This window comes from Sphingomonas sp. Ell38C01 (assembly GCF_055231975.1).
The window spans coordinates 818,015-875,405 of sequence record NZ_JBUYVA010000001.1 but is presented as its reverse complement, the minus strand read 5'-3'; the positions used below and the strand labels follow the sequence as shown (position 1 = coordinate 875,405).

Below are 57,391 nucleotides of genomic sequence, written 5' to 3'. Positions count from 1 at the left end.
GGGCGTCTGCGCGGCGATCACGCCGTGGAATTTCCCCGCGGCGATGATAACCCGCAAGGTCGCACCCGCGCTCGCAGCGGGCTGTACGGTGGTCGTCAAGCCATCGGAACTGACGCCGTACACCGCACTCGCGATCGGGATGCTGGCGATGCGCGCGGGGATCCCGGCGGGCGTGCTCAACATCGTGACGGGGTTGCCGGAGGCGATCGGCGCGGCGCTGACCGCCAGCCCGATGGTGCGGAAACTGTCGTTCACCGGATCGACGCGGGTCGGATCGCTGCTGATGCGCCAGTCGGCCGACACGGTGAAGCGGTTGAGCCTCGAACTCGGCGGCAATGCGCCGTTCATCGTGTTCGACGATGCCGATGTCGCGCTGGCCGTGGCGGGCGCGATGGCGAGCAAGTTCCGCAACGCCGGCCAGACCTGCGTCTGCGCCAACCGCCTGCTGGTGCAGGACGGCATCCACGACCGGTTCGTCGCCGCGCTGGGGGAGGCCGTCTCCGCGCTGCGGGTCGGCGACGGGCGCGATGCGGCGACCACGATCGGCCCGCTCATCAGCGCCGCCGCGACCGCCAAGGTCGCCGCGCATGTCGAGGATGCGCTGGCGCACGGCGCGACGATCGCCGCCACGCCCGCGGGCGTGGCCGGCGATGCACGGTTCGCGCGCCCGGTGCTGCTGACCGGCGCGACCCCCGCGATGCGGCTGGCGAGCGAGGAGACGTTCGGTCCGGTCGCGCCGGTCTTCCGCTTCCGGACCGAGGAAGAGGCGCTGGACCTCGCCAATGCGACGCCGTTCGGGCTGGCCAGCTATTTCTACACCGACGACCTCCACCGCGCTTGGCGGATCGGCGAGGCGCTGGAGTTCGGGATGGTAGGCCTCAACACCGGGACGATCGCGATGGAGATGGCCCCGTTCGGCGGGGTCAAGGCATCGGGCCTGGGCCGCGAGGGCGGGCGCGAGGGGATCGAGGAATATCTCGAGACGAAGGCCTTCCACTGGGCCGGGTTGAAGGGATTCGGGGCATGACCGAGCGTTCGTACACAATCGCCGTCATCGCGGGCGACGGCATCGGCGTCGAGGTGATGCCGCAGGGGATCCTCGCGCTCGAAACCGCGGCGCGGCGGTTCGGCTTCACGGTCGAACAGCAATGGCACGACTTCGCCTGCTGCGACTATTATGCACGGCACGGCCAGATGATGCCCGACGACTGGAAGGCGCGGATCGGCGACGTCGACGCGATCTTCTTCGGGGCGGTCGGCTGGCCCGATACCGTGCCCGATCATGTCTCGCTCTGGGGATCGCTGATCCAGTTCCGGCGCGAATACGACCAATATGTCAATCTGCGCCCCGCCCGGCTGATGCCCGGCGTGCCCTGTCCGCTTGCCGGGCGCGGCCCCGGCGATATCGACATGATGATCGTCCGCGAGAATACCGAAGGCGAATATTCGGCGATCGGCGGGATCTCGTTTCCCGGCACCGACCGCGAGATCGTGTTGCAGGAAACGGTGATGACGCGGTTCGGCACCGACCGCATCCTGCGCTACGCGTTCGATCTGGCGCAGGCGCGACCGAAGAAGCATCTGACCTCCGCGACCAAGTCGAACGGCATCGCGATCACGATGCCGTGGTGGGACGGCCGGGTGGAGGAGATGGCGAAGGCCTATCCCGACATCCGCACCGACAAATATCACATCGACATCCTGTGCGCGCAGTTCGTGATGAACCCGGACCGGTTCGACGTGGTGGTCGCGTCCAACCTGTTCGGCGATATCCTGTCCGATCTCGGCCCCGCCTGCACCGGCACGATCGGCATCGCGCCGTGCGGCAACATCAACCCCGACCGCACGAAGCCGTCGCTGTTCGAACCGGTCCACGGGTCCGCCCCGGACATTGCCGGGCGGGGGATCGCCAACCCGGTCGGCCAGATCTGGTCGGCGGCGATGATGCTGGAGCATCTGGGCGAAACCGCCGCCGCCGCCGCGATCGTCCGCGCGATCGAGATCGTGCTGGCGACACCGGCGGGACGCACGCGCGATCTGGGTGGAACCGCGTCGACGATAGACTGCGGTCGGGCGATCGCGAGCGAGATCGGATGAGCAGCCGGGGCGGGGATCGGCCTGCCGCAGCATAAAATGCCGCACCGACCCGCGATACGGCAGCGGCGGCGCGCGAAACGGGGCCGATCGAACGCGACGTGAAGATGCGCGCGTTATGATGCGGGTCCAGTCACGGGAAGATCCATGCAGCGCAATTCTCTGATCGAAAGCGATCGCAATCACCTGATCCATCCGGTCAGCGCCTATCGCGCGCATGAACGCCGCGGCGCGACCGTGCTCACCGGCGGAAAGGGCATGTTCCTGACCGACAGCGAGGGCAACACGCTTCTCGACGCGTTTGCGGGCCTGTGGTGCGTCAATATCGGCTATGGGCAGGACAGCGTGGTCGCCGCCGCGGCCGAGCAGATGCAGCGCCTGCCCTATGCCACCGGCTATTTCTCGTTCGCGAGCGAGCCTGCGATCCGGCTGGCCGAACGGCTGGCCGAACTGTCGCCACCGGGGCTGGACCGGGTCTATTTCACGCTCGGCGGATCGGACGCCATCGACTCGGCGGTGCGGTTCATCACGCATTATTTCAACGCGACCGGGCGGCCGTCGAAGAAGCACATGATCGCGCTCGACAAGGGCTATCACGGTTCGTCGTCGACCGGCGCGGGGCTGACCGGGTTGCCCGCCTTCCACCGCCAGTTCGACGTGCCGCTCGGTCGCCAGCACCATATTCCCGCGCCCTACCCCTATCGCTGTCCCGAGGGGAGCGATCCGCAGACCGTCATCGACCTGTCGATCGCGCAATTGCGCGCGAAGGTCGCCGAACTGGGCGCGGAAAACGTCGCCGCCTTCTTCGCCGAGCCGGTGCAGGGATCGGCGGGCGTGATCGTACCGCCGCGCGGGTGGCTGAAGGCGATCCGCGCGGTCTGCACCGAACTCGACATCCTGCTGGTGGCGGACGAAGTGATTACGGGGTTCGGCCGCACCGGGCCGATGTTCGCGTGCGAGCACGAGGACGTCTCGCCCGATCTGATGACGATCGCCAAGGGTCTGACGGCGGGTTATGCGCCGATGGGCGCGGTGCTGATGTCGGAGGCGGTCTATGCCGGCATCGCGGACGGCCCCGACAATCACCTTCCGATCGGCCATGGCTACACCTATTCGGGGCATCCGGTCAGCGCCGCCGTGGGGCTGGAGGTGTTGCGGCTCTATACCGAAGGCGGGATCGTCGCGAACGGGCTGGCGCGCGGGCCGCAACTGGCGGCGGGGCTGGCGGTGCTGGCCGATCACCCGCTGGTCGGCGATGTCCGGATCGCGGGGATGCTCGCCGGGCTGGAACTGGTCGCCGACAAGCGCAGCAAGGCGCGGTTCGACCCCGCGCTCGGCATCGCCGACCGGCTGTCGCGCACCGCCTATGCGAACGGCCTGATCTTCCGCGCATTCGCCGACGGCACGATCGGGCTGGCCCCGGCGATCAGTTGCGATGCCGACGACATGGCGCTGCTGCTCGACCGCCTGACGCGCACGCTGGACGCCGTTCTCGAAGACGTGGACGTCCGGGCCGCACTGGCCTAGACGATGTTGCAGCATATCATGCTTCACACAAAGATATCGCCATGAGCCTAGCGCCCAAACTCGACCGGCTGGACTTCAAGATCCTCGCGCATCTCCAGCGCAACGGTCGGGTCACGAACGTCGAGCTTGCGGATGCGGTAGGTCTTTCGCCGAGCCCGTGCCTGTCGCGCGTCAAGCGGCTGGAGAAGAGCGGCTACATCACCGGCTATGGCGCGCATATCGCGCTGGCCAAGCTTGGCTCGACGCTGACGGTGTTCACCGAAGTGACGCTGAAGGATCACCGGAGCGCGGATTTCTCACGGTTCGAACAGCGCGCCCGCAACATCCCCGAGATCGTGGAATGCCACCTCGTCAGCGGCGGCTATGACTATCTGGTGCGGTTCATCGCCCGCGACGTCGGCCATTACCAGGACGTGATCGAGGCGATCCTGGAAAGCGATTTCGGGATCGAGAAATACTTCAGCTACATCGTCATCAAATCACCGATCATCAAGCGCTTCGATCCGATCGACAGCCTGTTCGACGACCGGTTCCACTGACGCTCCCGGAGTTCCCACATGCGGATGGACCTGTCCCCGATCGGGGCGCTGCTACCCGATCTGGTCGCGTTGCGGCGCGATCTGCATCAGCATCCCGAACTGGGGTTCGATGAGCACCGTACCGCGGGCATCGTCGCCGCTGCGTTGCGCGCGCTCGGGCTGGAGGTGACGACGGGCGTCGGCGGCACCGGTGTCGTCGGCACGCTGCGCAACGGCGACGGCGAGCATGCCATCGGCTTTCGCGCCGACATGGACGCACTGCCGTTCGCGGAAGAGACGGGCCTTCCCTATGCCAGCGCGAATCCGGGCGTCTTCCACGGCTGCGGCCACGACGGTCATACCGCGACATTGATCGGGGCAGCGCGACACCTTGCCGCGACGCGACGCTTTTCCGGCACGATCCACTTCATCTTCCAGCCTGCCGAGGAGGGTCTCGGCGGTGCGGGAGCGATGGTCCGCGACGGATTGTTCGAGCGGTTCCCATGCGACGAGGTGTTCGCGCTGCACAACTGGCCCGACCTGCCGATCGGCAGCGCGCGTACGAGGGCCGGGCCGATCATGGCGTCCGCCGACAAGTTCACGATCACGATCGCCGGTCGCGGTGGCCATGCCGCGCTGCCGCACCAGACGCCCGATGCCATCCTGGCCGCGAGCGAACTCGTCCAGCAGCTCAATACGATCGTCGCGCGACGCGTGCCCGCGACGCAGTCCGCGGTCCTGTCGGTCACGAAGATCGCCGGGGGCAATGCGCATAATGTGCTGCCCGCGTCGGTCGACCTGATGGGCACGGTGCGTACCTTCGACGTCGACGTGCAGGACCGCATCGAGGAGTCGATCCGCGCCATGTGCGCAGGCGTCGCGATATCCACCGAAACGAGCGTCACGCTTGTCTATGACCGCTATTACCCGGCGACGATCAATGACGCCGGCGCTGCGGACCGGGCGCTCCGCGCCGCCGCCGCGGTGTGCGGCGACGTTGCGATGTCGTCCGTCCCCGCCTTCACCTCGGAAGACTTCGCCTTCATGCTGAACGCGCGGCCGGGCGCGTATCTCTGGCTCGGCCAGCGCGACGACGACCATGTCGCGTCGCTCCATCACCCGCACTATGACTTCAACGAACGCGCGATCCCGCTGGGCATCGGATGGTTCACCGCGCTGGCCGAACAGATCATGCCGCCGGACCGGCAACCCGCCTGAAGGCACGCGGTGGAAAGCGGCATTTCATGCCCGAAACCGACGACGATCGTTCCGGCACACAAACGTTCCATCCGCACTTTGCAACAAAATGCCACCGGGGCGGTCCATACTGCCCCTTGCCGAAGATGCTCCTCGGATATTGCGACAGGCCGGTTTCAGGCTTCGGGCAGCCCCGAAGTTCCGGGATATCCCGCAAGTTCGATGAGACGGGAGGACGGCTAGCCACAGCTTCCTAGGGGGAATTCGATGACCTACCGGTACTTACTCCTCATCAGCGGCGCTGCGATCGCGATGGCCGCGCCGGCGACGGCAAACGCCCAGGCGCAGGTGTCGGATCAGCGCGATACCACCAGCACCGCCGATACCAACGGTCAGGGCGGAGAGGCCGCCGCCGACATCACGGTGACCGGCCAGCGTCAGCAATATGTCAGCCAGGTGCCGACGATCGAGGTCCCGCAAAGCATTCAGGTGCTGTCCGGCGAAACCCTGCGCGAGGCTGGTATCACGCAACTCGCGACGGCGCTCGATTTCGCGAGCGGGATCGCCCGGCAGAACAATTTCGGCGGCCTGTGGGACGTGTTCGCCTGTCGCGGATTCTCGGGCGACGAGGGCGCGGCGAGCAACTATCTGGTCAACGGCTTCAACGCGGCGCGCGGGTACGGCGGTGCGCGCGACACCTCGAACGTCGACCGGATCGAGATCCTGAAGGGCCCCAACTCGTCGATCTTCGGGCGCGGCGAGCCCGGCTGCGCCGTCAACATCATCACGAAGAAGCCGTACTTCGACCTCGGCGGCAGCGCGACCCTGTCGGGCGGCAGCTTCAACACCTTCCGCAGCGAAGCCGACATCAACCTGCCGCTGTCGTCGCACATCGCGCTTCGCGTGAACGGCGCGGCCGAGTCGAGCGACACTTTCCGCGACCTGCACAGCAAGAAGTACACGGTCACGCCATCGATCCTCGCACGCCTGGGCGACGACACCAGCGTGTCCTACGAACTGGAATACATCCGCCAGGAGGTCCCGTTCGATCGCGGCGTGGTCGCGCTGAACGGCAACCCCAGGACGATCTCCAAGACGACGTTTCTCGGCGAGCCGGGCGACGGACCGGTGAAGGTGCGGGCGCTCGGCCATCAGGCACAGCTCCAGCATGATTTCGACAACGACTGGTCGATCGTGCTCGGCGTCGGCTACCGCGACACCTCGTTCAAGGGCTTTTCGAGCGAACCCGAGCTGGCCGCCGGACGGCAGCGTTTCTATGTCGACGGCCAGACCGTATCGCGCCAGCGTCGCTATCGCGACTACAGCACCACCGACCTGACGTTCCGCGGCGAGGTCAGCGGCAAGTTCGACACGTTCGGCATGTCGCATCACCTGCTCGTCGGCGCGGACTGGGACGGGTATGAGCTGAACGTGATCCAGAACCGCTATCGCCCGCCATTGATCGCGGCGCAGTCGGCGACCAACCTCGCTTCGGGCAACCGGATCAACATCTTCGCGCCGGTCTATGGCAATCTCGCGACCGTCAGCCCGTTCCAGAACTATCTCGAGCGGCAATATTCGTACGGCGTCTATCTTCAGGATCAACTCGACGTCACCGACGCGTTGAAGATCCGCTTCGGCGGCCGCTATGACGACTTCCAGCAGACCATCGACAACCGCCTCACCGCGCTGCGGGCCAGCCAGCACAAGACGGCGTTCAGTCCCTCGGTCGGCGCCACCTATCTGCTGACCGATTCGGTCTCGATCTACGCCAATTATGGTCGCGGGTTCCGGCCCAATGGCGGCACCGATTTCAACAACGCGGCCTTCACGCCGGAGCGTACCAAGTCCTACGAGGCGGGCGTCAAGCTGGCGATGCTGCAAAGCCGCCTGACCGGCACATTGGCGGTATTCAAGACCGACAAGACCAACGTGCTGTCGGCCGACCCGGTCAATTCGGGCTTCTCGCTCGCGGTCGGCAAGGCGCGAAGCCGCGGCATCGAGTTCGAGATGTCCGGCAAGCTGCCCGCGGACTTCCGCGTCCAGCTCAACTATTCCTATATCGATGCCGAGGTGTCCCAGGACTCGCTCGACGTCAATTACGGATACTCGCTGCGGGTCGGCGATCCGTTGCTCAACATCGCCAAGAACAGTGGCAGCCTTCTGCTCTTCAAGGACATCGACCTGGGCGGCCCCACGGTCACGCTGGGTGGCGGCGTGAACTATGTCGGCAAGCGGCTCGGCGAAACCGGCTTCAAATTTGCCGATGGATCGTTCTTCATGCTGCCGGGCTACACGATCACCCGGCTGATGGCGTCGTTCTCGCCCGACGATCATTTGAAGCTGTCGGGCGAGGTGACCAACCTGTTCGACAAGGACTATTTCCCCAGCTCCTATTCCCGGCTGTGGCTGATGCCGGGCGCCCCGCGCCAGTTCATGGTGCGCGCCGGGTACACGTTCTGATCGCGGCGCCACCGCGGGATACCGGCGTGGACGGGGCGACGACCCTGCTCCACGTCGGCGATCCCGAGCGCGGGCGCCACTGGCAGGCGCTGCTGCCCGCGCTCGTGCCCGGGCTGACGGTGCGGCAGTGGCCCGACATCGGCGACCCGGCGGACGTGCGCTACGTCGCCGCCTGGCAACCGCCCCCCACGCTGTTCGACACTCTGCCCAACCTGGCGCTGGTCTTTTCGGTGGGTGCGGGGATCGATCACATCGACCCGGCGTCGCTGCCGGGGCATGTGAAACTGATCCGGATGATCGAGCCGGGGCTGGTCCGGGGAATGGTCGAATATGCGACCTTTGCCGTTCTCGCGCTGCATCGTGACATGCTCGGCCATTTCGATCGACAGCGTCGCGGTGGCTGGGCGCCCGGACCCGTCGTCCCCGCCTCGACGCGGCGGATCGGGATCCTCGGGCTGGGCGAGATGGGAACCGCGATCGCCACCCGGCTCGCGACGTTCGGATTTCCGGTGGCCGGATGGAGCCGGTCCGCCCGGACGATCGACGGGATCGCCTGCGTCGACGGTCCGGATGCGCTGCCCGGCTTCGTATCGGCGGTCGATATCCTGATCTGCGCGCTGCCGCTGACGCCCGAGACGCGCGGCCTGATCGATTCGACGACGATCGCCCGGCTCCCGCGCGGGGCCTCGATCATCAACATCGGCCGCGGCGGACATGTCGACGAGGCCGCGCTGCTCGCGGCGATCGACCGCGGTCACCTCGCGGGCGCCATCCTCGACGTGTTCGAGCATGAGCCGCTCCCGCCCGATCACCGCTTCTGGTCCCACCCCCGGATTTTGGTGACCCCCCACATCGCCGGAACGACCGACCTCGACGGTGGCGCGCGGTCGATTGCACAGGCCATAGGGCAGCATCGTCGGGGAGACCCCCTGCGTGGCCTGGTAGATCGGGATCTGGGCTATTAGTCCGCCATGTCCGGTCGATCGGACACGGCCGGGACGGTAACGACGCCTTCATCGTCGAGACGGCTCGATCCGCGCTGACAGAGGCCGATCGCAGCCCACCGGGATGACATGCCGCGACCGCGATGATACCGGGATAGCCCCATGCCGATCCGCCTCATCTGCCTCGATGCCGACGATACGCTGTGGCACAACATGCGCCATTTCGACGTTGCGGAGGCCGCCTTCGTCAGGATCCTGGCGCCGTTCGCGCAGGCGCACGTCACCCGCGCCGCGCTGGAGGCGTGCGAGCATCGCAACCTCGCCACCTATGGCTATGGCGTGAAGGGGTTCATGCTGTCGATGATCGAGGCCGCGCTCGAACTCGGTGGCGCCGCCTTACCGCCCACCGCGATCGCGGACATCCTGGCGGCGGGCAAGACGCTGCTCGCGCATCCGGTCGAACTGTTCGACGATATCGAGGCGACGCTCGATGCGCTGGCGACCCGCGCGCGCGTCGTGCTGGTGACCAAGGGCGACCTTCTCCACCAGGAGATGAAGCTCGCCGCATCGGGGCTGGGCGATCGCTTCGCCGGGGTGGAGATCGTCAGCGACAAGACCGCGCAGGGCTTCGCCGCGCTGTTCGCGCGGTACGGCGTCGCACCGGGCGAAGCCGTGATGGCGGGCGATTCGATGCGATCGGACGTGCTGCCCGCGCTGGCGGCGGGCGCTTGGGCGGCATTCGTCCCGCACGATCGCGTCTGGAGCCACGAGGCCGCGGATGCGCCGTCGGACGATCCGCGGTTCACGGTGCTGACGCGGCTGTCCGAGCTACCGGATTGGATCGATACGCTGGCATAGGGCCGCGCAACCTCGGTCCAGGCGCTCCCGTACCACGGCGGCTCTCAGATGAAAGCGTCGCTCACCCGTCGCTCACCCGCTCGATATCCGCCCCGACCGCCGACAGCTTCTCCTCCAGCCGCTCGTACCCGCGGTCGAGGTGATACACCCGCGCCACCTGCGTCTCGCCCTCCGCCGCCAGTCCCGCGAGGATCAGGCTCATCGACGCGCGCAGGTCGGTCGCCATCACCGGCGCGCCCACCATGCGGTCCACGCCGCGCACCACCGCGGTCCGCCCGGAGACGTGGATGTCCGCCCCCATCCGCGCCAGCTCCGGCACGTGCATGTAGCGGTTCTCGAAGATCGTCTCGGTCAGCACGCTGGCGCCGTCGGCCTTGCATAGCATCGCCATGAACTGCGCCTGCATGTCGGTCGCGAATCCCGGATAGGGCGCGGTCGACAGCGTCAGCGGCCTCAGCGGCCCGTCCGCGGCGATGCGGACGCCGTCCTTCACCTCCTCGACCGTCACGCCCGCCTCGGTCAGCGCGTGGAGCGTCGCGCGCATGTCGGCCGCATCGGCGCCGACCAGCGTCAGGTCGCCGCCGGTGATCGCGGCGGCGCAGGCATAGCTGCCCGCCTCGATCCGGTCGGGCATGACGGCATAGGTCGCGCCGTGGAGCCGGTCGACGCCCTCGATCTCGAGCGTCTCGGTCCCGATCCCCTCGATCCGCGCGCCCATCGCGACGAGGCAGCGGCACAGGTCGACGATCTCGGGCTCGCGCGCCGCGTTGCCGATCCGGCTCGATCCCCGCGCGGTCACCGCCGCCATCACGACATTCTCGGTCGCGCCGACCGACACGATCGGGAAGGTGTACGCGCCCCCCGACAGCCGGCCTCCGGGTGCGGAGGCCTTCACATAGCCCGCCGCCATCTCCAGCTCCGCGCCGATCGCCTCGAGCGCCTTCAGGTGCAGGTCGATCGGCCGGTTGCCGATCGCGCAACCGCCGGGCAGCGACACCCGCGCCTCGCCCGCCCGCGCCAGGATCGGCCCCAGCACCAGGATCGACGCGCGCATCTTGCGCACGATGTCGTAGGGCGCCTCGGTCGAGGTCAGCTTGCCCGCGCGGATCGTCATCACGCGCCCGAAATCGTCGGGGCGCGTGCCCTCGATCGAGGTCGACGCGCCGAGCTGGTTGAGCAGGTGCCCGAAGCCGTCGACATCGGCGAGCCGCGGCAGGTTGCGCAGCGTCAACGGCTCGTCGGTCAGCAGCGCGCAGGGCAGCAGGGTGAGCGCTGCGTTCTTCGCGCCGGAAATGGGCAGGCGCCCGGACAGGCGGTTGCCGCCGCGGATGAGGATACGGTCCATGGCCACCGTCCTATCGCGCGCAGGATTCTCCGCAAGGGCGCCGCGCGCGCGACGATCGCCGATTTTCGGTCGCTTGATCGACTTTAATGCAGCCGGCCCAATCCGGCGGCTACGCTCCATGCCCAGAACAAATCGGGGATTTCCTTCAGCGTGACGAGCAGCCTCGCCGATCATCTCGGCGATTTCATAGCCTTGACCGAAACCGAAGCCACCGCGCTGGCCCGTTTCGAGGACCGCGAGCGCTCGCTCAGGCGCGGCACGGTTCTGGTCCGGGAGAATGATCGCCTGTCCGACATGTTCATCCTGCGCGCGGGCATGATGATGAGCTATCTGCTGCTCGACGATGGCAGCCGCCAGATCCTGCGCTTCCTGTTCCCCGGCGACATCATCGCGGTCGCCGCACTCGTCTATGCGCGCAGCCCGGAAACCGTGGTCGCGCTCACCGAATGCACCGTCTGCCCGTTCGAGCGCGGCGCGCTCGCCGGGCTGATCGCGGAGCATCCGCGGCTGGCCGCCACGATGATGGCGATCGCGCAGATCGAACGCGTCGCGCTGACCGATCGGCTCGCGGGCGTCGGCCGCACCTCGGCGCGTGCGCGCGTCGCCTCGGTCCTGATCGAGATCCGCAACCGGATGCGCCGGTTCGACGCCAGCGTCGACGCGGGCTTCGTGCTCGGGCTGACGCAGGAGGAGGTCGGCGACGCGACCGGGCTCACCGCGGTCCACGTCAACCGGATGATGCGCCAGATCGAGGAAGACGGGCTGATCGTCCGCGAGAACGGCCGCGTCCGCATCGTCGACGAGGCCGGGCTGCGCCGCGCGGCGAACTATGTCGACCGGTTCGAAGGGCTGGATCTGGGATGGCTGCCGGCGGCGCGGTAACGTCCGCTCGCGTCATCCCAGGGAAAGCCGGGATCGCCCGCGGTTGAACGACATCTTAGGTCCGATCGGCATTCGGCCTGGTACGCTATCATGTTCGTTACCCCGGACCTGTTCCGGAGTCCGTCTGTCCGCAAACGATATCGCTACCGTCTCGAGCGGCATCGCTTGCAGTGCGGTGGACTCCGGAACAGGTCCGGGATGACCGGTTTGGCGAGCGGCGCCGACAACGATAGCTGAATGCGGATTGGACCTGGGATACCAGATCCCGTCACCCCGGACCTGTTCCGGCGTGACAGGACACACGCTCGATCCATCCTGCCGGGTGTTACGCCTTCTCCAGCGTGCACTGGAGCGGATGCTGGTGTTGCCGCGCGAAATCCATCACCTGGCTCACCTTGGTTTCCGCGACCTCGTAGCTGAAAACCCCGCAGACCCCCACGCCCTTCTGGTGCACATGAAGCATCACCCGCGTCGCCGCCTCCATATCCATCCGGAAGAAGCGCTGGAGGCACAGGACGACGAACTCCATCGGGGTGTAATCGTCGTTGAGCATCAGGACACGGTAGGGCGTCGGCTGGCGGGTCTTGGCGCGGGTGCGCGTGGCGATGCCGATCCCGGTGCCGTCGGCGCCCCCGTCCTCTGGCCCGTCGTCGCGGCGTTCCGCCATGTTTGTCGTCGATGGTGTCATGGTCACCCGCGAAATATGGCATGCCGGGGCACGAGGGCAAGCCCGGCGATACGGATCGACCGACGAAAAAGGGGCGACCGTCGCGATGACGGCCGCCCCCTTTTCCAGATCCGGCCCCGCCGATGCGGCGGGATCGTCGGCGTTACGCCGCGATCTTGACCTTCTCGGCGGCGACCGCGACGCGGCTCGACAGCGGCTGCGCGACGTCGCCGGCCAGCTTCAGGAACGCTTCGGTCGAACGCGAGGTGTGCGCGACGAACGCGTCGAACGCAGTGCGCGCATAATCGCTCTGGAGCTTCATGAACTCGGTCGGCGACTTGACGGTCGCCAGCGTCTTGGCGGCCTCGCTGGCGCTCTCGAACGACTTCTTGGCATAGTCGGCGGCGTCCTGGCCCATCGTCTCGATGCCCTTGGCCGCGATCTTCGACGATTCGACGATCGCCTCGATATTGCCCTTCGAGAAGCTGTTGAGTTCCTCGATCATGACCTTGCCCTTCTCCATCGCGCCCTTGGCCTGCTCGTTGGTGTTGCCGAACATGGCCTGGGTCTTGTCGACGACGCTCTTGATGGTCTCGTTCATGGTGCTGTCCTTCGCTGCGGTTGGCGCCGGCTTGACCGGCGAGGTAATGGGGGCGGGCTTCGCCGCGACCGGGGTCCTGGCGACGACCGGTGGCTTGGCCTTGGCGGGTGCGACCGATTTCGCGGACGCAGTCCTGGGCGATACGGGAACGGGCTTGGCCGGGGCGGGCGCCGCCTTCGCAGCCTTGATCGGCGCAGGTGCAGGCTTCGCCTCGGGTACGACCACCGGTCTGCCGGCGGTCGATTTGGCGGGCTCGGGCTTCACCGGCGCGGCCGGCGGCGTCACGCCGACGAGCTTTGCGACGGGGGCGGCCACGGCGACGAGCGCTTCGATCGCCTTCGCGACCGGCGGCGTATGGACCGACGCCGGGGCCGCGGGCTTCACCGGCGCGGCCTTGGTCGGGGCTGATGTCTTCGCGTCGCTCATCGAGCCTCTCCACGCCTATGTTGCAATGCACAATAAGCGCGGAAGACGCCGAAATCAAGGCGTATGTTGCAGTGCACAAAACGGTAACATGCCGGCCCTCAGCGCGTACGGACATAGCGTCCGGGCGCGGGTTCGATCGCGTCGAGCGTGCCCTCCCCCGGCACCCGCGCGCCGGTCGCCGTCACCGTCTCGTCAGCCAGCCCGGTCAGCCAGGAAACCCAGTCCGGCCACCAGCTCCCCTTCGTCTCGGTCGCGCCCGCGACGAAGTCGGCAAGCGAGTCGGCCGCATCGGGGTTGGTCCAGTACTGATACTTCCCCGCCGCCGGCGGATTGACCACCCCCGCGATATGCCCGGACCCGGCGAGCACGAACCGCACCGGCCCCGCCAGATGCTCGGTCAGCTTCCACACGCTTTCGACCGGCGCGATATGATCCTCGCGCCCCGCCTGGACATAGGCCGGCGTCTTCACCGTCGTCAGGTCGATCGGCGTCCCGCCCACCGATAGCGCGCCGGGCTCGACCAGCCGGTTGTCGCGATAGAGATCGGTCAGATAGCTCAGATGCCATTTCGCGGGCAGGTTCGTCGTGTCGCCGTTCCAGTGGAGCAGGTCGAACGGCGCGTAATCCTTGCCGAGCAGATAGTTGTTGGTGACGTAGTTCCAGATCAGGTCGCGCCCGCGCAGCAGGTTGAACGTCAGCGCCATGTAGCGTCCGTCGAGGAATCCGTCGGGGGACAACGACGCGATCGTCTCCAGCTGCTTGTCGTCGACGAAGTGGAGCAGTTCCCCCGCATCCGCGAAATCGACCTGCGCGGTGAAGAAGGTCGCGCTCGCCACCTTCGCCGCCTCGCCCCGCGCCGCGAGCACCGCCAGCGTCGCCGCCAGCGTCGTTCCCGCCACGCAATAGCCGATCGTGTGCACCGCGGGCACGTCGAGCGCCCCGCGCACGGTGTCGATCGCGTCGATCTGCGCGGCGACGTAATCGTCCCACATCACGTCCTTCATCGACGCGTCGGCGGACTTCCACGAGACCATGAACACCGTGATCCCCTGCGCCACCGCCCAGCGGATGAAGCTCTTCTCCGCGGTCAGGTCGAGAATGTAGAAGCGGTTGATCCAGGGCGGGAAAATGACGAGCGGCGTCGCCAGCACGTCGGGCGTCGCCGGCGCATACTGGATCAGTTCGTAGAGATCGGTGCGCTTCACCACCTGCCCCGGCGTCGTCGCCAGGTTGCGCCCCACCTCGAACGCGTCGCCGTCGGTGTGCGTCAGCTGCCCCTTGCCGATATCGGCGAGCATGTTCTGCAGGCCCTTCAGCAGGTTCTCGCCGCGCGTCTCCACCGTCCGCGCGATGACTTCTGGGTTGGTCAGCGCGAAGTTGGACGGGCTCATCGCATCGACGAACCCCTTGGCGGCGAAGCGGATCTGCTCCTTCTGGCGCGGATCCGCCCCCTCCAGCGCGTCGACCCCGCGCAGCATGTGGTCGGAGATCATCTGGTAGCTCTGCCGGATCCAGTCGAAAACCGGCGACGCGCGCCATGCGTCGTCCTTGAAACGCTTGTCCTTCTCCGGCGCGGCCGTCTGCACGGCGGCGGCGGGGTCGAGGAAACGTTGCCACAATGTCAGGCTGTCGCTCCAGAAATCGCGCGCACGCTCCAGCGTCGCGGGGTCGGTGAAGCCGGGAATGACCGGAAACGCCGGCGCCGCGCCGGGCTGCGTCGCGCCCAGCCCCTGCTCCATCATCATCTGCTGCGCACGCCCCATCACCCAGGTCCAGTGCTGGAGATCGGCGAGGTCGGGCATGGTCGCACCGTCGGTCTTCGCGTCGGTCTTGGTCATGATGGCTCTCCTGCCGGGCACCCTAGCCCCTCCCGTCCTTCCCGCGAAAGCGGGAATCCCTCTTCCGGCGCTCGCAAACCGGTCCGACGGAGACGGATCCCCGCTTGCGCGGGGATGACGGGGGGGAGCGCGTCGCGTAAGCAAGGCCTCCGACATCATCCGAGGAAGCCATGTCCGACGAATTCTACCGCATGAAGCGCCTGCCGCCCTACGTCATCGCCGAAGTCAACGCGATGCGGGCAGCGGCGCGTGCGGGCGGCGAGGACATCATCGATCTCGGCATGGGCAACCCGGACCTGCCGCCCCCCGAACACGTCATCGAGAAGCTGGTCGAGGTCGCGCGCAAGCCCTCCGCGCACGGCTATTCGCAGTCGCGCGGCATCCCGGGCCTCCGCAAGGCGCAGGCCAATTACTACGGTCGCCGCTTCGGGGTCGATATCGATCCCGAAACCGAAGTCGTCGTGACGATGGGGTCGAAGGAGGGGCTCGCCAGCCTCGCCACCGCGATCACCGCGCCCGGCGACGTCGTGCTCGCGCCCAACCCGTCCTATCCGATCCACACCTTCGGCTTCATCATCGCGGGCGCGACGATCCGCGCGGTGCCGACGACGCCGGACGAGCGCTATTTCGAGAGCCTCGAGCGCGCGATGGCGTTCACCGTCCCGCGCCCCAGCATCCTCGTCGTCAACTATCCGTCGAACCCGACCGCGGAGACGGTCGACCTTGCCTTCTACGAACGCCTCGTCGCGTGGGCGAAGGAGAACCAGGTCTGGATCCTCAGCGACCTCGCCTATTCGGAGCTGTATTTCGACGGCAAGCCGACCGTCTCGATCCTCCAGGTTCCCGGTGCCAAGGATATCGCGATCGAATTCACCTCGCTCAGCAAGACCTATTCGATGGCGGGCTGGCGGATGGGATTCGCGGTCGGCAACGCCAAGTTGATCGCAGCGATGACGCGGGTGAAGTCGTATCTCGATTACGGCGCGTTCACCCCGATCCAGGCCGCCGCCTGCGCCGCGCTCAACGGTCCGCAGGACATCGTCGAGAAGAACCGCCAGCTCTATCACAAGCGCCGCGACGTGCTGGTCGAGAGCTTCGGCCGCGCCGGGTGGGACATCCCCTCCCCGCCAGCCTCGATGTTCGCCTGGGCGCCGCTGCCGCCCGCGCTCCAGCATCTGGGCAGCCTCGAGTTCTCCAAGCAATTGCTGACGCACGCCCAGGTCGCGGTTGCGCCAGGGGTCGGCTACGGCGAAAATGGAGAAGGCTTCGTGCGCATCGCGATGGTCGAGAACGAACAGCGTCTGCGCCAGGCGGCGCGCAACGTGAAGCGCTATCTCCAGTCGATGGGCGTCAACACGCCCGGAAACGCGCTGGGCCAGAAGACGGGCTGACCGCACGCTCCGTGGACATCAACCCGCTCTATTCGCTCGCAGGCGTGCTCGTCGGCATCGTCGTCGGGCTGACCGGCGTCGGCGGCGGCTCGCTGATGACGCCGTTGCTGGTGCTCGCCTTCGGCTTCCATCCCTCGACTGCGGTCGGCACCGACCTGCTCTACGCCGCCGCGACGAAGAGCGTGGGGACGAGCGTCCATGGCTGGCGCGGCACGGTCGACTGGCGCGTCGTCCGCCGGCTGGCGACGGGCAGCATCCCCGCCACGCTGCTGACGCTGGTCGCGATCAGCGACGCGGGCACGCGATCGGCGGGAACGGGCCACGCGATCACCGCGGTGCTCGGCGTCGCGCTGATCCTGTCTGCGGTCGCCACGCTGTTCCGCGCGCGCGTCGTCGCCTGGCTGTCGGCGCGCGTCGGCACCGTGAGCGAGGCGCGCACCGCCGCGCTGACGGTCGCGCTCGGCGTGGTGCTGGGCATCCTCGTCTCGCTCACCTCGGTCGGCGCGGGCGCACTGGGGATGACCGCTCTGCTCGTCCTCTATCCCCGCGCGCCGCTCAACCGGCTGGTCGGGTCGGACATCGCGCATGCGGTGCCGCTGACGCTGGTGGGCGGTATCGGCCACTGGATGCTCGGATCGGTCGACGTGTCGCTGCTTCTCTCGCTACTGATCGGATCCGTCCCCGGCATCGTCATCGGCAGCCTGGCGGCGACGCGGGTGTCGGATCGCGTGCTGGGGCCGGTGCTCGCCACGGTCCTCGCGCTCGTCGGCGTGAAGCTGCTCTTCTGAAAGGCCGGACAATGGCGTTCGAAACCCGCATCAAGGTCCGCTATGCGGAGATCGACGGCCAGAAGGTCGTCTTCAACTCGCGCTATCTCGAATATGCCGACGTCGCGGTCACCGAATTCTGGGAGGCCAGCGGCGTGGCGGAGGCGCTGGGCGCGGTGTGGGCGGAAACCGAATTCCACGTCCGCCGCACGGAGATCGACTATCTGAAGCCCTTCGTGCTGGGCGACACGATCGTCGCGCGGGTCGCGATCGAACGCATCGGCACGTCGAGCCTGACCAAACGGTTCGAACTCTCGCACGCCGGGACCGGCACGCTCCACACCGTCATCACGATGGTCAGCGTCAACGTCCACCTGCCCACCGGCACCCCCGCCCCGCTACCCGCAGCACTGCACGCCTGGCTGGAGGCGAAAGCCACAGCATAAGTTTCGTTGCGGATCGGTACGCGACGCGCCTAGTCTCGCGCGATGAAGCGCATTTCCTTCGCGGCCGTCGCCGCGCTCGCCACGGCGTTCGCCGCCCCCGCCGCCGCCCAGACCGAGCGATACAGCGTCATCTTCGGCGGCAAGGTCGTCGGCCACCTCGTCGCCGACACCGCGGGGGACAGCACCGCGATCGACTTCGACTACAAGAACAACGGCCGCGGCCCGACGATGAAGGAGACGCTGCGCACCGACGCGAACGGCCTGCCCGTCACATGGGACGTCACCGGCACCACCACCTTCGGCTCGAAGGTCGAGGAGCATTTCGCGAAGACCGGCGGGACCGCGACCTGGACCGATTCGACCGGCAAGGGCAGCGCGCCCGCCACCCGCGGCGTCTATGTCTCGCAGAGCGCCAGCCCGTGGGCGACCGCCCTGTATGCGCGCGCGATCCTGAAGGCCGGCGGCACGACGCTCCCCGCGCTCCCCGGCGGCACGCTGCGGCTGACGAAGGGCGAGACGCTCGCGGTCGCGGGCAAGGCCGGCCCCGCGCAGGTCACCCGCTACGACCTCGGCGGGATCGACACCACGCCCGAGACGATCCTGCTCGACGCGGACGGCAGGTATTTCGCCTCCGTCTCCCCCAATTTCGTAATCGTCCGAGAGGGTTACGAGGGCGAGGACACACGCCTCAAGACGCTCGCCGCGCAGTGGTCGACCGATCGGTTCGTGGAGATCCAGAAGAAGATCGCGCACCGCTACGACGCGCCGGTCCGCATCCGCAACGTCCGCGTGTTCGATCCGCGGACGATGGCGCTCGGCGCCCCCGTCTCGATCCTCGTCCACGGCACCCGCATCGCCGCGGTCGAGCCGCTCGACGAGCCCGCGACGAAGGGCGAGGTGACGATCGACGGCGCGGGCGGCACCGTCGTCGCCGGGCTGTACGAGATGCATGCGCACACGGGGCAGGAGGGCGCGCTGCTCAACCTCGCCGCGGGCGTCACCACGATGCGCGACATGGGCAACGACAATGCGGTGCTCGACACGCTGATCCGCCGCATCGACGACGGCACGATCGCAGGCCCCCGGATCGTCCGCGCGGGCTTCATCGAGGGCAAGAGCCCGTTCAGCGCGAATAACGGCATCCTCGTGAACAGCGAGAAGGAGGCAGTCGATGCCGCGCGCTGGTATGGCGCGCGCGATTACTGGGCGATCAAGTCGTACAACAGCATGAACCCCGCCTGGGTGCCCGCGATGGTGAAGGAGGCGCACCGCCTCGGCCTCAAGGTCCTGGGCCACGTCCCCGCCTTCTCGACCGCGGACGCGATGATCGAGGCCGGGTTCGACGAGATGACGCACATCAACCAGTTCATGCTGGGCTGGGTGATCCAGCCGAGCGAGGACACCCGCACGCTGTTCCGCCTCACCGCGCTCAAGCGGCTGCCCGGGCTCGATCTGAACTCGGCGAAGGTGAAGCATACGATAGGGTTGATGGCCGATCGCCACATCCCGATCGACGTGACGCTGGGCATCCACGAGAACCTGCTGCTCAACCGCGACGGGCAGGTGCCGCGCGGCGCGGTCGATTACATCTCCCACCTGCCGATCGGCACGCAGCGCGGACTGAAGCAGGCGTGGATCGACACCTCGGCGCCCGGTGACGACGCCGCCTATCGCGGTGCGTACGACAAGATCGTCGCGACGATCCGCCTGCTCAACGATCGCGGCGTGATGATCGTGCCGGGCACCGACACCGGCGGCGCCTTCACCTATCATCGTGAGCTCGAACTCTACCAGTCGATCGGGATGACCGCGCCGCAGATCCTGAAGCGCGCGACCTGGGACATGGCGAACTATCTCGGCCGCGACCAGTCGTCCGGCTCGGTCGAGAAGGGCAAGCTGGCGGACTTCTTCCTCGTCCCCGGCGATCCGACGAAGGATTTGAAGGCGATCAAGTCGATCGCGATGGTCGTGAAGGACGGCACCGTCTATTTCCCCGCCGAGGTCTATCCCGAATTCGGGATCGAACCGTTCGCCAAGGCGCCGAAGGTGACGCCGGCAGGGTAAGTTCGTCCCCACAGCGAAAGCTGGGGTCGCTCGCAAAGGGAACGCCGAAGCCGCAAAGGATCCCGGCCGGCGCCGGGATGACGCGTGGTCCACGATCGCGCATTCCCTTCGCGCGCCACCACCGCTATTTGTCCGTCAAATACACTGGCGGAGAATGACGACGTGCTGATGACGCAGACGATGCGCTGGTTCGGGCCCAAGGACCCCGTCCCGCTGTCGGGCATCCGCCAGGCGGGCGCGACCGGGGTCGTCACTGCACTCCACGACGTGCCCAACGGCGACGTCTGGACGCGCGACGCGATCGCCGCGCACCGCGCGCTGGTCGAGGCGGCGGGGCTCGACTGGACCGTCGTCGAGAGCCTGCCGGTGCACGAGGAGATCAAGACGCGCGGCCCCCGATGGAACGCGCTGATCGACGCCTATCGCGAGAGCCTGCGCCATCTCGCCGCGGAGGGCATCCGCATCGTCACCTATAATTTCATGCCGCTGCTCGACTGGACGCGCACCGATCTGGCGTGGGTGCTCCCCGACGGCGCGCGCGCGCTGCGCTTCGAACTGGAGGCGGTCGCCGCCTACGACATCCATATTCTCCAGCGCCCGGACGCGCGCGACAGCTACGCCTCCGAAATCGTCGAGGCCGCCGCCGCGCGCTTCGCCGCGATGGACGAGGCCGCGCGCACCCGGCTGGAGCGCACGATCATCGCGGGCCTGCCCGGCAGCGAGGAATCCTTCACCTCGCCGCAGTTCCTCGCCGCGATCGCTACCTATGACGGGATCGACGCCGCGCGACTGCGCGCGAACCACGTCGCCTTTCTCGAGGCGGTGTGTCCGGTCGCGGACGAGGTCGGCATCCAGCTCGTCGTCCACCCCGACGATCCCCCCTTCGCGATGTTCGGCCTGCCCCGCGTCGTCAGCACCGAGGCGGACGTGGCGGATCTGTTCGCGCGCGTCCCCACCGCGTCGAACGGCTTGTGCTTCTGCACCGGATCGTTCGGCGTGCGCGCCGACAACGACCTGCCCGGCATGGTCGACCGGCTCGGCGCGCGGATCGGCTTCCTCCATCTCCGCTCGGTCCAGCGCGAGGACAAGGGCGCGTTCCACGAAGCGGCGCATCTGGCGGGCAGCGCGGACATGGCCGCGGTCGTCGCCGCGGTCCACCGCGTGTCGGTGCGCGAGGGGCGCAGCATCCCGATGCGCCCCGACCACGGCCACCAGATGATGGACGATCTGGGGCGCACCTCGAATCCGGGCTATTCGCTGCTCGGGCGGATGCGCGGGCTGGCCGAGTTGCGCGGGCTGGAGATGGGCGTCGCGTATACGACGAAATCTTAACCTCGATGAGGTAGCGGCGGGTTCCCTTTCCCCGAGGTTCCCACGATGCTCCACACCCTGCTATCGCTGTTGCGCAACCAGCGCGCGGCGACCGCCATCGAATACGGCCTGATCGCCGCGCTGATCGCCGTCGCCGCGATCGCTGCGATGCAGGGCCTCGGCAACCGGCTGAAGACCACCTTCAGCAACGTCCAGACCAACATGAAGGCGACCTGACGGGCACGGCCGCCGTTCCCGAACGCAGATCGGCCCGCGAACCTTGCAGGGTTCGCGGGCCGATCCGTATCCGTCGAATGCGAAGTGCTCAGGCCACGCTGGCCTTCACGATCTTGCCCGGCGCCCGCGGCGGCTCGCCCTTGGGCAGCGCGTCGACCAGGTCCATGCCGTCGGTCACCTGGCCCCAGACGGTGTACTGGCCGTCGAGGAAGCGCGCATCGTCGAACACGATGAAGAACTGCGAGTTCGCGGAGTTCGGATCGTTGGTCCGCGCCATCGAGCACACGCCGCGCACATGCGGCTCCTTGTTGAACTCCTGCGCCAGGTTCGGCTTGGTCGAGCCGCCGGTGCCGTTGTGGTTCCCGCCGTCGCCGCCCTGCGCCATGAAGCCCGGGATCACGCGGTGGAACGGCACGCCGTCATAGAAGCCCTCGGTCGCCAGCTCGGCGATCCGCGCGACGTGGTTGGGCGCCAGATCGGGGCGCAGCTTGATCGTGACGTCGCCGCTTTCGAGGGTCAGCGTCAGCGTTTCGGGGGTGTCTGCCATGGAATGTCGTCCTTTCGTGTTGCGCGCCACCTAGGGAGTCGAACCGCGGCTGGCAAATCCTGTCGTCACCGCGTAGTGCGACGCAGCACGATCGAACCCCAGGGAGGCGGCCATGAGCGAAACCGAACTTCCCGAGATGGAAATCGAACGCGAGAGCGAGCTCGACGGCGACGACCGGCTGAAGCCCGAATTCGTCCAGGCGGTGCTCGACGCAGTCGAGGACGGCGATACCGAGACTGCGCATGCGCTGGTCGAGCCGCTCCACCCCGCCGACATCGCCGACCTGTTCGAGCTCACGCCCGCGGATCGTCGTGCCGCGCTGGCGCAGGCGGTCGCGGACCTGCTCGACGGCGACGTCTTCGCGGAGATGAACGACTACGTTCGTGAAGATCTCATCGACGCGCTCGAGCCGCATCAGGTCGCGGATCTGGCGTCCGAGCTCGATACCGACGACGCGGTCGCGATCATCGAGGACATGGACGCGGAGGACCAGCGCGAGGTCCTGCGCGCGATGGAGCCCGACGATCGCGCCGCGATCGAGGAGGCGCTGTCCTTCCCCGAGGAATCCGCCGGCCGCCTGATGCAGCGCGAGCTGATCGCGGTGCCCGAACACTGGAGCGTCGGCGACACGCTCGACTATCTGCGCGGCCATGACGAGCTGACGACCGATTTCTGGGAGATCTTCGTCGTCGATCCCGCGCACAAGCCGGTCGGCACCGTCGCGCTGTCGTGGATCCTGCGCAGCCCGCGCGGCATCGCGGTCGCCGACGTGATGAAGCGCGAGCAGACATTGATCCCGGTCGACATGGACCAGGAAGAGGTGGCGCTGCGCTTCCAGAAATACGCGCTGATCTCGGCCGCGGTCACCGATGCCAGCGGGCGGCTGGTCGGCATGATTACCGTCGACGACATCGTCCACATCATCCAGGAAGAGGCGGGCGAGGACACGCTGCTGCTTTCGGGCGCGGGCGACGGCGACATCAACGAGCCGATCCGCTACACCGTCCGTACCCGGCTCACCTGGCTGACCGTCAACCTCGCCGCGACGATGATCTCCGCCTCGGTCGTCGGCCTGTTCCAGGGTGCGATCGCCGCCTTCGCGCTGCTCGCGGTGCTGATGCCGATCGTCTCCGCGATGGGCGGCAATGCGGGGACGCAGACGCTCGCGGTGGTCGTCCGCGCGCTGGCGACCAACCAGCTCACCAGCTCGAACACGATGCGGATGCTCGGCCGCGAGTTCCGGATCGCGATCGCCAACGGCCTGTCGCTCGGCGTCGTCGGCGCGCTGGGCACGTACCTCATCTTCGGCAACGCGCATTTGTCGATCGTGTTCATGCTCGCGATGGGGTTCAACAGCCTCGTCGCGGGCACCGTCGGCGTCATCGTGCCGGTTGCGCTCGACAAGGCCAATGTCGACCCTGCGGTATCGTCCGCGGTGTTCGTCACGACGATCACCGACGTGATGGGGTTCTTCTCGTTCCTCGGCCTCGCGACCTTGTGGGGGCTGCATAGCTGACCCACATGGCGGGTTCATGGCCCTCCATCTCACCAAGGTCGCATTCGGTGCCGCGGACGTCGAGTCGCTCGCCCGGCGGCTCGAACAGCGCGCGCTCGACGGGCCGGTCTTCCTGACGACGCGCTATCTGCCGAAGCGGCACGAGGAGGTGGCAGGACAGGGTTCGCTGTTCTGGATCATCAAGCACCACCTCGTCGCACGCTCGCCGATCACCGGCTTTGGCGAGGCGCCCGAAGGCAAGGCGGCGATCCATATCGACCCCGTCCTGCGGCTGGTGATCGCGCGGCCCAAGCGCGCGCATCAGGGCTGGCGGTATCTGGAGGGCGACGATGCGCCGCCCGATCTGGGCGGCGACGCGACGGGGGTGGCGGAGATGCCGGCGGGGTTGATCGGGAAGTTGTCGGAGCTGGCGCTGATCTGACCTGATCTCCGTTCATGCTGAGTAGGGACCGAGTAGCCCCAATGGGGCGTATCGAGGGCCCGTATCGAAGCACCGCCCCGGTCGCCCCGCCAACGTACTTCGATACGAGCCCTCGATACGCTGCTGCGCAGCTACTCGGTCTCTACTCAGCACGAACGGAGGTGGTGAAGGTGTAGGGAATCACCCCTGCCCCAACGCCTCCGCGATCAGCCGCCGCGTATTCTCCACCCCGTACAACCGGATGAAGCTGCCCATCCGCGGCCCCTGGCTCGATCCCAGCAGCGTCTCGTACAGCGCCTTGAACCAGTCGCGCAGCTCGGCGAAGCCACCCGTCTTGCCGATCTCGTAGACGATGTTCTGGATATCCTCCGCCGACGCCTCCGCGGGCAGCGCCGCCAGCTCGGCATCCAGTCGCTCTAGTGCCGCCGCCTCGACGCCCTCGGGCGCGCGCCGCTTCAATGTCGGCGCGACAAAATCGCGGTGGTACGCCAGCGCATGGCCGATCAGCTTGTCGAGCTCGGGATAGGCCTCGGCCGACGCGTTCTCGACATAGTTGGCCAGATAGCCCCAGACCTGATCCTTCGACGCCTCGCCCATCACCCCGACGAGGTTGAGGAGCAGGCCGAACGTCACCGGCAACTCCCCCTCGGGCAGCTTGCCATCGTGGACATGGTGCACCGGGTTGCCGAGCCGCTGCTTCCAATCCTGCCTCGCATAATTGCCGCGGAACTGCCAGTAATCGTCCACCGCGCGCGGGATCACGCCCATGTGGAGCTGCTTGGCCTTCTTCGGCTCGCGATAGATGTAGAAGGCCAGGCTCTCGTCAGGCCCATAGGTCAGCCACTGCTCGATCGTCAGCCCGTTGCCCTTCGACTTCGAGATCTTCTCGCCCTTGTCGTCCAGGAACATCTCGTAGTTGAACCCCTCGGGCGGACGCCCGCCGAGCACGCGCGCGATCTTCGACGATTGCGTGACCGAGTCGATCAGGTCCTTGCCCGCCATCTCGTAATCGACGCCCAGCGCGACCCAGCGCATCGCCCAGTCGACCTTCCACTGGAGCTTGGACAGGCCGCCCAGCGCCGACTGCTCGATGCGCTCGCCATCCGAATCCTCGAACGCGATCATGCCCGTCTCCGCGTCGATCACCTCTACCGGCACCTGGAGCACGACACCCGTCTTCGGGCTGACCGGCAGCACCGGCGAATAGGTCGCGCGCCGCTCCGCGCGCAGCGTCGGCAGCATCACGTCCATCACGCCCTGCCAGTGGCGCAGTACGCCCCGGATCGCATCGTCGAACCTGCCGGAGGTATAATAGTCGGTCGACGAGGCGAACTCATAGTCGAACCCGAACTGGTCGAGAAAGGCGCGCAGTCGCGCGTTGTTGTGTGCCGCGAAGCTGTCATGCGTCCCGAACGGATCGGGCACCTGCGTCAACGGCTTGCCGAGATGTTCCGCCAGCATCGCGCCGTTGGGCACGTTGTCGGGCACCTTGCGCAGCCCGTCCATATCGTCCGAAAACGCGATCAACCGCGTCGGCTGGTCGCTGAGCGCATGAAAGGCATTGCGCACCATCGTGGTGCGCAGCACCTCGTTGAACGTGCCGATATGCGGCAGGCCAGACGGACCATATCCCGTCTCGAACAGGATCGGCGCACCACCGGGCTTGCCGTCCGGATAGCGCTTGAGGAGCTTGCGCGCCTCCTCGTACGGCCAGGCCTTGGAGTCGGATGCAGCGGTGCGGAGATCGTCGGTCATGACGCAGGCGACTAGCGCCTGCGTCCGCCTTCGTCACCCCACCGCCGCACGCGCCTCAACCGCGGCAGCGGTCCTTCGCGGTGATCGAGCGATCGATCGCGCGCCCGCCGAGCGCACCCGCTGCGCCGCCCGCCAGCGTGCCGAGCAGCCCGCCGCCCAGCGCATTGCCGGCGACCGCACCACCGACGCCGCCCGCGACCAGCCCGGTCGTCCCGCTCGAATGCCGGCAACGGCGCTGGTTGTACCGGCGATCGCGACCGCGATAATCGTTGCGATAATGCTTGCGCGCCTCCGCGCTCGACGCCGGGAACACCGCAACCGCCGGAATCGCGAGCGACAATGCACTGAGCGCCATGATGAACTTACGCATACCTGATCTCCCTGAACCTTACCGTAACGCACCCGTAACGCACCACCGACCGGTCGGTTGCGTCGGCCTTCCCCGTTGCCCTTTCGTTCCCTCTGCGCGATAGCGGCGCGGTGGCCCCCGACACGCTCCCCTACCCTGCCCTGCACGCCAGCCATGCGGGCGTATGGATCGCCGACGCGGACGGCTGCCGGTCGGTCGGGCGCGGCGAGGCGATCCGGGTCGCCGCCGACACCCCCGTCATCCTGCTCAACGCCGCATTGATCGGGCAGCGGCTGGGGCATCCCGACCTGTCCGGGCTCGACCTGCTGGAGCTGTTCGCGTTCCTCCACCCCGCGCGCTTCATGGTGCCGACGCCCAAGGGCCTCGCCGACGCCTGCGCGCTCCCGGTGCCGGCCACCGATGCGGACATCGCACCGTTCCTGCTGGCGGCCGCGCGGACGATGCTCGCGGGAATCGCGGGCGACTGGCCCGAGCGCGAGGGCGCGTGGACCGCGGCGCAGTCGCTCGCGCGGCTCCGCTGGCCCTGGTCGCCCGTTCTCGCCACGCGGCTGAAGACACCGAGCGAGAACGAACGCTGGCTGTTCTCGAAACTTCCCGAATGGGAGGAGGCCGCCCCCCGCCCCGCCCCGCGCACCGTGACGCTCGACCCCGCGGAGGCGCAGGCCCGCCTAGCGCACCTGACCGGCGACGGCGCGGAGGAACGCCCCGGCCAGCGTGCCTATGCCGCCGCCGCGTCGGAGGCGTTCGCGCCCCGACAGGTCCGCGAGTCTCCCAACCTCGTGCTGGCGGAGGCGGGCACCGGGATCGGCAAGACGCTCGGCTATCTCGCGCCCGCCTCGCTCTGGGCGCAGACCGCCGGCGGCGCGGTATGGGTGTCGACCTATACCAAGGCGCTCCAGCGCCAGCTCGGCCACGAGACGCATCGGCTGTTCCCGGACGCCGCGATCCGCAAGGAAAAGGTCGTCACCCGCAAGGGGCGCGAGAACTACCTGTGCCTGCTCAACCTTGAGGATGCGTTGCAGGGCGGGTTCGCGGGGCGCGCCGCGGTGCTGGCGCAGCTCGTCGCGCGGTGGGCCGCGTACAGCGCGGACGGCGACATGGTCGGCGGCGATCTGCCCGGCTGGCTGCCGACGCTGTTCCGCCGCAACGGCCCCGCCGCGCTGACCGACCGGCGCGGCGAATGCATCTATGCGGGCTGCCCGCACTACCGCAAATGCTTCATCGAGCGCGCGTCGCGCGCGTCGGCCGAAGCGGACATCGTCATCGCCAACCACGCGCTCGTCATGGTCAACGCCGCGCGCGGCCGCGAGACGACGACGCAGCCGACGCGCTACGTCTTCGACGAGGGCCATCACCTGTTCGACGCCGCGGACGCGATGTTCGCGACCGCGCTGACTGGGCAGGAGACGATCGAGCTGCGCCGCTGGATCCTCGGCCCCGAAGGTGGCAGCCGCGGTCGCCGACGCGGGCTCGCCGCGCGCCTCTCCGACGTCGCCAGCTATGACGAGGCGGGCGGGCGCGCGATCGCCGATGCGGTCACCGCCGCGCACGCGCTGGCGGCAGAGGGCTGGCTCCAGCGCGTCGGCGAGGGCGCACCCTTTGGCGCGATCGAGACGTTGCTCGGCGCAGTCCGCGGCGTCGCCTATGCGCGCTCGGATGCCAACGGCGAGGCGGGCTATGGCCTGGAAACCGAACTCGCCGAGCCGCCGCCCGAACTGATCGAGGCCGCCGCCCCCGCCGCGCACGCGCTCGACGCGCTCGTCCGCCCGCTCGTCACGCTGCGCCAGCGGCTGGAGGCGGTGCTGGCGGAAGGCCCGGACTGGCTCGATGGCCAGGCGCGCGCGCGGGTCGAAGGCGCGGTCGCCTCGATCGGCTGGCGTGCGGACACGGTCGCGGCGTGGCTGGCGCTACTCGCGCGCGTCGGCGGGCCCGCGGATCCCGATTTCGTCGACTGGCTCGCGGTCGACCGCGTCGAGGGGCGCGAATACGACATCGGCCTCCACCGCCACTGGCTCGACCCGACGCGCCCGTTCGCAGAGATCGTGCTGAAACCCGCGCACGGCGCGCTCTTCACCTCCGCGACGCTCACCGGCGGCGGCGCGACTCCCGACGACGGCTGGGCGGTCGCGGAGGCCCGCGTCGGTGCCTCCCATCTGCTCCGCTCGCCGCAACGCTTCGCCGCCCCCAGCCCGTTCGATTACGCGGCCAATGCCGAAGTGCTGATCGTCACCGACGTGAAGCGCGGCGACATCCCCGCGCTCGCCAACGCCTATGCGCGGTTGATCGTCGCCGCGGACGGCGGCACGCTGGGGCTGTTCACCGCGATCCGGCGGTTGCGCGGCGTCCATGCACGGATCGCGGACCGGCTGGCGCGCGAGGGGCTGGCGCTCCACGCGCAGCATGTCGATCCGATCGACACCGGCACGCTGGTCGACATCTTCCGCGACGACAACCACGCCTCGCTGCTCGGCACCGACGCGCTGCGCGACGGCGTCGACGTGCCCGGCCGATCGCTGCGGCTGGTGGTGATGGAAGGCGTGCCGTGGCCCAAGCCCAGCGTGCTCCACGCCGCGCGGCGGCTGGCGGGGGGCGGCAGCGCCTATGACGACCGGATCGTCCGCGCGCGCCTCGCGCAGGCATTCGGCCGGCTGATCCGCCGCGCCGACGATTCGGGCGCGTTCGTGATGCTGTCCTCTGCTTGTCCCACGCGCCTGCTCACCGCCTTCCCGGCGGGCACGCCGATCGCACGCGTGCCGCTCGACGAAGCGGTGGCGCGCGTCGCATCGCGGCTTTCCTCCGCGGCGCATCTGCGGCATGGAGCAAGCCTCGACGCCTAAGGGCCAGCCCCCATCGGAGACGCCGATCCCATGAAGTCGCTGACGCTGCTGCGCCACGCCAAGTCCGGTTGGGACGATGCCGTTGCGCGCGATTTCGATCGTCCGCTCAACGCCAAGGGCAAGCGCGCCGCCGCGATGATGGGCCGCCACATGAAGGCGCTGGCGCTGGAGTTCGATCGCGCCATCGCTTCCCCCGCGCGCCGGGTCGAGGAAACCCTGGCCGAAGTCGGCGCCGGCTATGGCCGCGCGATCGCCCCCGAATGGGACCGGCGGCTGTACCTCGCCTCCGCCGCGTCGATCCTCGAACTCGCACGCGAGCAGGAGGCGGGCGTGGCGCGGCTGCTGGTGATCGGGCACAATCCCGGGCTTGAGGATCTGGTCCTCACCCTCGCCCCGGACGACGGCAGCGCGCTGCGCGACGCGGCAGAGGAGAAATACCCCACCGCCACGCTCGCCGAACTTACCTTCGACGGCGACTGGCCGTCGCTCGCGGCCGGACACGCGACGCTCACCCGCTTCGTCCGCCCGCGCGATCTCGATCCCTCGCTCGGCCCCGACGCCGACTGAGCAATCGCACTGATCCCGATCAAGGCACGGCCCCGATCCCGCGCCCGGCCCGTTACCCTCCCCGACGCGCGCGCCGCGCCATCCACAGAGGGAAGCACGATCATGGGCCTGTTCACCAAGGACATCGCGACGTTCGAGGACCTGTTCCTTCACCAGCTCGAGGACGTCTATTACGCCGAGCAGCAGATCACCAAGGCGCTGCCCAAGATGATCGACAAGGCGACCGCGCCCGCGCTGAAGGCCGGGTTCGAGCTCCACCTGCGCGAAACCGAAGGCCAGATCGCCCGGCTGGAGCAGGCGTTCGACCTGATCGGCGAGAAGCCCAGGGGCGCGACCTGCCCCGCGATCGACGGGATCATCAAGGAAGCCAACGAAGTCGCCGGCGAGATTTCCGACAAGCGCGTGCTCGACGCCGCGCTGATCGCCTCGGCACAGGCGGTCGAGCATTACGAGATCACGCGCTATGGCACGCTGATCGCCTGGGCGAACCAGCTCGGCCGCGCCGACTGCGCCGCGCTGTTCGCGCAGACGCTCGAGGAGGAACGCGCCACCGACGAGAAGCTGACGACGATGGCCGAAGGCCAGGTCAACCCGGCTGCCGAGCTGGCGTGACGCGACGGGGCCCCGACGGCGCACGCCGCGCCGTCGGGGCCCCTCCACCCTCCCCCCTTACAATTTGCCGCCGGTGCGCGTATATGAACCGCGCTACAGTCGCATATCGACGGTCTTCGGCGCTTTGCGGCACCTTCTTCCTTCCTTCCCTGCTGCCACGGCACCCGGTGCGTCGACACTCGACGTACCCAACCCATGGAAGGAACTCCCATGAGCACGACCGGAACCGTCAAGTTCTTCAACGCCGACAAGGGCTATGGCTTCATCTCGCCGGACGGCGGCGCGCAAGACGCGTTCGTCCACATCTCGGCCGTCGAGCGCGCCGGCATGGTGACGCTGAACCAGAACCAGCGCGTGACCTACGAGCTGGAAGAGGATCGCCGCGGCAAGATGAGCGCAGTGAACCTCTCGCCTGCCGAGTGACATGACGCGAACGGCCCGGGCATCCGCCCGGGCCGTTTGACTGTCTGCCCCCTCTTTCCCCGGAGATCGCCCGATGGCCGACGACGTCACCCTGTTCCGTACCCGCGCCGCCGCCGAGCAGGCAAATGCGGATTCCGCCGATCTCGCGAACGTTCGCGACCGGTGCGAGCGGGCCGCCAAGGCGTGGACCGAGATGGCCAACCGGGCCGAGCGCACGCAGGTTCAGCGCGCCGCGCGCGAGGACGCCGCCGCCGCCGCCCGGACCGCGCATCTGGCGTAGCCGCCACCCTTTCAGAGTTACCGGAAAAGGGCCGCCAAGCGCCCTTCCCCCACGCGAAAGTGCTTGCTAAGGCCTTCCGCGACGCAGCAATCCACGCCGTCCTGCCAGCGCCCGCGCGCGACTTCCGGTCACGCGTTCCCCCGGAGCGCTTCGGGGCGATCCATCGCAGGAAGGACCATCATGACCGCCATTGGCCAGGACACGCTCTCCGCCCGCTCGACGCTGACCGCGGGCGGCAAGAGCTACGATTATTTCGCGCTGGCCAAGGCGGAGGAGAAGTTCGGCGACATCAGCCGCCTGCCCTTCTCGATGAAGGTGCTCCTCGAGAACATGCTCCGCTTCGAGGACGGCAAGACCGTGACCGAGGCCGACGTCCAGGCGATCGTCGACTGGCAGAAGGAGCGCCGTTCGGACCGTGAGATCCAGTATCGCCCCGCGCGCGTGCTGATGCAGGATTTCACCGGCGTGCCCTGCGTGGTCGATCTGGCCGCGATGCGCGACGCGATCACCAAGCTGGGCGGCGACGCGGCCAAGATCAACCCGCAGGTCCCCGTCCATCTCGTCATCGATCACTCGGTGATGGTCGACGAGTTCGGCACGCCCAAGGCGTTCGGTGATAACGTCGATCTCGAATACCAGCGCAATTCGGAGCGGTACGAGTTCCTGAAATGGGGCAGCAAGGCGCTCGACAATTTCAAGGTCGTGCCGCCGGGCACCGGCATCTGCCACCAGGTGAACCTCGAATATGTCTCGCAGGCCGTCTGGTCGTCCGAGAATGACGGTACGACGATCGCATATCCCGATACGCTCGTCGGCACCGACAGCCATACCACGATGGTCAACGGCCTCGGCGTGCTCGGCTGGGGCGTCGGCGGGATCGAGGCGGAGGCGGCGATGCTTGGCCAGCCCGTCTCGATGCTGATCCCCGAGGTCGTCGGCTTCAAGCTGACCGGTGCGCTCAAGGAGGGCATCACCGCCACCGATCTCGTGCTGACCGTCACCCAGATGCTGCGCGCCAAGGGCGTCGTCGGCCGCTTCGTCGAGTTCTTCGGCCCCGGCCTCGGCCAGATGACGCTCGCCGATCGCGCGACGATCGCGAACATGGCGCCCGAATACGGCGCGACCTGCGGCTTCTTCCCGGTCGACGACAAGACGCTCGATTACATGCGCCTGACGGGTCGCCCCGACGAAACCGTCGCGCTGGTCGAGGCCTATGCCAAGGCGCAGGGCATGTGGCGCCACGACGACGCCGCCGATCCCGTCTTCACCGACACGCTCGAGCTCGACATGGGCACCGTCGTCCCCTCGCTCGCCGGGCCGAAGCGCCCGCAGGACAAGGTGTCGCTCAACAAGGTCGACGAGGTCTTCAACGGGGACCTGACCAAGGTGTACCACAAGGAGCGCCCCGCGCGCGTCGACGTGGCAGGCAGCGATCACGGGATCGGCGACGGCGACGTCGTGATCGCCGCGATCACCAGCTGCACCAACACCTCGAACCCCTCGGTGCTCGTCGCCGCGGGCCTCGTCGCGCGCAAGGCCAACGCGCTGGGCCTCAAGTCCAAGCCGTGGGTCAAGACCTCGCTGGCACCGGGCAGCCAAGTCGTCACCGACTATCTCGACAAGGCGGGGCTGACCGCGGACCTGAACGCGATGGGGTTCAACCTCGTCGGCTATGGTTGCACCACCTGCATCGGCAATTCGGGGCCGCTCGCCGCGCCGATCTCGGCTGCGATCAACGAGAACGACATCGTCGCCGCGTCGGTGCTGTCGGGCAACCGCAACTTCGAGGGTCGCGTCTCGGCCGACGTACGCGCGAACTTCCTCGCCTCGCCCCCGCTCGTCGTCGCCTATGCGATCAAGGGCAGCGTCACGACCGACATGGTCGAGACTCCGCTGGGCCAGGGCAGCGACGGTGCCGACGTCTACCTCAAGGACATCTGGCCGACCAACGCCGAGATCGCCGAGGTGATGGCCGCGAACATCGACGACGAGATGTTCCGCGCCCGCTACGGCAACGTCTATGCGGGCGACGAGAAGTGGCGCGCGATCGAGGTCGAGGGGTCGGACACCTATTCGTGGCGCGCCGGCTCCACCTATGTCGCCAACCCGCCCTATTTCGACGGCCTGACGATGACGCCCAAGCCCGTCACCGACATCATCGAGGCGAAGCCGCTCGCGATCCTCGGCGATTCGATCACCACCGATCACATCAGCCCGGCGGGCTCGATCAAGGCGGACAGCCCGGCAGGCAGCTACCTGCAGGAGCATCAGGTCAGCCGCGCCGACTTCAACAGCTACGGCGCGCGCCGCGGCAACCACGACGTGATGATGCGCGGCACCTTCGCCAACATCCGCATCAAGAACGAGATGGTCCCCGGCATCGAAGGCGGGATGAGCCGCTATGACGGCGAGGTCATGCCGATCTACGACGCGGCGATGCGCTTCAAGGCGGACGGCGTTCCGCTCGTCGTCATCGCGGGCAAGGAATACGGCACCGGATCGTCGCGCGACTGGGCGGCCAAGGGCACCAACCTGCTCGGCGTCCGCGCGGTCATCACCGAAAGCTTCGAGCGGATCCACCGCTCCAACCTCGTCGGCATGGGCGTCCTCCCCTTGCAGTTCGCCGAGGGCGTGACGCGCGAGACGCTGGGGCTGACCGGAGACGAGACGTTCACGATCACCGGCGTCGCGTCGCTTCGCCCGCGCCAGGACGTCGAGGTCGTGCTCGGTCGCACCGACGGCACCACCGAAACCTTCCTGACGAAGTGCCGGATCGATACGATCAACGAGCTGGAATATTTCCTCAACGGCGGGATCCTCCAGTACGTGCTGCGCAACCTCGCGGCGTAAGTATCCGTCTGGAAACGTGCTAAGGCACGTTTCGCGGTGCCGGCCCGCTCCCCCTCCCGGCCGCCCATCAGCATACCGTATGGGCGGCCGGGAGGGGGAGCGGGCCGGCACCGCCTTATCGTCGAGAAGCGCCGGGACGTTCCATCATGGGACGCCCCGCCTGCCCCTCTCGCGTAAGCGCCGTCGCGCCGCTACGCTGAGCGCGAGGGGATGAGTCCATGAAGAAGCCGCAGACGGTGCCCAGGCTCATGGAGCTTGGCCGGGTCCAGCTGTCGAAATCGTTCTACCTGCGCGACTTCCTGTATTCCGAGATCGCGGCGATGCACGGTCTCGCCAACGTGCCCGACGATCCCGCGCTCGCGATCGCTGCGGGCACGCGACTGTGCGAGGACCTGCTCGAACCGTTGCAGGACGCCTTTGGCCGCCTGTCGATCCGCTCCGGTCTGCGCACCGCGGAGGTCAACGCGCTCGCGCACGCAAAGGGCTATGGCGCCGCCTCGAACGAGCGCAGCGCGGCGGGCCACATCTGGGACCAGCGCGATTACGGTGGCCAGATGGGCGCGACCGCGATGATCGTCGTCCCCGCCTTCGCCGCGCGCTTCACGGACGCGGACGACTGGAAGCGGCTCGCCTGGTGGATCCACGATCACCTGCCCTACGCCACCGTCGAGTTCTTTCCCGGCGAATGGGCATTCAACCTCCAGTGGCATGAAAAGCCGCTGCGGATGATCTACAGCCACGTCCCCGACGCGCGCGGCTATCTGACCAAGCCCGGCATGGACGGCTTCGACGCGGATCATTCGCGCGAATGGGCGGGGATCACGGAGCGCTGATTGCAAAATCGTCATCCATCTTTCGTCACCCCGGGGGAAGCTCGTCCCGGGACCGTCAGAGTTGCCCTGCCGCCCCTCACCCCAACCGCGCCGCGATCATTCCGCGCAGGTCCACCTTCGCCTTCAGCCGCGCCGCCAGCAGCGCGGTCCCGCTGATCTTGCGCTGGACGAACAGCGTCGCGACGGGCGGGATGTGCCACGTCGCCCGGTCCGCCGCCATCTCCGCCCCCTGCTCGCGCAGCACGCCGACGAATGCGCGGTCGCCGAAGTCGAACAGGTCCGCCCGATCGAGTTCGCCGACGATCACGTCGATCATCCGGTCGACCAGCGCGCGATGCTTCGCCACCGCCGCCTCGCCCAGGAACCCCGCCGCCAGCGCCGCGTCCCGCACCGCGTCGCGCTCCCCCGACAGCCCCGCGAGCAGCAGCCGCCGGTAATCCGCCGCGGTTTCCGGCGCGATCTCGCGCGCCGCGCCAAAGTCGAGCAGCACCAGCCGCCCCCTCCCCGTCCCTGCGTCCGCCTGCCAGCGATAGTTCGCGAAGTTCGGGTCGGTCTGCATCACACCCCAGTCGAACAGCTCGCGCAGCACCAGCCCCAGCAGCGCGGCGACGACGCGGTCGCGCTCCGCCTGCGGTGCCGCCTCCAGCGTCTCGATCGACGTGCCCGCGACATAGTCCATCGCCAGCACGCGATCGGTGGTGAAGTCGGCGTGGAGCGCGGGCACGACGAAGTCGGCATCGTCGCCCACCAGCGCGCGATACCGCGCCAGCATCGCGCCCTCGCGCCGATAGTCTGCCTCCTCGTGCAGTTGCCGCTTCGCCTCGGCAAGCAGCGGTGCGATGTCGAGCGTCGACGGCAACAGCCCCGACACGCGCAGCAGCGTCGCGACATTGTCGACATCGGCGTCGATGCTCTCCGCGACGCCGGGATACTGGACCTTGATCGCCAGCTCGCGCCCGTCCGGCGTCCGCGCGCGGTGGACCTGCCCGATCGAGGCGGCGGCGATCGGATGCGCCTGGAAATGCGCGAACCGCGCGCGCCACCCCGCCCCCCATTCCTTCGCGAGCACCTGATCCAACTGGCGCGGGGGCATGTGGTGCGCGCGGTCGCGCAGCCGCGCGAGGATCTGCGTCAGCTCGGGCGGCAGCATGTCGCCCGCGTCCATCGAGATCATCTGCCCCAGCTTCATCGCCGCGCCGCGCAGGTGCGACAGCTGGTCCGCGACGCGCGTGGCGTTGCCCGGCGTCAGCAGCAGCTGGCCCATGCTCGGCCGTTCCCCCGCCGCCAGCCGCCGCGCGCCCTCCGCGACCATTCCGCCTGCGACACCGCCCGCGAGTTTCCCGAACGCGCCGAACCGCGCCATCCGCCCGCTCGGCACCGCGCGCCCGCCGCCCTTGAACCCGTCATCCGCCATTCGCCGCTCCGTCCCGATCGGGTCGTTCCGATCGCGCCAACATGGCGACGGGGCAAACGCGATATAAGGCGTGCCGCCGGGTCAAAGAGCGCGTTTCACCGCCGGCAGGATCCGTCGCACGATCACCTCCACCCCCCGTGCATTGGGGTGCAGCCCGTCGCGCTGGATCAGCCCCCGCTGCCCCGCGACCCCGTCGAGGAAGAACGGATACAGCGGCACGCGGTGCTTGCGCGCCAGCTCGGGATACATCGCCTCGAACACACGCACATAGTCCGCGCCCATGTTCGGCGCGGCGCGCATGCCTGCGAACAGCACCGGAATTCGCCGTCGCCGCAGCTCCACGAGGATCGCATCGAGGTTCGCGCGCGCCTGCGCCACCGGCAGCCCGCGCAGCATGTCGTTCGCGCCCAGCTCGACGATCACCAGATCGGGTGCGATGCCCAGCCCGCGCAGCCCCCACCGCAACCGCGCCCGCGCCTGCGCCGCGGTGTCCCCCGCCACCCCGCCATTGCGCACCGTCGCCGCGATGCCGGAGCGCCGCAACGCCGCCTGCAACCGCGCGGTGAACCCCTGTGCGGGCGGCAGGCCATACCCTGCGGCAAGGCTGTCGCCGAACGCCCACACCACCGGCGCCCGCGGAGACGCGCTCGCAGATCCGCCGACGACGAGCATCAGCGCCAAGCATAAGTGGACAACGCAAGCCCGCAGTCCGTATCGCAATCCGGGTGACCAGCATTCCATCCCCCGTCGATAGCGCGCTGATCGAAGCGCGCAACGTCTCGCTGTCGCTCGGCCGTGCGCCGGCGCGCGTCGACATTCTCCGCGGCATCGACCTGACCGTCGCGGCCGGGGAGAGCGTGGCGCTGCTCGGCGCGTCGGGATCGGGCAAGTCGTCGCTGATGGCGGTGCTGTCGGGGCTCGAGCGCGCGAGCGGCGGCAGCGTCCATGTCGCGGGGCTCGATTTCACCGCGCTCGACGAGGATGCGCTGGCGATCGCGCGGCGCGGGCGGATCGGGATCGTGCTCCAGGCCTTCCATCTGCTGCCGACGATGACCGCGCGGGAGAACGTCGCGGTCCCGCTCGAACTCGCGGGCGCGCCGGACGCGTTCGCGCGCGCCGACGCGGAGCTCGCCGCGGTCGGCCTCGCGCATCGCGCGCACCATTATCCTGCGCAACTCTCGGGCGGCGAACAGCAACGCGTCGCGATCGCGCGGGCGCTGGTCGCCCGCCCCGCACTGCTCTTCGCGGACGAGCCGACCGGCAACCTCGACACCAGCACCGGCGCCACGATCATGGACCTGCTGTTCGCACGCCATGCCACCAGCGCAGCGACGCTGTTCGTCATCACGCACGACGCCGCGCTGGCGGCACGGTGCGGGCGGGTGATCGAGCTCGCCGACGGCCGCATCGTCGCCGACCGGCGCACAGCATGACCGTCGCATGGCGGCTGGCGCTGCGGGACCTCCGGCGCGGCGGACGCGGGCTGCTGCTGCTCGCGCTGTGCGTGTTCCTCGGCACCGCGGCGCTTGCCGGGATCGGCAGCCTGTCCGCCAGCATGATTGCGGCGCTCGATTCGCAGGGGCGTACGATGCTTGGCGGCGACGTCGAGATTCAGGTGTCGCAACGGCGCGCCACCATCGAGGAGAACGCCGCCTTCGCTGCCGCCGGGCGCCTGTCCGAAACCGTGACGATGCGCGCGATGGCCGATGCGCCGGGCCGGGCCCCCGTGCTCGTCAACCTGCGCGGCATCGACCCGGCCTGGCCGCTGGTCGGACGGCTGCGGCTTGCCCCCGGCGCGCTCGCCGCGCGACCGCACGGGAGCCAGGTCGCGATCGCCCCCGCGCTTGCGGATCGGCTGGGGATCGGGGTCGGAGACCGGCTCCGCATCGGCAGCGCGACGTTGCGCGTGATCGGCATCGTCGCGGAGGAACCGGATCGGCTGGGGGCCGGATTCTCGCTCGGCCCCACCGTGCTGGTCGACATGGCGGGGCTGGACGCCACGCGGCTGGTCCAGCCGGGCAGTCTCTACGAGGCGCGCTATCGCCTCGTCCTTTCCCACTCCGACGCCGCGAAGGCGACCGGCGACCGGCTCGTCCGGCGCTTCGCGGATGCGGGCTGGACCGCGCGGACGAGCGACCGCGCCGCGGGCGGGCTGCGCCGGTCGATCGACCAGCTCGGCCAGTTCCTTCTGCTCGTCGGGCTCGCCGCGCTGGCGATCGCGGGCGTCGGGGTGGGCAGCGGGGTCGCCGCCTACCTCACGGCCAAGACGCGGATCATCGCGACGCTCAAGGTGCTGGGCGCGCCCGCCGCGACCGTCGCGGCGATCTTCCTCGCGCAGCTCGGCGTGATCGTCGGCGGCGGAATCCTTGCCGGTGTCGCGCTCGGCGCGGCGGTGCCGTGGATCGTCGCGGGCGTCGCCGGCGACGCGTTGCCGGTCGCGCCGCGCCTTGCGCTCTACCCGGTGCCGCTCGCGACCGCGGCGGGGCTCGCGGCGCTGGTGACGCTGCTGTTCGCGCTGCCCGCGCTCGCCCGCGCACGACATGTCCCCGCGGCGACGCTGCTGCGCGACGCGGTGACGCCGCCGGCGCGCCCGTCGTGGCGGGTGATCGTCGCGATGGCGGCGCTGGTCGCGGCGATCGGCGCGCTCGCGGTGCTGACCGCATCGGATCGCACGCTGGCGCTGGGGTTCATGGCCTCGGTCGCGGCGCTGATCGTCGCGTTGTGGCTGATCGGCCTTTCGATCCGGTGGACGGCGGCGCGGGTGCCGCGGCCGCGCGCGCCGCTGTTCCGCCTCGCGATCGGCAACCTCCATCGGCCGGGCGCGCAGACCGACCGGCTGGTCGTCGCGCTGGGGCTGGGCTTCTCGCTGTTCGTCGCGCTCGCGGTGATCGACACCAGCCTGGCCGCGGAACTGTCCGGCGCCGCCCCGGCCAAGGCGCCCCGCTTTTTCGCGATCGACCTCCAGCCCGACGACGCGCCCCGCTTCCGCGCGGTCGTGCGTGCCGCCTCGCCCGGCGCGACGCTGGAGATGGTGCCATCGCTGCGCGGCTCGATCGTCGCGCTCAAGGGCGTGCGCGTCACGGACATGAAGACGCTGCCCGAAGGCGCGTGGATCTTGCGCGGGGACCGGACGCTTACCTGGTCCGCAGGCGTGCCGCCGCGCAACGCGGTCGTCGCCGGACGCTGGTGGCCCGCCGGCTATCGCGGGCCCCCGCTGGTGTCGCTGGAAGATCGCGCGGCGGAGGCGCTGGGGCTGAAGGTCGGCGACGCGATCACCGTCTCCGTCCTCGGCGTCGACGTGCCCGCGCGGATCGCGGCGCTCAGGAAGATCGACTGGGGCGGGCTGGGGCTCAACTTCGCGATCGTGTTCTCGCCCGGCTATATCGAGGAGGCGCCGCACAGCCTGCTCGCCAGCGTCTATTCCGCGCCCGCCCGCGACGGCGCGGTCGCGCGCGATCTCGCCGCCGCGCTACCCTCGGTCACGCTGGTACGCGTCGGCGACGTGATCGGGCAGATCGGGGCGGTGCTGGGACAGGTCGCGCTCGCGATCCGCGCCGCCGCGGCGGTGACGGTGGCGGCGGGGGTCGCGGTCCTCGTCGGCGCGGTCGCGGCGTCGTCGCGCACGCGGCGCTATGATGCGGTGATCCTGAAGCTGCTCGGGGGCTCGTCGCGCCAGGTGCTTGCGGCGCAGGCGATCGAATATGCGATCCTGTCGCTTCTGCTGGTGGCGGTCGCGCTGGCGATCGGCGCGGGCGCGGGCTGGTACGTGATCGTGCACGTGTTCGATCTGGCCTGGGCCCCCGACTGGGGCGTCGTCGCCGCGACGCTGGGGCTCGCGGTGATCGTCACGTCAGGCGTCGGCGTGCTCGGCAGCATTCCCGCCTTGCGCGCACGCCCGGCCACCGCGCTGCGCGACCTGTAAGCGTGATGACGGCGCGCGGTCAGCGCGCCGTCGTGGCCCCCGGCTTCGCCGCCCCCTTGGGCACCACCGCCATCGTCCAATCCTTGTCGGGCAGCAGATATTTCGCCGCGACCGCCTGCAACTGCGCCGGCGTGATCGAGGCGATGTCCTGCGGCATCGCGCGGGTGGCGTCGATCCGGCGCTGGTCGAACGTGCCGCCCGCCAGCTGGCCCAGCCAGAACTGGTTGCCGCTCGACACGCGCAGGATATACTGGCGCATCGGCAGCATCGTGCGCTGGAGTTCGTCGGCGTCGATCGGAGTCGACACCAGCTCGGCGGCGATCTCGCGGCTCAGCTTGAAGAACAGGTCGACCTTGTCGGGCGCCACCTGCCCGATCGCCATGATCCGTCCGCCACTGGCAAGCCCGGTCGGCCACTGGCTCTGCGCCGAGGGCGAATAGCTGGCACCAGCAACCGAGCGGAGCCGCTCGAACAGCCGGTCGCCGAAGATCGCCGCCAGCACATCGAGCCGACGCGCCTCGGACAGCCCGCCCGCGCCGCCCCCGGTCGGCCAGGCGATCACCGCCGCGGCCTGCGTATCGGGGCCTTCATGGGTGCGGATCACAGGCGTGGTCACGTGCGCGGGGAAGGTCACCGGCGGCGGGGTCGCGGTCGAGGCGGCGCGCGGCTTCAACGCGCCGAACGTCTTGCCCACCGCGGCGATCGCCTCGTCCGCGTTGACGTCGCCGAACACCGACACCTCGATCGGCCCGGTCCTGAGCAGCGGCTCCCAGAGCGCGCGGAACGCCTTGGGGTCGAGCCCCTCGACCTGCGCGCGCGTCGGCGTCGTCCAGCGCGGATCGCCGTTGTGGAGCAGCCCGTCGAGGTCGCGTGCCAGGATCCGGTCGGGCGAGGCGTCGAACCCGGCATAGCCCGCCAGCGTCACCGCCTTGGCGCGCGCCAGCGGCGCGGGATCCCAGGCGGGCGCGACCAGCTTGGCCGCCATCAGCCGCAGATTGTCCGCATAGTCGCCCGGCGTCGTGATCGCGCCCAGCGTGAACGCATCGTCGCCGATATCGAAGTCGAGCCCGATCCGCCGCCCCGTCGTCAGCCGGTCGAGATCGTCCTGGTCGAGCTTGCCGATCCCGCCGGGGACCAGCGCGATGTCTGCCGCCCAGGCGGGTGTCGGCCGGTCGGCGGGCAGCGCGTTGTAGCCGCCGCCGAACCGCGTGCGCAGATAGACGCGCCCCGTCTCCGACGTGTTGGCATAGAGCAGCATCCGCACGCCGTTGGCGAAGGTGATCTTCTCCATGCCGAGATCGGCAATGGGCTCGCGGCTGACGACCTTGCCCGGCGTGCCCAGTGCCGGCAGCTTCGAGAAATCCACCGGCCCGCGCGCCTTGCGCACCTGCGCGAGGCCCGTCACGTCGACCTTGAGTGCCGCGGCCAGCTTGGCGGCAACCCCCGGATCGGGCGCGCGGGTGTTGACGATCGCGCGCGTCGCGTCGCCCTTGAACACGCGATTGGTCGATTCGAGCATCGCAGACGGGGTGAACATCCCCGCCTCCTTCGCCTTGACGAGGATGTCGTACGAGGTCTGCGGCCCCGCCACCGTCTCGCGGATGTCGAGCGCGCTGACCATGTCGTCGGCCTGCTTGGCGCCCGCCTCGACGCGCGCGGTGTCGACCTCGTTCTTCATTGCCGCCGCGAACTCGGTGTACTCGCGGTCGATCTCGGCCTGCGTCGGCGCGGTGGTGGAGGCGTCGGCGATCGTCGCGCGCACGTCCTTCAGCGCGGCTTCCCAGTCGTCGCCCATCGGCAGGATGTTGACGAACGTGCCGTTCGCGGAACGCGAAACGTCGTCGAGGCTGACCGAGGCCTGCACGAAGCTGCCCCCCTGCCGCGCGCGCGTCTCCAGCCGGCGGTTGATGAGCCGGAGCGCGACCATGTCGACGAGCCGCTTCTGGTTGAAGATGATCGTGTCGTCGCGGTACACCCACGGGCGCAGCACCGCGGTCGCGACCAGCGGCGGGATCGCGGGTTCGGCGATCGTGCTCGTCGCGGGCTTCGTCGGATCGGGCTTGCCGAAATCGGGGTCGGCGGGCTCGGCGCCCTTGCCCTGCCAGGGCGCGAAGTTCTTGACGACCAGCCGCGCGACGACGTCGGGGTCCATGTCGCCCGAGATGATGACGACCGTCTTCGACGGGCGATACCAGCGATCGTGGAACGCCTGCACGCTGGCGGGGGTCGCCGCGTCGAGCGTCTTGATCGTGCCGATCGGCGAGCGGTTCGCGAGCGGCTGCCCCGCGAAGAACGTCTGGCGCAACGCATCGCCGAACCGCACCTGCGGCCCCGGCTGCTCGCGCTGCTCCGCCATCACCGCGGGCCGCTCGGACGTCAGCCCCGCGGTGGTGATCGCGGGCTCGGCCATCATGCCCGAGAAGATCTTGAGACTCTCGTCGAGCGTCGCCTCGGACGCGCTCGGCAGGTCGAGCTTGTAGACCGTCTGGGTCGGCGTGGTCGACGCGTTCGAATCGCTGCCGAAGGTCGCGCCGAAGCGCTGCCACACGCGCTTCGCCTCGCCGTCGGGCACGTACTTCGATCCGCGGAACGACAGATGCTCGATCAGGTGCGCATAGCCCTGCTCGCTGTCCTGCTCGTTGAGCGAGCCCGCGTCGATCCGCACGCGCACCGCGACCTGCCCCGGCGGCACGCCGTTCCTGCGGATCGCATAGCGCAGCCCGTTGGGCAGGCGCCCGAAATGCCACGCCGGATCGGGCGGGATGTCCGATCCCTTGAACAGCCAGGGCGCGGTATCGACCGCCACCTCCGGCGTCGCGGCAGGCGCGGGAGCGGCCTTCTGACCGACCGCGGGGATCGAGAGCGCCAGCAGGAGCGGGGCGGCGAGCGGCAGCCGGAGCGCGCGCGGAATGAACGACATGGGGAGCCATGTAGCGGCTTGTCCCGCGCTCCGCCAGCACCACCTGTGCCGTTGCGCGCCGCCCGCATATCCCCACCGATGCGCCATGATTTGGCCCCGGAGTGGCGATAGCTCGGTCGGCAACGGATCGCGGATCCGGCATGCGATCGCGTGTCGGCCGCGCTGCACAGGCCGACGGATACGACGATGACCACGACCATCCAGACTGTCACCCGGATCGGGACCGAAGCCGCTCAATTGCGGCGCAATTCGGGCGACGCCCCGTTGATGGTGCCCGATCTCAACGTGATCTCCGGCGCCCCGAAGGCGGGCGCGAAGATGGAGGCGGAGAAGGGCCGGCCGCTCATCATCACCATCGGCAAGCATCTGCGCGGCGTGTTCGACCGGCTGATCGCGTCGTCGTCGCTGGTGCCCAACGATCCCGTGCTCGATGTGCGCGACTTCGCGTGGACCCAGTGGCTGCGCGACGAGTGGCAGGCGATCCGCGACGAGGCTGTCGCGGTCGCGCTGCGCGGTCAGGCCGCGCCCAGCCTCGCGACGATCTCGCCCGACCACCGCTCGATCGCGGAAGTGAACAAGTGGCGGTCGTTCTTCCTGTGGGGCTATGGCTATCCGATCGAGGAGAACCTCGCGCGCTGCCCGAAGACGCAGGCGGTGGTCGAGGCGATCCCGGGGCTGAACAGCGCGTTCTTCTCGATCCTCGCGCCCGGCACGCACATCCCCGAGCATCGCGGCGTGACGAAGGGACTCATCACCTGCCATCTCGGCCTGATCGTACCGAAGGACGGCGACGTCCGCATGCGCGTCCACGACCGCATCGTGCGCTGGGCGGAGGGCGAGACGCTGGTGTTCGACGACACCTACCAGCACGAGGTGTGGAACGACACCGAGGGCACGCGAGTCGTGCTGCTGATCCAGTTCGAGCGTCCGCTGAAGAATCCCGGCCGGTGGTTCGCCGATTTCTTTCTCGGCTTCGTCCGCCGCTCCGCCTTCGTCCAGGAAGCGCGTGACAACATCAACAGCTGGAACGCCGCGGTGAAGCAGCTCGACGTGTGAGGCGTCGCTGCGCGGGCGGAAACGATTCCTTTCCGTCCGTGCGCTTGATCCCCGCCCTCGCGCGCGCCACATGACGGGCATGTTGATCGAAACTGAAACCACGCCCAACCCGGCGACGCTCAAGTTCCTCCCCGGCCGCACCGTGATGGACGCAGGGACGCGCGACTTCGCGACACCCGAGGAGGCGGAGGCCAGCCCGCTCGCCACTGCGTTGTTCGACCTCGGGGACGTGACCGGGGTGTTCTTCGGGCGCGATTTCGTCTCGGTCACCGCCGCGCCGGGCGTCGCGTGGCACGAGCTCAAGCCTGACGTGCTCGCGCTGCTCAACGACCATTTCACCGCGCAGATGCCGCTGTTCCACAAGCCGAGCGCCGATTTCGCGGTGCCGTCCGAAGACGAGGGGCTGACGGACGACCCTGCCGACGCGGAGATCGTCGCGCAGATCCGCGAGCTGATCGACACCCGCGTCCGCCCCGCGGTCGCCAACGACGGCGGCGACATCGTTTATCGCGGGTTCGACAAGGGCAAGGTGTTCCTCAAGATGCAGGGCGCGTGCGCCGGCTGTCCGTCGTCGTCGGCGACGCTCAAGAGCGGGATCGAGCAGCTGCTCAAGCATTATGTCCCCGAAGTGACCGAAGTCCGCGCTGTCTGAATCTGACCTGAATCCGACGCGCGCCCTTTCACTTTCTTTCCAGGATTCGCCCATGACGAAGCTCGACGACGCGTCGCTCGACCAGCTGTTCCGTACCGCGCGCACCTATAACGGCTATACCGACCAGCCCGTGGGCGAGGACGCGTTGCACGCGATCTGGGAGTTGATGAAGTGGGGGCCGACGTCGGCGAACCAGTTGCCCGCGCGGCTGATCTGGTGCGTCAGCGACGAGGCCAAGGCGAAGCTGGCCGAGGCGTGCTCCGCGCAGAACAAGCCGAAGGTGCTTGGCGCCCCCGTCACCGTCATCATCGGGATGGACACCAATTTCCACGAACACCTGCCCGAACTGTTCCCCCATACCGACGCCAAATCTTGGTTCGAGGGCAACGCGGCGCTGCGCGAGGCATCGGCGTTCCGCAATTCCTCGTTGCAGGGTGCCTATTTCATCGTCGCCGCGCGGGCGCTCGGGCTCGATACCGGGCCGATGTCGGGGTTCGACGCTGCGAAGGTCGACGCCGCCTTCTTCGCCGACACCCCCGCGGTGAAGACCAACTTCATCTCGACGCTGGGCCACGGCGATCCCGCGACGATCTTCGGCCGCTCGCCGCGACCGGGGTTCGAAAAGTTCAACCGCGTCGCCTGAACGCTTGACGCCGACCGTTCGCATGCGGAAGCGCTGACGGGGTGAGAACGCTCGTCATCGATACCGCCACCGCCGCCTGCTCGGTTGCCCTGTTCGAGGACGGCGCGGTCGTCGGCGAGCGCCATGCAGTGGTCGGGCGCGGACATGCCGAGCGGTTGATTCCGATGATCGCCGACCTGCCCGACGGCGGACGCGCCGGGCATATCCTGGTGGATGTCGGGCCGGGCAGCTTCACCGGGATTCGGGTCGGCATCGCCGCCGCGCGCGGTCTGGCGCTCGGCTGGGGGGCGAGCCTCGCGGGCTATTCGTCGCTGGCGCTGATCGCGATGGACCAGTTCCTCGTCGCCCAGAGCCCGGATCCCTTCGCCGTAGTTCTCGAAGGAGGACACGGCGAAGTCTTCATGCAGCGTTTCGCGGGACGCCCCGATTTCAGCGCGAGCGACGATTTCGCATCGCGAACGCCTCGCGACGCGATCGCGCGGCTCGGGTCGCTGAACGCGGTGGGAACGGGTATCGACCGGCTTGTCGACCTGCCTGCCGACCAGAGGGGTGCGGCCCTGCTTCCGTCGGCGGTTCTCGCGCTGTCGCTGCCCGAGGCGTATCGCACGCTTCCCCCGCGCCCGATCTACGGCCGCGCGCCCGATGCCCAGCTTCCCGTGGCGATTTCCGCCTGAGATGGCGACGCGGTCGATCGAACTGGCGACGGGCCATGTCGCCGACCTGCCCGAGGTCGACGCGGTGATGGCGCGCGCGTTCGACACGCGGTTCGGCGAGGCATGGACGCGCAGCCAGTGCCTGGGAGTGATGGCGATGCCCGGCGTCTGGCTGACGCTGGCGCGCGTCGAGGGGCGGACGGTGGGCTTCGCGCTGACCCGCGCGATCCTCGACGAGGCGGAGCTGTTGCTGCTCGCGGTCGCACCCGAAGCGCGACGCAAGGGCATCGGCGGTGCGTTGCTGCGCGGCGTCGTCTCCGAATGCCGCGGGCGCGACGTGGTCCGGCTTCACCTGGAGGTTCGAGCGGGCAACCCCGCGATCGCGCTCTACACGCAGGCCGGGTTCGCGCGGACGGGCGTGCGGCGCGGCTATTATCGCGGGCGCGGGGGCGAGGTGAACGACGCGCACAGCTACGCGCTCACGCTGGACTGACGCGCGCACGGTTGTTGCGAATCGGTATCGCTTTTCGCAGCAGCCATGACGCACTACATCGGGGTAACGAGCGAAACCGGGACCAAAGCATGGCGCGCAAGATCGATCTAGAAGCACTCTGCAACCAGAAGGGGCTGCGCATCACCGAGCAGCGCCGGGTGATCGCGCGCGTGCTGTCCGAGGCGGAGGATCATCCCGACGTCGAGAAGGTGTATGCGCGTGCTTCCGCGATCGATCCGGGCATCTCGATCGCGACCGTCTATCGCACCGTCCGGCTGTTCGAGGAGGCGGGCATCCTCGACCGCCACGATTTCGGCGACGGCCGCGCGCGCTACGAACCCTCGCCGGAGGCGCACCACGATCACCTGATCGACGTCGAGACGGGCAAGGTGATCGAGTTCGTCGATCCCGAACTCGAACTGCTCCAGAAGGCGATCGCGGAGAAGCTGGGCTTCCGGCTGGTCGACCACCGGATGGAATTGTACGGCGTCAGCCTGAGCCGCAAGGACTGACGGCGGACCACCCCGACGTGCCCCGCGACATTCTCGTCATCCCGACGAAGGCCGGGATGAAGGAAAACAGGCCAAGCACCGACCCATGCGGCTGATCCTCCGCCTGATTGCGCTGGTCCTGGCGCTCGTCGCCGCGCTTGCGATCCATGGCCTGTGGCGTCTCCTGCGCCTCCCCTCCCCCTGGCCGCGCCTGTTCCTCGGCCTCGTCGCGCGGATCGTCGGCGCGCGCGTCCGCGTCGTCGGCACGCCGCTCCGGCGCGACGTCGTGTTCGTCGCGAACCATCTCAGCTGGATCGACATCCTCCTGATCGCCGGGCAGACCGGCAGCGCGTTCGTCGCCAAGGCGGAGCTGCGCGGCGTCCCGCTGGTCGGCTGGCTGTGCACGCTCAACCGCACGATCTTCGTGACGCGCGAGGACCGCACCGCGATCGCGGACCAGATCGCGGCGCTGCGCGCGGCGCTGGCGGACGGCTGGCCGGTCACGCTGTTTCCCGAGGGCACGACGGGCGACGGCACCACCCTCCTCCCCTTCAAGGCCGCGCTGTTCGCCGCGCTCGACCCGCCCCCGCCGGGCGTACGCGTCCAGCCGGTGCGGATCGACTATGGCGACGCGACGGGAGAGCTTGCGTGGGTCGGCGACGAACACGGCGCGGATCATGCGAAGCGCGTCCTGCGAAGGCGCGGCACCTTCCGCCCCACGCTGCATTTCTGCGAGCCATTCGATCCGGGCGCGGTCGGCGGACGCAAAGCGATTGCGGCGGAAGCGCGGACGCGAATCGAGGGAGTTTGAAAGCGGGAAGCGCCCAAACCCGGACGTTCAAAGGTCGGCGCACGGTTCCCTATTGCGGCCGTTCAGTCAGACGGTATCGTCGGTCAGGTGACCGGCAAGGCAGACATTACGGCTCGGGTCGCAGCAATCGGATACACTCTCGTTATCGTCACAATGGTATGGTTTACCTTCGCATTTTTTGGATTTGACCTTGGAGATAATGTTAGCGGGTTGATCGCGGTCGCGCTGTTTGCGCTATCCCCAATCCCTGTCTGCATCCTATGCTTTCGAAGAGATTAGCTGACGTTTTGCCTTCCACCACAACCCGCGCAACACCCCCGCCTAGCGAAACGCCCGCCACTCCGCTAAGGCGCCGCCCCATGTCCGCGTCCCCGAAATCCGCCCCCAAGACCTTCGCCGTCAAGTCGTTCGGCTGCCAGATGAACGTCTATGACGGCGAGCGGATGGCCGAGCTGATGGCCGCCGACGGGCTCGTCCCAGCCGCCGAGGGCACCGACGCGGATCTCGTCGTGCTCAACACCTGCCACATCCGCGAGAAGGCAGCCGAGAAGGTCTATTCGGACATCGGCCGAATCCGCAAGGACGCCCTGCGAAAGGGCGGCAAGACGCCGATGATCGCGGTCGCGGGCTGTGTCGCGCAGGCGGAAGGCGAGGAGATCGTGCGCCGCGCGAAGGTCGACGTCGTCGTCGGTCCGCAGGCCTATCACAACCTGCCCCGCCTCGTCGCGCAGGCCGCGCGTGGCGAGGCGGCGCTCGATACCGACATGCCGCTGGCGTCCAAGTTCGACGCGCTCCCCGCGCGCCGCCGCGTCGGGCCCAGCGCGTTCCTGACGGTGCAGGAGGGGTGCGACAAGTTCTGCACCTATTGCGTCGTCCCCTATACCCGCGGCGCGGAGGTGAGCCGTCCGTTCGCCAAGATCGTCGACGAGGCGAAGGCGCTGGTCGACGCCGGCGCGCGTGAGATCACGCTGCTGGGGCAGAACGTCAACGCGTGGGTCGATCCCGACGGACGCGGGCTCGATCACCTGATCCGCGCGCTCGATCGGATCCCGGGCCTCGCGCGGATCCGCTACACGACCAGCCACCCCAACGACATGACGCAGGGACTGATCGACGCGCACCGCGACGTCGCATCGCTGATGCCGTTCCTCCACCTGCCAGTGCAGGCGGGGAGCGACCGCGTGCTGAAGGCCATGAACCGCAGCCACACCATCGACAGCTATCTGCGCGTGCTCGACCGCGTTCGCGGCGCACGCCCCGATATCGCGGTGTCGGGGGACTTCATCGTCGGCTTCCCCGGTGAGACCGACGCCGAGTTCGCCGAGACGCTGAAGCTGGTCGACGCGGTAGGCTATGCGCAGGCGTTCAGCTTCAAATATTCGCCGCGCCCCGGCACGCCCGCCGCGACGATGACGGACCAGGTGCCGCTCGCGGTGATGGACGAGCGGCTTCAACAGCTGCAGGCGGCGCTCGGCCGCGACCAGATCGCGTTCAACGCCGCGCGCGTCGGCCGGACCTGCGACGTGCTGATCGAACGCCGCGGCAAGCTGCCGGGGCAGATGCTCGGCAAGTCGCCCTGGCTGCAATCGGTCCACCTCCTCACCGACGCCGCGATCGGCGACGTGGTGACGGTGGACCTGACGAGCGCCGGGCCGGTGTCGATGGGCGGCGTCGAGCGGGTGAGCGTCGCGGCCTGACACCGCACCCCCTCCCGTACGCGGGATGACAGACACTGCGACATTCGCGCAACGGTTCGTCGCATCCCCGCGTGCCCGTGCGATTGCCCCTGTGAATCGCCCGCCGCCGATGCCACATTCGGCCCTGGATGACAGACGCCGCCCCTCGCGCGTTCCTGCCGCGGCCCCGCCGCCACCGCAGCCGCGTCGCGATCCTCCACGCCAGCGAAAGGATTGCATGAGCCGCAAGCCCGTCCCCGCCCAGACCGGTCAACGCGCCCGCGTCGAGGTCCTGTTCGACAAGCCGCAGCTGCTGAGCACGCTGTTCGGCCAGTACGACCAGCATCTGGTCGCGCTCGAGAACCGGCTGGGAGTCTATATCACCGCGCGCGGCAACCGCGTCGGGCTGGAGGGGACGACCGAGCAGGTCGCGCTCGCGCGGGACGTCCTCCAGGATCTCTACAAGCGGCTCCAGCGCGGCGAGGAGATCGACAACGGCCTCGTCGACGCCTCGATCGCGATGGCGGCCGAGCCGATGCTGTCGGGGATCATGAGCGCAGAGCCAGGCGACCGCGCGCCCGCGATCATGATCCGCACGCGCAAGAAGACGATCGTCCCGCGTACCGCCGCGCAGGCGCACTACATGCGCGAGCTGACGACGCACGACATGATCTTCGCGCTGGGCCCCGCAGGCACCGGCAAGACCTATATCGCGGTCGCGCAGGCGGTCGCGCAGCTCATCACGGGCAGCGTCCAGCGGCTGATCCTGTCGCGCCCCGCGGTCGAGGCGGGGGAGAAGCTGGGCTTCCTGCCCGGCGACATGAAGGAGAAGGTCGACCCCTATCTGCGCCCGCTCTACGATGCGCTCCACGACTGCCTGCCCGCCGAGCAGGTCGAGCGGCGGATCGCGAGCGGCGAGATCGAGATCGCGCCGATCGCTTTCATGCGCGGCCGCACGCTGGCCGACGCGTTCGTCATCCTCGACGAGGCGCAGAACACCACGCCCGCGCAGATGAAGATGTTCCTGACGCGGTTCGGCCAGAACAGCCGGATGGTGATCTGCGGCGACCCGAACCAGACCGACCTGCCCGGCGGCGTGAAGTCGTCGGGGCTGGCGGACGCGACCGGGCGGCTCGACGGGATCGAGGGCATCTCGATGTGCCGCTTCACTGCTGCCGACGTCGTGCGCCATCCGATCGTCGGGCGGATCGTGGAGGCGTATGAGGGGGTCGATGCTTGACCGACCGGGATATCCCCGGTAAATTTCAGGGATATCCCGGAGGCTGTGATGGCGTCTCTTTACGTCAAGGACGACGAAACCAACGCACTGGCGACCAAGCTCGCAGACCGGCGCGGCATATCGAAGACCGCCGCGGTCAAACTCGCGCTCGAACGCGAACTCGCGCGTGACGAGGTCGTGACCCCCCTGCGCGAACGAATGATCGCCTGGCGCAAGGCGCATCCGCTCGGCGAACCGACGGGGCTTCTGGCTGACAAGGCCTTCTACGACTCGCTGAACGACGAGGAGGACGATTGACCCTCTTCGTCGATGCATCGGCGATCGTCGCGATCGTCTATGGCGAGCCTGAGGCCGACGATTTCGCCGATACGATCGAGCTGCATAATGATCGCCGCTACTGCGCCATCGGCGCGTGGGAAGCGGCGCAGGCGATCGCGCGACTGCGCAAAATCGGCCTGAAGGACGCTGCGGCTGCGGTTACGAGCTTCGCGATCGAGGCAGGATTGCACATCGTCCCCATCGGCGATGCCGAAGCCCGGGAGGCCATCGCCGCGCATGCGCGCTACGGCAGGGGCACCGGGCACCTCGCGCGGCTCAACATGGGCGACTGCTTCGCCTATGCCTGTGCGAAGACGCATGATGCGCGATTGCTCTACAAGGGCGACGATTTCTCGCATACGGATATGGCATGATCGAGATCGCGCTCCTCCACGAAGCCCCCTGGCCCGCGCACGACTGGGAAGCGCTCGCCACCCGCGCCGCGACCGCGGCGATCGCGCGCACGCCGCACGGTGATCTGTTGACCACCCCCGCGCTGATCGAGCTGTCGGTGCGGCTCACCACCGACGACGAGGTCCACGCGCTCAACCGCCAGTATCGCGGCAAGGACAAGCCGACCAACGTGCTGTCCTTCCCGATGATCCAGCCGGACCTGATCGCCACCGTCACACAGAACAGCGACGACGGCGAGGTGCTGCTGGGCGACATCGTTCTGGCGCACGGCGTGTGCGAGCGCGAGGCGGCGGAACGCGGCGTGCCGATCGCGGATCATGCCACGCATCTGGTGGTGCACGGCACGCTCCATCTGCTAGGCTATGACCATATGACCGACGACGAGGGGGATGCGATGGAGGCGATCGAGCGCGAGGCGCTCGGCGATCTCGGCATCGCGGACCCCTACGCCATCAGCGAGGATTGACGTGTCCGAGGACCGAAGTAGCGCCGCGAACGGCGGCGACTCCAACGAAAGCGGCATCTGGCGCGGCTTGAAGTCGCTGATCTTCGGCGACCAGGGCGAGGAGCGGCTGCGCGACCAGCTCGAGGACGCGATCGACCGGCACGAGGGCGATCCCGCCCCCGACGCCAAGGGCGACCTGACCCCGCTCGAACGCCAGATGGTGCGCAACCTGCTCCATTTCGGCGAGCGTGACGCGGGCGACGTGGGTGTGCCGCGCGCGGACATCGTTGCGGTCGACGAACGCACGACCTTCGCCGACCTCGTCGCCACCTTCGCGGAGGCCGGGCACAGCCGCCTGCCGATCTACCGCGAGAAGCTCGATACGATCGTCGGCATGGTCCATGTGAAGGACGTGTTCGCGATCCTCGCGCGCGGGGCGCCGCATCCCGAAGACTGGTCCGCGCTGATCCGCGAACCGCTCTACGTCCCGATGTCGCGCGGCGCGCTCGACCTGCTGGCAGACATGCGCGCCAGCCACGTCCACCTCGCGGTGGTGCTCGACGAATATTCGGGGACCGAGGGGCTCGTCACGATCGAGGACCTGATCGAGGAGATCACCGGCGACATCGAGGACGAGCATGACGACACCCCCGTCCTGCAACTCGTACCGCTCGACGGCGGCGCGTGGGAGGCCGATGCCCGCGTCGAGCTGGAGGACATGGGCGAGGCGGTCGACCCGCGGCTGGCGGAGGCCGACAGCGACGTCGACACGATCGGCGGGCTCACCGCTGTCCTCGCGGGCCGCGTACCCGAGGCAGGTGAGTGCATCCTCCATCCCAGCGGCTGGCGGATCGAGGTGATCGACGCCGACGAACGCCGCATCAACCGTCTGCGCCTGCACCCCCCGATCCCCGAACCCGAAGAAGCCTGACCCGGCAAGCTGCGGTTCAGGCGTCCGCCGCGAACCTGTGCGCGGGGACGACAAGGGAGACGGCCATGCGGCTGGGATCGATCGCGACGGGGCTGGTGCTGGCGACGACGGCGGGGGCCGCATCGGCGCAGGGGTGGAGCAGCTACAACGGCCCGTCCGCGGCCGGGCCAGGAATCGGGCCGCAGGTCGGCAAGATCGACGCGACGATTCGCGACGGCCGGCGCAGTGACCAATTGTCCCGCCGCGACGCACGGGCGCTGCGCCGCGAGAACCGGCAGATCGGCATGCTCGCGGATCGCTATGCGGCGGGCGGACTGTCCGACGCAGAACGCGCCGAACTCCAGACCCGCACTGAGGTGATGCGCGCCACGGTGAATGCGAAGCGATCGCAGGCCCGTCGTTGAGCGCGGCTGCCGGTCGGTTCCAGCCGGCCGCTCGCCGCATAAATCACCCGATCGATCACTGCCGACGATCCAATTCATTTCGCCGATCACCGTGACTGTGGCATTCCATCCGCCAAGCAGTCACGCGATTGGAGAGAGCCGATGAACGCCGAAGCCCAGTGCCCGATGCATGGCGGGAAGATGGAGGGCGGGAAGATGGACGGCGCCGCCGTCCTGTTCGAGATGACGAACCGCACCTGGTGGCCCAACCAGCTCGACATCTCGGTGCTCCACCAGAACCCGCCCGCGGGCGATCCGATGGACCCCGATTTCGACTATGCCGAGGCATTCAAGACCCTCGATCTTGCCGCGGTGAAGGCGGACATCTTCGCGCTGATGACGGACTCGCAGGAGTGGTGGCCCGCCGATTTCGGCCATTACGGTCCGCTCTTCATCCGCATGGCGTGGCACAGCGCGGGCACCTATCGCATCGGCGACGGTCGTGGCGGCGCGGGCGCGGGCCAGCAGCGGTTCGCGCCGCTGAACAGCTGGCCGGACAACGCCAATCTCGACAAGGCGCGGATGCTGCTGTGGCCGGTCAAGCAGAAGTACGGGCGCAGCCTCAGCTGGGCCGACCTGCTCGTCCTGACGGGCAATTGCGCGCTCGAATCGATGGGCTTCGAGACCGCGGGCTTCGCGGGCGGGCGCGTCGACGTGTGGGAGCCCGCGACCGACGTGAACTGGGGCGCGGAGCGCGAATGGCTCGCCGACGAGCGCTACAGCGGCGACCGCAATCTCGCGCACCCGCTCGCCGCGGTCCAGATGGGCCTCATCTACGTCAATCCCGAGGGCCCCAACGGCAACCCCGATCCGCTCGGCTCCGCACGCGATATCCGCGAGACGTTCGGCCGCATGGCGATGAACGACGAAGAGACCGTCGCGCTGATCGCGGGCGGCCACACCTTCGGCAAGACGCACGGCGCGGCGGTGCCCGACCAGTATATCGGCCCGGAGCCCGAGGGCGCGGGCATCGAGATGCAGGGCCTGGGCTGGGCCAACAGCTTCGGCAAGGGCAATGCGGGCGACACGATCACCAGCGGGCTCGAGGTCACCTGGACGCAGGAGCCGACGAAGTGGACCAACCTCTACTTCAAGAACCTGTTCGAGCATGAGTGGGAGCTGACGACGAGCCCGGCGGGCGCACAGCAGTGGGTCGCCAAGGATGCGGCGGAAGACGTGCCCGACGCGCATGACGCGACGAAGACGCATCGCCCGACGATGCTGACGTCGGACCTCGCGCTGCGCGTCGACCCGGCCTATGAAGCGATCTCGCGGCGGTTCTACGAAGACCACACCGCGTTCGCCAAGGCGTTCGCGGAGGCATGGTACAAGCTGACGCACCGCGACATGGGGCCCTACCCGCTGCTGCTCGGGCCCGAGGTTCCGGCCGAGCCGCGGATCTGGCAGGATCCGGTCCCCGCCGCCGAGGGTGCGCCGCTGGGCGACGCCGATATCGCCGCACTCAAGACGAAGATCCTCGAGTCCGGGCTGTCGACGGCGCGGCTGGTGAAGACGGCGTTCGCGTCCGCCTCCACCTTCCGCGGCACCGACAAGCGCGGCGGCGCGAACGGCGCACGCATCCGCCTCGCGCCGCAGAAGGACTGGGCGGTCAACGAGCCCGCCGAACTGGCGCAGGCGCTGGCGACGCTGGAGGGCATCCAGCGCGACGTTGCGACCGGCGGCACGCGCGTGTCGCTCGCCGACCTGATCGTGCTGGGCGGCAGCGCGGCGATCGAGGCGGCGGCGAAGAAGGCCGGCCACGACGTGACCGTGCCGTTCGTACCGGGCCGCACCGATGCGTCGGCGGAGCAGACCGATGCCGAGTCGTTCGCGCCGCTCGAGCCGCGCACCGACGCGTTCCGCAACTATGTCGGCGAGACCTCGGTCTATTCGGCGGAGGAGCTGATGGTCGATCGTGCGCACCTGATGGGGCTGACCGCGCCCGAGATGACGGTGCTGCTCGGCGGGCTCCGCGTGCTGGGCGCCAACCATGGCGACTCGGATCTGGGCGTGTTCACCGATCGCCCGGGGACGCTCTCGAACGACTTCTTCCGCAATCTGCTGACCACCAGCTTCACCGCGAAGTGGGAAGCGACCGCGGACGGCGTGTTCGAGGCGCGCGACCGCCGCACCGGCGAGGCGACGTGGAAGGGCAGCCGCGTCGACCTGATCTTCGGTTCCAACTCGCAGCTGCGCGCGCTGGCGGAGGCCTATGCGACCGACGATGCGGAGGGCGCGTTCGTCGCCGCATTCGTCAAGGCGTGGGTGAAGGTGATGAACGCCGACCGGTTCGACGTGCCGGCGGTCTCCGCCCCGCGCGAAGCGGTCGCGTAACGCGCCATCCCAAGGGAGAGGAATTGGGGCCGCGGCGGAAACGCCGCGGCCCTTTTCGTTCGTACACACGCCCCCACCAATCCGATTGCGCGCGACACCCCCGCGCCGTAGTTTCCTCCCCATGCGCAAACACATCCTCATCGTCGTGGCCCTGCTCGCCGCCGTCGCGGTCGCGATCGTCGCGTGGTTCGCCTGGCCCGATACCGCCAGGCTCGACATCGCGCAGGTGCAGGGCGCACGCCCCGCGATCACGGCGCCGCGCGAGCAGATCATCCCCACCGTCAAGGTGGCCGATGCGATCGGCTGGCCGGACCGGATGAAGCCGCAGGCGGCGCCGGGGCTGGTGGTCCAGCCGTTCGCGACCGGGCTCGATCATCCGCGCTGGCTCTATCGCCTGCCCAACGGCGACGTGCTGGTCGCGGAGGCCAATTCGCCGCCGCGCGAGGGCGGCGGAATCCAGGGCTGGGTGATGGGTAAGCTGATGGCGAAGGCGGGCGCAGGTGTGCCGTCCGCCGACCGGATCACGCTGCTGCGCGACGCGAACGGCGACGGCGTGGCGGAGACGAGGACGGTGTTCATGACCGGACTGCACTCGCCCACGGGCATGGCGCTGCTCGACGGCCAGCTCTATATCGCGAACACCGACGCGCTGGTCCGCGTGCCCTACGCGGACGGCATGACGAAGGTGACCGCGAAGCCCGAGCCGGTGGTCAAGCTCAACGGCGGCGGCAATCACTGGGCGCGCACCCTGATCCCCGCCCCCGATGGCCGCACGCTGTACGTCGGCGTCGGCTCCGCCTCCAACATCGCCGAGGGCGGGCTGGATGCGGAACGCTACCGCGCGAACATCCTCCAGGTCTGGCCGAAGGAGAAGACCTTCCGCATCTTCGCCGCCGGCTTGCGCAACCCGCAGGGCATGGCGATCGAGCCGCAGTCGAAGCGGTTGTGGACCGTCGTCAACGAGCGCGACATGCTCGGTTCCGATCTCGCGCCCGATTACCTGACCGCGGTCGAGCTGGGCGACCATTTCGGTTGGCCGTGGTATTACTGGGGCGGCTATCCCGACGCGCGCGTCGAGCCCGCCAACCCCGCGCTCCAGGAATATTCGAAGCGTCCCGACTATGCGCTGGGGCCGCACGTCGCCGCGCTGGGGCTGACCTTCGCCGCCGACGCGAAGCTGGGCGCGCGCTTCGCCAACGGCGCGTTCGTCGGCGAGCACGGCTCGTGGAACCGCAAGCCGGTGTCGGGCTACAAGGTCGTGTTCGTGCCGTTCGCCGCGAACGGCTTTCCGGTGAAGGGCGCCAAGCCGATCGACGTGCTCGGCGGGTTCCTCGATGCCGAGGGCGCGGCGATGGGGCGTCCCGTCGCGGTCGTCACCGACAAGGCCGGTGCGCTGCTGGTCGCGGACGATGTGGGGAACCGCGTGTGGCGGGTGTCCGCGGCGCGGTAGCGAACGCCCGCATTCGTCATCCCGGCGAAAGCTGGGATCTCTGTCGGCCGGGGTGCTCAGACTGCAAGAGACCCCAGCCTTCGCCGGGGACGCAATGAAAAAGGCCCGCTCTCCCGATGTGGGAGAGCGGGCCTTTGTCCCGGACAAAAAAGCCGGACCTTACGCCGCGACCGCCGCCTTCAGCGCGTCGACCAGGTCGGTCTTCTCCCAAGTGAACAGGTCGCCCTCGGGCTCACGCCCAAAATGGCCGTACGCCGCGGTCTTCGCATAGATCGGCGCGTTGAGCTTCAGATGCTCGCGGATGCCCTTCGGCGTCAGGCGGACGAGCTGCGGCAGCACCGCCTCCAGCCTGGCCTCGTCCACCGTCCCGGTGCCGTGCGTATCGACATAGACCGACAGCGGCTCCGCGATCCCGATCGCATAGCTCAGCTGGATCGTGACGCGGCGCGCGAGCCCTGCTGCGACGACGTTCTTCGCCAGATAGCGCGCGACATAGGC

General features: G+C 68.8%; 53 protein-coding genes (2 of these 53 cut by a window edge). 42 read left to right on the top strand and 11 right to left on the bottom strand.

What is annotated here, in order from left to right; translation table 11 throughout:
* From ACV7NO_RS04175 to ACV7NO_RS04140, 8 genes are all read left to right on the top strand, one after another.
* Window positions 1–1,027 carry the 3' portion of an NAD-dependent succinate-semialdehyde dehydrogenase gene (locus ACV7NO_RS04175; protein WP_463404763.1) on the top strand. The gene continues 449 nt to the left of window position 1, outside the view, so the window shows 1,027 of its 1,476 coding nt (coding positions 450–1,476); the start codon falls outside the window, past its left edge; its stop codon occupies window positions 1,025–1,027.
* Window positions 1,024–2,097, top strand: coding sequence for a tartrate dehydrogenase (locus ACV7NO_RS04170; RefSeq protein ID WP_463404762.1), 1,074 nt, complete (start codon window positions 1,024–1,026; stop codon window positions 2,095–2,097). Before ACV7NO_RS04175 ends, ACV7NO_RS04170 begins: the two co-directional genes overlap by 4 nt.
* A gap of 144 nt (window positions 2,098–2,241) precedes the next feature.
* Window positions 2,242–3,621 carry an aminotransferase class III-fold pyridoxal phosphate-dependent enzyme gene (locus ACV7NO_RS04165; RefSeq protein WP_463404761.1) on the top strand — a complete coding sequence of 460 codons (1,380 nt, stop codon included), beginning with the start codon at window positions 2,242–2,244 and terminating at the stop codon, window positions 3,619–3,621.
* Between the two features lie 41 nt (window positions 3,622–3,662).
* Window positions 3,663–4,160 carry an Lrp/AsnC family transcriptional regulator gene (locus tag ACV7NO_RS04160; RefSeq protein WP_463404760.1) on the top strand — a complete coding sequence of 166 codons (498 nt, stop codon included), beginning with the start codon at window positions 3,663–3,665 and terminating at the stop codon, window positions 4,158–4,160.
* Between the two features lie 18 nt (window positions 4,161–4,178).
* Complete coding sequence (locus tag ACV7NO_RS04155) at window positions 4,179–5,357, top strand: amidohydrolase (RefSeq protein ID WP_463404759.1); 1,179 nt, start codon at window positions 4,179–4,181, stop codon at window positions 5,355–5,357.
* Between the two features lie 246 nt (window positions 5,358–5,603).
* Window positions 5,604–7,799 carry a TonB-dependent siderophore receptor gene (locus tag ACV7NO_RS04150; RefSeq protein ID WP_463404758.1) on the top strand — a complete coding sequence of 732 codons (2,196 nt, stop codon included), beginning with the start codon at window positions 5,604–5,606 and terminating at the stop codon, window positions 7,797–7,799.
* Window positions 7,800–7,825: 26 nt separating this feature from the next.
* The gene (locus ACV7NO_RS04145) at window positions 7,826–8,764 is read left to right on the top strand and encodes a 2-hydroxyacid dehydrogenase (protein ID WP_463404757.1); all 939 of its coding nucleotides are present in this window, start codon (window positions 7,826–7,828) and stop codon (window positions 8,762–8,764) included.
* 141 nt (window positions 8,765–8,905) lie between these two features.
* Window positions 8,906–9,601: an HAD family hydrolase gene (locus ACV7NO_RS04140; protein ID WP_463404756.1), complete on the top strand. Its 696-nt coding sequence runs from the start codon at window positions 8,906–8,908 to the stop codon at window positions 9,599–9,601.
* Window positions 9,602–9,662: 61 nt separating this feature from the next.
* Here the strand turns inward: ACV7NO_RS04140 and murA are convergent, their stop codons facing one another.
* Complete coding sequence (gene murA / locus ACV7NO_RS04135) at window positions 9,663–10,946, bottom strand: UDP-N-acetylglucosamine 1-carboxyvinyltransferase (RefSeq protein WP_463404755.1); 1,284 nt, start codon at window positions 10,944–10,946, stop codon at window positions 9,663–9,665.
* A 192-nt stretch (window positions 10,947–11,138) separates the two neighbouring features.
* Between murA and ACV7NO_RS04130 the strand changes: the two genes are divergently transcribed.
* Window positions 11,139–11,828 (top strand): Crp/Fnr family transcriptional regulator, encoded by a 690-nt coding sequence (locus tag ACV7NO_RS04130; protein ID WP_463404754.1) that lies wholly within the window; start codon window positions 11,139–11,141, stop codon window positions 11,826–11,828.
* A gap of 325 nt (window positions 11,829–12,153) precedes the next feature.
* Here the strand turns inward: ACV7NO_RS04130 and clpS are convergent, their stop codons facing one another.
* From clpS to ACV7NO_RS04115, 3 genes are all read right to left on the bottom strand, one after another.
* Window positions 12,154–12,495 (bottom strand): ATP-dependent Clp protease adapter ClpS, encoded by a 342-nt coding sequence (gene clpS, locus ACV7NO_RS04125; RefSeq protein WP_463404753.1) that lies wholly within the window; start codon window positions 12,493–12,495, stop codon window positions 12,154–12,156.
* Between the two features lie 163 nt (window positions 12,496–12,658).
* Window positions 12,659–13,522, bottom strand: coding sequence for a phasin family protein (locus ACV7NO_RS04120; protein ID WP_463404752.1), 864 nt, complete (start codon window positions 13,520–13,522; stop codon window positions 12,659–12,661).
* Window positions 13,523–13,620: 98 nt separating this feature from the next.
* Window positions 13,621–15,360, bottom strand: a complete 1,740-nt coding sequence (locus ACV7NO_RS04115) for a PHA/PHB synthase family protein (RefSeq protein ID WP_463404751.1) — start codon at window positions 15,358–15,360, stop codon at window positions 13,621–13,623.
* Between the two features lie 170 nt (window positions 15,361–15,530).
* Between ACV7NO_RS04115 and ACV7NO_RS04110 the strand changes: the two genes are divergently transcribed.
* The 6 genes from ACV7NO_RS04110 (at window position 15,531) to ACV7NO_RS04085 (ending at window position 21,576) form a co-directional block, all read left to right on the top strand.
* The gene (locus ACV7NO_RS04110) at window positions 15,531–16,751 is read left to right on the top strand and encodes an LL-diaminopimelate aminotransferase (RefSeq protein ID WP_463404750.1); all 1,221 of its coding nucleotides are present in this window, start codon (window positions 15,531–15,533) and stop codon (window positions 16,749–16,751) included.
* An 11-nt stretch (window positions 16,752–16,762) separates the two neighbouring features.
* Window positions 16,763–17,539 (top strand): sulfite exporter TauE/SafE family protein, encoded by a 777-nt coding sequence (locus tag ACV7NO_RS04105; RefSeq protein WP_463404749.1) that lies wholly within the window; start codon window positions 16,763–16,765, stop codon window positions 17,537–17,539.
* A gap of 11 nt (window positions 17,540–17,550) precedes the next feature.
* A complete protein-coding gene (locus ACV7NO_RS04100; protein WP_463404748.1) occupies window positions 17,551–17,964 on the top strand; it encodes an acyl-CoA thioesterase in 414 nt (137 codons plus the stop codon).
* Window positions 17,965–18,006: 42 nt separating this feature from the next.
* Window positions 18,007–20,028, top strand: a complete 2,022-nt coding sequence (locus tag ACV7NO_RS04095) for an amidohydrolase family protein (protein ID WP_463404747.1) — start codon at window positions 18,007–18,009, stop codon at window positions 20,026–20,028.
* Window positions 20,029–20,112: 84 nt separating this feature from the next.
* The gene (gene uxuA / locus ACV7NO_RS04090; protein WP_463404746.1) at window positions 20,113–21,360 is read left to right on the top strand and encodes a mannonate dehydratase; all 1,248 of its coding nucleotides are present in this window, start codon (window positions 20,113–20,115) and stop codon (window positions 21,358–21,360) included.
* A gap of 45 nt (window positions 21,361–21,405) precedes the next feature.
* Entirely contained in the window at window positions 21,406–21,576 is a 171-nt protein-coding gene (locus tag ACV7NO_RS04085) for a Flp family type IVb pilin (RefSeq protein ID WP_463404745.1), read from the top strand.
* A gap of 88 nt (window positions 21,577–21,664) precedes the next feature.
* On the opposite strand, the gene ACV7NO_RS04080 is transcribed toward ACV7NO_RS04085, so the two are convergent.
* A complete protein-coding gene (locus ACV7NO_RS04080; RefSeq protein ID WP_463404744.1) occupies window positions 21,665–22,123 on the bottom strand; it encodes a peptidylprolyl isomerase in 459 nt (152 codons plus the stop codon).
* Window positions 22,124–22,235: 112 nt separating this feature from the next.
* On the opposite strand from ACV7NO_RS04080, the gene mgtE reads away from it, so the two are divergent.
* Complete coding sequence (gene mgtE / locus ACV7NO_RS04075; protein WP_463404743.1) at window positions 22,236–23,639, top strand: magnesium transporter; 1,404 nt, start codon at window positions 22,236–22,238, stop codon at window positions 23,637–23,639.
* A 16-nt stretch (window positions 23,640–23,655) separates the two neighbouring features.
* The gene (locus ACV7NO_RS04070) at window positions 23,656–24,060 is read left to right on the top strand and encodes a DUF1489 family protein (protein ID WP_463404742.1); all 405 of its coding nucleotides are present in this window, start codon (window positions 23,656–23,658) and stop codon (window positions 24,058–24,060) included.
* Between the two features lie 180 nt (window positions 24,061–24,240).
* Here the strand turns inward: ACV7NO_RS04070 and ACV7NO_RS04065 are convergent, their stop codons facing one another.
* Together ACV7NO_RS04065 and ACV7NO_RS04060 are read right to left on the bottom strand one after the other, a co-directional pair.
* Window positions 24,241–25,815 (bottom strand): lysine--tRNA ligase, encoded by a 1,575-nt coding sequence (locus ACV7NO_RS04065; protein ID WP_463404741.1) that lies wholly within the window; start codon window positions 25,813–25,815, stop codon window positions 24,241–24,243.
* Window positions 25,816–25,870: 55 nt separating this feature from the next.
* Complete coding sequence (locus ACV7NO_RS04060) at window positions 25,871–26,185, bottom strand: hypothetical protein (protein ID WP_463404740.1); 315 nt, start codon at window positions 26,183–26,185, stop codon at window positions 25,871–25,873.
* 110 nt (window positions 26,186–26,295) lie between these two features.
* Between ACV7NO_RS04060 and ACV7NO_RS04055 the strand changes: the two genes are divergently transcribed.
* The 7 genes from ACV7NO_RS04055 to ACV7NO_RS04025 all read left to right on the top strand — a co-directional run bounded on the left by ACV7NO_RS04055 (window position 26,296) and on the right by ACV7NO_RS04025 (window position 34,587).
* On the top strand, window positions 26,296–29,022 hold the full coding sequence (locus ACV7NO_RS04055) for an ATP-dependent DNA helicase (protein ID WP_463404739.1): 2,727 nt from the start codon (window positions 26,296–26,298) through the stop codon (window positions 29,020–29,022).
* A gap of 30 nt (window positions 29,023–29,052) precedes the next feature.
* Complete coding sequence (locus ACV7NO_RS04050) at window positions 29,053–29,589, top strand: SixA phosphatase family protein (RefSeq protein ID WP_463404738.1); 537 nt, start codon at window positions 29,053–29,055, stop codon at window positions 29,587–29,589.
* A gap of 102 nt (window positions 29,590–29,691) precedes the next feature.
* Window positions 29,692–30,201, top strand: a complete 510-nt coding sequence (locus ACV7NO_RS04045) for a YciE/YciF ferroxidase family protein (protein WP_463404737.1) — start codon at window positions 29,692–29,694, stop codon at window positions 30,199–30,201.
* Window positions 30,202–30,411: 210 nt separating this feature from the next.
* Complete coding sequence (locus ACV7NO_RS04040) at window positions 30,412–30,624, top strand: cold-shock protein (RefSeq protein ID WP_463404736.1); 213 nt, start codon at window positions 30,412–30,414, stop codon at window positions 30,622–30,624.
* A gap of 73 nt (window positions 30,625–30,697) precedes the next feature.
* Entirely contained in the window at window positions 30,698–30,904 is a 207-nt protein-coding gene (locus ACV7NO_RS04035) for a hypothetical protein (RefSeq protein ID WP_463404735.1), read from the top strand.
* Window positions 30,905–31,084: 180 nt separating this feature from the next.
* Window positions 31,085–33,754, top strand: coding sequence for an aconitate hydratase AcnA (gene acnA / locus ACV7NO_RS04030; protein ID WP_463404734.1), 2,670 nt, complete (start codon window positions 31,085–31,087; stop codon window positions 33,752–33,754).
* 218 nt (window positions 33,755–33,972) lie between these two features.
* Complete coding sequence (locus tag ACV7NO_RS04025; protein ID WP_463404733.1) at window positions 33,973–34,587, top strand: hypothetical protein; 615 nt, start codon at window positions 33,973–33,975, stop codon at window positions 34,585–34,587.
* Window positions 34,588–34,663: 76 nt separating this feature from the next.
* Here ACV7NO_RS04025 and ACV7NO_RS04020 read toward each other — a convergent pair whose 3' ends face one another.
* Window positions 34,664–36,001 carry an ABC1 kinase family protein gene (locus ACV7NO_RS04020; protein WP_463404732.1) on the bottom strand — a complete coding sequence of 446 codons (1,338 nt, stop codon included), beginning with the start codon at window positions 35,999–36,001 and terminating at the stop codon, window positions 34,664–34,666.
* An 81-nt stretch (window positions 36,002–36,082) separates the two neighbouring features.
* Entirely contained in the window at window positions 36,083–36,673 is a 591-nt protein-coding gene (locus tag ACV7NO_RS04015; protein WP_463407276.1) for an arylesterase, read from the bottom strand.
* Between the two features lie 53 nt (window positions 36,674–36,726).
* On the opposite strand from ACV7NO_RS04015, the gene ACV7NO_RS04010 reads away from it, so the two are divergent.
* Complete coding sequence (locus ACV7NO_RS04010; protein WP_463404731.1) at window positions 36,727–37,434, top strand: ABC transporter ATP-binding protein; 708 nt, start codon at window positions 36,727–36,729, stop codon at window positions 37,432–37,434.
* Entirely contained in the window at window positions 37,431–39,923 is a 2,493-nt protein-coding gene (locus ACV7NO_RS04005) for an ABC transporter permease (RefSeq protein WP_463404730.1), read from the top strand. Before ACV7NO_RS04010 ends, ACV7NO_RS04005 begins: the two co-directional genes overlap by 4 nt.
* 19 nt (window positions 39,924–39,942) lie before the next feature.
* Here ACV7NO_RS04005 and ACV7NO_RS04000 read toward each other — a convergent pair whose 3' ends face one another.
* Complete coding sequence (locus tag ACV7NO_RS04000; RefSeq protein ID WP_463404729.1) at window positions 39,943–42,843, bottom strand: M16 family metallopeptidase; 2,901 nt, start codon at window positions 42,841–42,843, stop codon at window positions 39,943–39,945.
* A 186-nt stretch (window positions 42,844–43,029) separates the two neighbouring features.
* Between ACV7NO_RS04000 and ACV7NO_RS03995 the strand changes: the two genes are divergently transcribed.
* The 16 genes from ACV7NO_RS03995 (at window position 43,030) to ACV7NO_RS03920 (ending at window position 56,893) form a co-directional block, all read left to right on the top strand.
* Window positions 43,030–43,899, top strand: a complete 870-nt coding sequence (locus tag ACV7NO_RS03995) for an aspartyl/asparaginyl beta-hydroxylase domain-containing protein (protein ID WP_463404728.1) — start codon at window positions 43,030–43,032, stop codon at window positions 43,897–43,899.
* Between the two features lie 79 nt (window positions 43,900–43,978).
* Window positions 43,979–44,551: a NifU family protein gene (locus ACV7NO_RS03990; protein WP_463404727.1), complete on the top strand. Its 573-nt coding sequence runs from the start codon at window positions 43,979–43,981 to the stop codon at window positions 44,549–44,551.
* 52 nt (window positions 44,552–44,603) lie between these two features.
* Complete coding sequence (locus ACV7NO_RS03985) at window positions 44,604–45,194, top strand: malonic semialdehyde reductase (RefSeq protein WP_463404726.1); 591 nt, start codon at window positions 44,604–44,606, stop codon at window positions 45,192–45,194.
* Window positions 45,195–45,235: 41 nt separating this feature from the next.
* The gene (gene tsaB, locus ACV7NO_RS03980; RefSeq protein ID WP_463404725.1) at window positions 45,236–45,868 is read left to right on the top strand and encodes a tRNA (adenosine(37)-N6)-threonylcarbamoyltransferase complex dimerization subunit type 1 TsaB; all 633 of its coding nucleotides are present in this window, start codon (window positions 45,236–45,238) and stop codon (window positions 45,866–45,868) included.
* 1 nt (window position 45,869) lies between these two features.
* On the top strand, window positions 45,870–46,340 hold the full coding sequence (rimI, locus tag ACV7NO_RS03975; protein WP_463404724.1) for a ribosomal protein S18-alanine N-acetyltransferase: 471 nt from the start codon (window positions 45,870–45,872) through the stop codon (window positions 46,338–46,340).
* Window positions 46,341–46,429: 89 nt separating this feature from the next.
* A complete protein-coding gene (locus ACV7NO_RS03970) occupies window positions 46,430–46,852 on the top strand; it encodes a Fur family transcriptional regulator (protein ID WP_463404723.1) in 423 nt (140 codons plus the stop codon).
* Between the two features lie 85 nt (window positions 46,853–46,937).
* Window positions 46,938–47,642 carry a lysophospholipid acyltransferase family protein gene (locus ACV7NO_RS03965; RefSeq protein WP_463404722.1) on the top strand — a complete coding sequence of 235 codons (705 nt, stop codon included), beginning with the start codon at window positions 46,938–46,940 and terminating at the stop codon, window positions 47,640–47,642.
* 359 nt (window positions 47,643–48,001) lie between these two features.
* Window positions 48,002–49,339 carry a tRNA (N6-isopentenyl adenosine(37)-C2)-methylthiotransferase MiaB gene (gene miaB / locus ACV7NO_RS03960; RefSeq protein ID WP_463404721.1) on the top strand — a complete coding sequence of 446 codons (1,338 nt, stop codon included), beginning with the start codon at window positions 48,002–48,004 and terminating at the stop codon, window positions 49,337–49,339.
* Between the two features lie 217 nt (window positions 49,340–49,556).
* A complete protein-coding gene (locus tag ACV7NO_RS03955; RefSeq protein WP_463404720.1) occupies window positions 49,557–50,558 on the top strand; it encodes a PhoH family protein in 1,002 nt (333 codons plus the stop codon).
* Window positions 50,559–50,606: 48 nt separating this feature from the next.
* A complete protein-coding gene (locus tag ACV7NO_RS03950; RefSeq protein WP_463404719.1) occupies window positions 50,607–50,855 on the top strand; it encodes a type II toxin-antitoxin system VapB family antitoxin in 249 nt (82 codons plus the stop codon).
* Window positions 50,852–51,250, top strand: coding sequence for a type II toxin-antitoxin system VapC family toxin (locus ACV7NO_RS03945; protein ID WP_463404718.1), 399 nt, complete (start codon window positions 50,852–50,854; stop codon window positions 51,248–51,250). The genes ACV7NO_RS03950 and ACV7NO_RS03945 overlap by 4 nt, the downstream gene beginning before the upstream one ends.
* Window positions 51,247–51,756 carry an rRNA maturation RNase YbeY gene (ybeY, locus tag ACV7NO_RS03940; protein ID WP_463404717.1) on the top strand — a complete coding sequence of 170 codons (510 nt, stop codon included), beginning with the start codon at window positions 51,247–51,249 and terminating at the stop codon, window positions 51,754–51,756. The genes ACV7NO_RS03945 and ybeY overlap by 4 nt, the downstream gene beginning before the upstream one ends.
* 1 nt (window position 51,757) lies before the next feature.
* The gene (locus ACV7NO_RS03935; RefSeq protein ID WP_463404716.1) at window positions 51,758–52,666 is read left to right on the top strand and encodes a hemolysin family protein; all 909 of its coding nucleotides are present in this window, start codon (window positions 51,758–51,760) and stop codon (window positions 52,664–52,666) included.
* Between the two features lie 65 nt (window positions 52,667–52,731).
* Entirely contained in the window at window positions 52,732–53,070 is a 339-nt protein-coding gene (locus ACV7NO_RS03930) for a hypothetical protein (RefSeq protein WP_463404715.1), read from the top strand.
* Between the two features lie 141 nt (window positions 53,071–53,211).
* Window positions 53,212–55,443, top strand: a complete 2,232-nt coding sequence (katG, locus tag ACV7NO_RS03925) for a catalase/peroxidase HPI (protein ID WP_463404714.1) — start codon at window positions 53,212–53,214, stop codon at window positions 55,441–55,443.
* Window positions 55,444–55,564: 121 nt separating this feature from the next.
* Window positions 55,565–56,893 (top strand): PQQ-dependent sugar dehydrogenase, encoded by a 1,329-nt coding sequence (locus tag ACV7NO_RS03920; protein ID WP_463404713.1) that lies wholly within the window; start codon window positions 55,565–55,567, stop codon window positions 56,891–56,893.
* A 159-nt stretch (window positions 56,894–57,052) separates the two neighbouring features.
* Here the strand turns inward: ACV7NO_RS03920 and metK are convergent, their stop codons facing one another.
* Window positions 57,053–57,391, bottom strand: the end of a protein-coding gene (metK, locus tag ACV7NO_RS03915) for a methionine adenosyltransferase (RefSeq protein ID WP_463404712.1). The gene runs 882 nt beyond the window's last position; the window shows 339 of its 1,221 coding nt (coding positions 883–1,221); the start codon falls outside the window, past its right edge; the stop codon is at window positions 57,053–57,055.

Coding starts and splice junctions, on each gene's coding strand:
- ACV7NO_RS04170 (WP_463404762.1), top strand. CDS start 1,024: ATGACCGAGCGTTCGTACACAATCGCCGTCATCGCGGGCGACGGCATC.
- ACV7NO_RS04165 (WP_463404761.1), top strand. CDS start 2,242: ATGCAGCGCAATTCTCTGATCGAAAGCGATCGCAATCACCTGATCCAT.
- ACV7NO_RS04160 (WP_463404760.1), top strand. CDS start 3,663: ATGAGCCTAGCGCCCAAACTCGACCGGCTGGACTTCAAGATCCTCGCG.
- ACV7NO_RS04155 (WP_463404759.1), top strand. CDS start 4,179: ATGCGGATGGACCTGTCCCCGATCGGGGCGCTGCTACCCGATCTGGTC.
- ACV7NO_RS04150 (WP_463404758.1), top strand. CDS start 5,604: ATGACCTACCGGTACTTACTCCTCATCAGCGGCGCTGCGATCGCGATG.
- ACV7NO_RS04140 (WP_463404756.1), top strand. CDS start 8,906: ATGCCGATCCGCCTCATCTGCCTCGATGCCGACGATACGCTGTGGCAC.
- murA (WP_463404755.1), bottom strand. CDS start 10,946: ATGGACCGTATCCTCATCCGCGGCGGCAACCGCCTGTCCGGGCGCCTG.
- clpS (WP_463404753.1), bottom strand. CDS start 12,495: ATGGCGGAACGCCGCGACGACGGGCCAGAGGACGGGGGCGCCGACGGC.
- ACV7NO_RS04120 (WP_463404752.1), bottom strand. CDS start 13,522: ATGAGCGACGCGAAGACATCAGCCCCGACCAAGGCCGCGCCGGTGAAG.
- ACV7NO_RS04115 (WP_463404751.1), bottom strand. CDS start 15,360: ATGACCAAGACCGACGCGAAGACCGACGGTGCGACCATGCCCGACCTC.
- ACV7NO_RS04110 (WP_463404750.1), top strand. CDS start 15,531: ATGTCCGACGAATTCTACCGCATGAAGCGCCTGCCGCCCTACGTCATC.
- ACV7NO_RS04100 (WP_463404748.1), top strand. CDS start 17,551: ATGGCGTTCGAAACCCGCATCAAGGTCCGCTATGCGGAGATCGACGGC.
- ACV7NO_RS04095 (WP_463404747.1), top strand. CDS start 18,007: ATGAAGCGCATTTCCTTCGCGGCCGTCGCCGCGCTCGCCACGGCGTTC.
- ACV7NO_RS04085 (WP_463404745.1), top strand. CDS start 21,406: ATGCTCCACACCCTGCTATCGCTGTTGCGCAACCAGCGCGCGGCGACC.
- ACV7NO_RS04080 (WP_463404744.1), bottom strand. CDS start 22,123: ATGGCAGACACCCCCGAAACGCTGACGCTGACCCTCGAAAGCGGCGAC.
- mgtE (WP_463404743.1), top strand. CDS start 22,236: ATGAGCGAAACCGAACTTCCCGAGATGGAAATCGAACGCGAGAGCGAG.
- ACV7NO_RS04070 (WP_463404742.1), top strand. CDS start 23,656: ATGGCCCTCCATCTCACCAAGGTCGCATTCGGTGCCGCGGACGTCGAG.
- ACV7NO_RS04065 (WP_463404741.1), bottom strand. CDS start 25,815: ATGACCGACGATCTCCGCACCGCTGCATCCGACTCCAAGGCCTGGCCG.
- ACV7NO_RS04060 (WP_463404740.1), bottom strand. CDS start 26,185: ATGCGTAAGTTCATCATGGCGCTCAGTGCATTGTCGCTCGCGATTCCG.
- ACV7NO_RS04050 (WP_463404738.1), top strand. CDS start 29,053: ATGAAGTCGCTGACGCTGCTGCGCCACGCCAAGTCCGGTTGGGACGAT.
- ACV7NO_RS04045 (WP_463404737.1), top strand. CDS start 29,692: ATGGGCCTGTTCACCAAGGACATCGCGACGTTCGAGGACCTGTTCCTT.
- ACV7NO_RS04040 (WP_463404736.1), top strand. CDS start 30,412: ATGAGCACGACCGGAACCGTCAAGTTCTTCAACGCCGACAAGGGCTAT.
- ACV7NO_RS04035 (WP_463404735.1), top strand. CDS start 30,698: ATGGCCGACGACGTCACCCTGTTCCGTACCCGCGCCGCCGCCGAGCAG.
- acnA (WP_463404734.1), top strand. CDS start 31,085: ATGACCGCCATTGGCCAGGACACGCTCTCCGCCCGCTCGACGCTGACC.
- ACV7NO_RS04025 (WP_463404733.1), top strand. CDS start 33,973: ATGAAGAAGCCGCAGACGGTGCCCAGGCTCATGGAGCTTGGCCGGGTC.
- ACV7NO_RS04020 (WP_463404732.1), bottom strand. CDS start 36,001: ATGGCGGATGACGGGTTCAAGGGCGGCGGGCGCGCGGTGCCGAGCGGG.
- ACV7NO_RS04015 (WP_463407276.1), bottom strand. CDS start 36,673: ATGCTCGTCGTCGGCGGATCTGCGAGCGCGTCTCCGCGGGCGCCGGTG.
- ACV7NO_RS04005 (WP_463404730.1), top strand. CDS start 37,431: ATGACCGTCGCATGGCGGCTGGCGCTGCGGGACCTCCGGCGCGGCGGA.
- ACV7NO_RS04000 (WP_463404729.1), bottom strand. CDS start 42,843: ATGTCGTTCATTCCGCGCGCGCTCCGGCTGCCGCTCGCCGCCCCGCTC.
- ACV7NO_RS03995 (WP_463404728.1), top strand. CDS start 43,030: ATGACCACGACCATCCAGACTGTCACCCGGATCGGGACCGAAGCCGCT.
- ACV7NO_RS03990 (WP_463404727.1), top strand. CDS start 43,979: ATGTTGATCGAAACTGAAACCACGCCCAACCCGGCGACGCTCAAGTTC.
- ACV7NO_RS03985 (WP_463404726.1), top strand. CDS start 44,604: ATGACGAAGCTCGACGACGCGTCGCTCGACCAGCTGTTCCGTACCGCG.
- rimI (WP_463404724.1), top strand. CDS start 45,870: ATGGCGACGCGGTCGATCGAACTGGCGACGGGCCATGTCGCCGACCTG.
- ACV7NO_RS03970 (WP_463404723.1), top strand. CDS start 46,430: ATGGCGCGCAAGATCGATCTAGAAGCACTCTGCAACCAGAAGGGGCTG.
- ACV7NO_RS03965 (WP_463404722.1), top strand. CDS start 46,938: ATGCGGCTGATCCTCCGCCTGATTGCGCTGGTCCTGGCGCTCGTCGCC.
- miaB (WP_463404721.1), top strand. CDS start 48,002: ATGTCCGCGTCCCCGAAATCCGCCCCCAAGACCTTCGCCGTCAAGTCG.
- ACV7NO_RS03955 (WP_463404720.1), top strand. CDS start 49,557: ATGAGCCGCAAGCCCGTCCCCGCCCAGACCGGTCAACGCGCCCGCGTC.
- ACV7NO_RS03950 (WP_463404719.1), top strand. CDS start 50,607: ATGGCGTCTCTTTACGTCAAGGACGACGAAACCAACGCACTGGCGACC.
- ybeY (WP_463404717.1), top strand. CDS start 51,247: ATGATCGAGATCGCGCTCCTCCACGAAGCCCCCTGGCCCGCGCACGAC.
- ACV7NO_RS03930 (WP_463404715.1), top strand. CDS start 52,732: ATGCGGCTGGGATCGATCGCGACGGGGCTGGTGCTGGCGACGACGGCG.
- katG (WP_463404714.1), top strand. CDS start 53,212: ATGAACGCCGAAGCCCAGTGCCCGATGCATGGCGGGAAGATGGAGGGC.
- ACV7NO_RS03920 (WP_463404713.1), top strand. CDS start 55,565: ATGCGCAAACACATCCTCATCGTCGTGGCCCTGCTCGCCGCCGTCGCG.